The 51,347-nt window shown below is 40.2% G+C and carries 45 protein-coding genes and 2 riboswitches; of the genes, 37 read left to right on the top strand and 8 right to left on the bottom strand.

What is annotated here, in order from left to right; all coding sequences use genetic code 11:
• Positions 1-554: 554 nt before the first annotated feature.
• Entirely contained in the window at positions 555-1,631 is a 1,077-nt protein-coding gene (locus QYB95_RS15265) for a mechanosensitive ion channel family protein (RefSeq protein WP_301139231.1), read from the top strand.
• 61 nt (positions 1,632-1,692) lie between these two features.
• Here the strand turns inward: QYB95_RS15265 and QYB95_RS15260 are convergent, their stop codons facing one another.
• From QYB95_RS15260 to QYB95_RS15245, 4 genes are all read right to left on the bottom strand, one after another.
• Complete coding sequence (locus QYB95_RS15260) at positions 1,693-2,190, bottom strand: PepSY domain-containing protein (RefSeq protein WP_301139230.1); 498 nt, start codon at positions 2,188-2,190, stop codon at positions 1,693-1,695.
• 143 nt (positions 2,191-2,333) lie between these two features.
• Positions 2,334-3,101: a PepSY domain-containing protein gene (locus QYB95_RS15255; protein WP_301139229.1), complete on the bottom strand. Its 768-nt coding sequence runs from the start codon at positions 3,099-3,101 to the stop codon at positions 2,334-2,336.
• Positions 3,098-4,474, bottom strand: coding sequence for a sensor histidine kinase (locus tag QYB95_RS15250; RefSeq protein ID WP_301139228.1), 1,377 nt, complete (start codon positions 4,472-4,474; stop codon positions 3,098-3,100). Before QYB95_RS15250 ends, QYB95_RS15255 begins: the two co-directional genes overlap by 4 nt.
• The gene (locus QYB95_RS15245; protein WP_301139227.1) at positions 4,464-5,180 is read right to left on the bottom strand and encodes a response regulator transcription factor; all 717 of its coding nucleotides are present in this window, start codon (positions 5,178-5,180) and stop codon (positions 4,464-4,466) included. Before QYB95_RS15245 ends, QYB95_RS15250 begins: the two co-directional genes overlap by 11 nt.
• 142 nt (positions 5,181-5,322) lie before the next feature.
• On the opposite strand from QYB95_RS15245, the gene QYB95_RS15240 reads away from it, so the two are divergent.
• The 14 genes from QYB95_RS15240 (at position 5,323) to purD (ending at position 19,533) form a co-directional block, all read left to right on the top strand.
• On the top strand, positions 5,323-5,472 hold the full coding sequence (locus QYB95_RS15240) for a hypothetical protein (protein ID WP_301139226.1): 150 nt from the start codon (positions 5,323-5,325) through the stop codon (positions 5,470-5,472).
• Positions 5,447-5,635 carry an NETI motif-containing protein gene (locus QYB95_RS15235; protein WP_301139225.1) on the top strand — a complete coding sequence of 63 codons (189 nt, stop codon included), beginning with the start codon at positions 5,447-5,449 and terminating at the stop codon, positions 5,633-5,635. Before QYB95_RS15240 ends, QYB95_RS15235 begins: the two co-directional genes overlap by 26 nt.
• 191 nt (positions 5,636-5,826) lie before the next feature.
• A riboswitch (purine riboswitch) is annotated at positions 5,827-5,926 on the top strand.
• Between the two features lie 312 nt (positions 5,927-6,238).
• A complete protein-coding gene (gene purE / locus QYB95_RS15230) occupies positions 6,239-6,727 on the top strand; it encodes a 5-(carboxyamino)imidazole ribonucleotide mutase (protein WP_301139224.1) in 489 nt (162 codons plus the stop codon).
• Positions 6,724-7,848 carry a 5-(carboxyamino)imidazole ribonucleotide synthase gene (gene purK / locus QYB95_RS15225; protein WP_301139223.1) on the top strand — a complete coding sequence of 375 codons (1,125 nt, stop codon included), beginning with the start codon at positions 6,724-6,726 and terminating at the stop codon, positions 7,846-7,848. The genes purE and purK overlap by 4 nt, the downstream gene beginning before the upstream one ends.
• A 14-nt stretch (positions 7,849-7,862) precedes the next feature.
• Positions 7,863-9,161, top strand: coding sequence for an adenylosuccinate lyase (gene purB / locus QYB95_RS15220; RefSeq protein ID WP_301139222.1), 1,299 nt, complete (start codon positions 7,863-7,865; stop codon positions 9,159-9,161).
• 87 nt (positions 9,162-9,248) lie between these two features.
• On the top strand, positions 9,249-9,959 hold the full coding sequence (gene purC / locus QYB95_RS15215; RefSeq protein WP_301139221.1) for a phosphoribosylaminoimidazolesuccinocarboxamide synthase: 711 nt from the start codon (positions 9,249-9,251) through the stop codon (positions 9,957-9,959).
• Between the two features lie 2 nt (positions 9,960-9,961).
• Positions 9,962-10,210 (top strand): phosphoribosylformylglycinamidine synthase subunit PurS, encoded by a 249-nt coding sequence (gene purS / locus QYB95_RS15210; RefSeq protein ID WP_301139220.1) that lies wholly within the window; start codon positions 9,962-9,964, stop codon positions 10,208-10,210.
• Positions 10,211-10,212: 2 nt separating this feature from the next.
• Positions 10,213-10,893 carry a phosphoribosylformylglycinamidine synthase subunit PurQ gene (purQ, locus tag QYB95_RS15205; RefSeq protein WP_301139219.1) on the top strand — a complete coding sequence of 227 codons (681 nt, stop codon included), beginning with the start codon at positions 10,213-10,215 and terminating at the stop codon, positions 10,891-10,893.
• Positions 10,883-13,111, top strand: a complete 2,229-nt coding sequence (purL, locus tag QYB95_RS15200; RefSeq protein ID WP_301139218.1) for a phosphoribosylformylglycinamidine synthase subunit PurL — start codon at positions 10,883-10,885, stop codon at positions 13,109-13,111. The genes purQ and purL overlap by 11 nt, the downstream gene beginning before the upstream one ends.
• Entirely contained in the window at positions 13,087-14,511 is a 1,425-nt protein-coding gene (purF, locus tag QYB95_RS15195) for an amidophosphoribosyltransferase (RefSeq protein ID WP_301139217.1), read from the top strand. Before purL ends, purF begins: the two co-directional genes overlap by 25 nt.
• A gap of 62 nt (positions 14,512-14,573) precedes the next feature.
• Positions 14,574-15,629 carry a phosphoribosylformylglycinamidine cyclo-ligase gene (gene purM / locus QYB95_RS15190; protein WP_301139216.1) on the top strand — a complete coding sequence of 352 codons (1,056 nt, stop codon included), beginning with the start codon at positions 14,574-14,576 and terminating at the stop codon, positions 15,627-15,629.
• A complete protein-coding gene (gene purN, locus QYB95_RS15185; RefSeq protein ID WP_301139215.1) occupies positions 15,629-16,213 on the top strand; it encodes a phosphoribosylglycinamide formyltransferase in 585 nt (194 codons plus the stop codon). Before purM ends, purN begins: the two co-directional genes overlap by 1 nt.
• A 115-nt stretch (positions 16,214-16,328) precedes the next feature.
• Positions 16,329-17,855, top strand: a complete 1,527-nt coding sequence (gene purH, locus QYB95_RS15180) for a bifunctional phosphoribosylaminoimidazolecarboxamide formyltransferase/IMP cyclohydrolase (RefSeq protein WP_301139214.1) — start codon at positions 16,329-16,331, stop codon at positions 17,853-17,855.
• A gap of 421 nt (positions 17,856-18,276) precedes the next feature.
• Positions 18,277-19,533, top strand: a complete 1,257-nt coding sequence (gene purD / locus QYB95_RS15175) for a phosphoribosylamine--glycine ligase (protein WP_301139213.1) — start codon at positions 18,277-18,279, stop codon at positions 19,531-19,533.
• Between the two features lie 99 nt (positions 19,534-19,632).
• On the opposite strand, the gene QYB95_RS15170 is transcribed toward purD, so the two are convergent.
• Positions 19,633-20,121, bottom strand: a complete 489-nt coding sequence (locus tag QYB95_RS15170) for a YgaP-like transmembrane domain (protein ID WP_301139212.1) — start codon at positions 20,119-20,121, stop codon at positions 19,633-19,635.
• Positions 20,122-20,321: 200 nt separating this feature from the next.
• On the opposite strand from QYB95_RS15170, the gene QYB95_RS15165 reads away from it, so the two are divergent.
• The 13 genes from QYB95_RS15165 to rlmD all read left to right on the top strand — a co-directional run bounded on the left by QYB95_RS15165 (position 20,322) and on the right by rlmD (position 38,737).
• A complete protein-coding gene (locus QYB95_RS15165) occupies positions 20,322-22,052 on the top strand; it encodes an adenine deaminase C-terminal domain-containing protein (protein ID WP_301139211.1) in 1,731 nt (576 codons plus the stop codon).
• Positions 22,053-22,065: 13 nt separating this feature from the next.
• Positions 22,066-23,106: a DUF3048 domain-containing protein gene (locus QYB95_RS15160; RefSeq protein WP_301139209.1), complete on the top strand. Its 1,041-nt coding sequence runs from the start codon at positions 22,066-22,068 to the stop codon at positions 23,104-23,106.
• 24 nt (positions 23,107-23,130) lie between these two features.
• The gene (locus tag QYB95_RS15155; RefSeq protein ID WP_036198797.1) at positions 23,131-23,448 is read left to right on the top strand and encodes a YerC/YecD family TrpR-related protein; all 318 of its coding nucleotides are present in this window, start codon (positions 23,131-23,133) and stop codon (positions 23,446-23,448) included.
• A 240-nt stretch (positions 23,449-23,688) separates the two neighbouring features.
• Positions 23,689-24,381 carry a heptaprenylglyceryl phosphate synthase gene (pcrB, locus tag QYB95_RS15150; RefSeq protein ID WP_301139205.1) on the top strand — a complete coding sequence of 231 codons (693 nt, stop codon included), beginning with the start codon at positions 23,689-23,691 and terminating at the stop codon, positions 24,379-24,381.
• Between the two features lie 68 nt (positions 24,382-24,449).
• Positions 24,450-26,705, top strand: a complete 2,256-nt coding sequence (gene pcrA / locus QYB95_RS15145; protein WP_301139203.1) for a DNA helicase PcrA — start codon at positions 24,450-24,452, stop codon at positions 26,703-26,705.
• 61 nt (positions 26,706-26,766) lie between these two features.
• Positions 26,767-28,767, top strand: coding sequence for an NAD-dependent DNA ligase LigA (gene ligA, locus QYB95_RS15140; RefSeq protein ID WP_301139201.1), 2,001 nt, complete (start codon positions 26,767-26,769; stop codon positions 28,765-28,767).
• Positions 28,768-28,781: 14 nt separating this feature from the next.
• The gene (locus QYB95_RS15135) at positions 28,782-29,960 is read left to right on the top strand and encodes a CamS family sex pheromone protein (protein ID WP_301139200.1); all 1,179 of its coding nucleotides are present in this window, start codon (positions 28,782-28,784) and stop codon (positions 29,958-29,960) included.
• A 380-nt stretch (positions 29,961-30,340) separates the two neighbouring features.
• Complete coding sequence (gene gatC / locus QYB95_RS15130) at positions 30,341-30,634, top strand: Asp-tRNA(Asn)/Glu-tRNA(Gln) amidotransferase subunit GatC (RefSeq protein WP_301139199.1); 294 nt, start codon at positions 30,341-30,343, stop codon at positions 30,632-30,634.
• A gap of 25 nt (positions 30,635-30,659) precedes the next feature.
• Positions 30,660-32,123, top strand: a complete 1,464-nt coding sequence (gene gatA / locus QYB95_RS15125; protein WP_301139198.1) for an Asp-tRNA(Asn)/Glu-tRNA(Gln) amidotransferase subunit GatA — start codon at positions 30,660-30,662, stop codon at positions 32,121-32,123.
• 2 nt (positions 32,124-32,125) lie between these two features.
• The gene (gene gatB / locus QYB95_RS15120; protein WP_301139197.1) at positions 32,126-33,571 is read left to right on the top strand and encodes an Asp-tRNA(Asn)/Glu-tRNA(Gln) amidotransferase subunit GatB; all 1,446 of its coding nucleotides are present in this window, start codon (positions 32,126-32,128) and stop codon (positions 33,569-33,571) included.
• Positions 33,572-33,728: 157 nt separating this feature from the next.
• On the top strand, positions 33,729-34,292 hold the full coding sequence (locus QYB95_RS15115) for a thioredoxin family protein (protein ID WP_301139196.1): 564 nt from the start codon (positions 33,729-33,731) through the stop codon (positions 34,290-34,292).
• A 110-nt stretch (positions 34,293-34,402) separates the two neighbouring features.
• Positions 34,403-35,329 carry a diacylglycerol kinase gene (locus QYB95_RS15110; protein ID WP_301139194.1) on the top strand — a complete coding sequence of 309 codons (927 nt, stop codon included), beginning with the start codon at positions 34,403-34,405 and terminating at the stop codon, positions 35,327-35,329.
• Between the two features lie 2,046 nt (positions 35,330-37,375).
• Positions 37,376-38,737 (top strand): 23S rRNA (uracil(1939)-C(5))-methyltransferase RlmD, encoded by a 1,362-nt coding sequence (rlmD, locus tag QYB95_RS15105; RefSeq protein ID WP_301139192.1) that lies wholly within the window; start codon positions 37,376-37,378, stop codon positions 38,735-38,737.
• Positions 38,738-38,805: 68 nt separating this feature from the next.
• Here rlmD and QYB95_RS15100 read toward each other — a convergent pair whose 3' ends face one another.
• Complete coding sequence (locus tag QYB95_RS15100) at positions 38,806-39,861, bottom strand: HupE/UreJ family protein (protein ID WP_301139190.1); 1,056 nt, start codon at positions 39,859-39,861, stop codon at positions 38,806-38,808.
• 89 nt (positions 39,862-39,950) lie between these two features.
• Positions 39,951-41,486, bottom strand: a complete 1,536-nt coding sequence (locus QYB95_RS15095) for a CehA/McbA family metallohydrolase domain-containing protein (protein WP_301139189.1) — start codon at positions 41,484-41,486, stop codon at positions 39,951-39,953.
• 471 nt (positions 41,487-41,957) lie between these two features.
• A riboswitch (TPP riboswitch) is annotated at positions 41,958-42,057 on the top strand.
• 146 nt (positions 42,058-42,203) lie between these two features.
• On the opposite strand from QYB95_RS15095, the gene thiM reads away from it, so the two are divergent.
• From thiM to QYB95_RS15070, 5 genes are all read left to right on the top strand, one after another.
• A complete protein-coding gene (gene thiM, locus QYB95_RS15090; protein ID WP_301139188.1) occupies positions 42,204-43,040 on the top strand; it encodes a hydroxyethylthiazole kinase in 837 nt (278 codons plus the stop codon).
• A 4-nt stretch (positions 43,041-43,044) separates the two neighbouring features.
• The gene (locus QYB95_RS15085) at positions 43,045-43,344 is read left to right on the top strand and encodes an MTH1187 family thiamine-binding protein (RefSeq protein WP_301139187.1); all 300 of its coding nucleotides are present in this window, start codon (positions 43,045-43,047) and stop codon (positions 43,342-43,344) included.
• 1 nt (position 43,345) lies between these two features.
• Positions 43,346-44,086, top strand: coding sequence for a thiamine phosphate synthase (locus QYB95_RS15080; RefSeq protein WP_301139186.1), 741 nt, complete (start codon positions 43,346-43,348; stop codon positions 44,084-44,086).
• Between the two features lie 247 nt (positions 44,087-44,333).
• Positions 44,334-45,137 (top strand): bifunctional DNA-formamidopyrimidine glycosylase/DNA-(apurinic or apyrimidinic site) lyase, encoded by an 804-nt coding sequence (gene mutM / locus QYB95_RS15075; protein ID WP_301139185.1) that lies wholly within the window; start codon positions 44,334-44,336, stop codon positions 45,135-45,137.
• 316 nt (positions 45,138-45,453) lie between these two features.
• Positions 45,454-46,344, top strand: a complete 891-nt coding sequence (locus QYB95_RS15070; RefSeq protein ID WP_301139184.1) for a glycine-rich domain-containing protein — start codon at positions 45,454-45,456, stop codon at positions 46,342-46,344.
• A gap of 333 nt (positions 46,345-46,677) precedes the next feature.
• Here the strand turns inward: QYB95_RS15070 and QYB95_RS15065 are convergent, their stop codons facing one another.
• On the bottom strand, positions 46,678-47,274 hold the full coding sequence (locus tag QYB95_RS15065) for a TetR/AcrR family transcriptional regulator (RefSeq protein ID WP_301139183.1): 597 nt from the start codon (positions 47,272-47,274) through the stop codon (positions 46,678-46,680).
• Positions 47,275-47,414: 140 nt separating this feature from the next.
• Here QYB95_RS15065 and QYB95_RS15060 point away from each other — a divergent pair, with 140 nt between their 5' ends.
• The 4 genes from QYB95_RS15060 (at position 47,415) to QYB95_RS15045 (ending at position 51,273) form a co-directional block, all read left to right on the top strand.
• A complete protein-coding gene (locus tag QYB95_RS15060; RefSeq protein ID WP_301139182.1) occupies positions 47,415-48,185 on the top strand; it encodes an SDR family NAD(P)-dependent oxidoreductase in 771 nt (256 codons plus the stop codon).
• 18 nt (positions 48,186-48,203) lie between these two features.
• Positions 48,204-48,986, top strand: a complete 783-nt coding sequence (locus tag QYB95_RS15055; protein WP_301139181.1) for a glucose 1-dehydrogenase — start codon at positions 48,204-48,206, stop codon at positions 48,984-48,986.
• A gap of 209 nt (positions 48,987-49,195) precedes the next feature.
• Positions 49,196-49,798, top strand: a complete 603-nt coding sequence (locus QYB95_RS15050; protein WP_301139180.1) for a histidine phosphatase family protein — start codon at positions 49,196-49,198, stop codon at positions 49,796-49,798.
• A 497-nt stretch (positions 49,799-50,295) separates the two neighbouring features.
• Entirely contained in the window at positions 50,296-51,273 is a 978-nt protein-coding gene (locus QYB95_RS15045; protein WP_301139179.1) for a tRNA dihydrouridine synthase, read from the top strand.
• Positions 51,274-51,347 lie beyond the last annotated feature (74 nt).

The following is a 51,347-nucleotide window of genomic DNA, read 5'->3' as shown; positions in this document are numbered from 1 at the left end:
AGAAAAAGCCACCAACCATGCCAGAAACCGAAGGTTGATCGGCGCGGATAAGAAGCAGTAAGAGATACGGAAGAACAAACTCGAGAAGTGGGAGGACCAAGGCTAACAAGGAATCAAGGAGAACGAGGCGCAATGTACTTTGTATATGAGCATCGGCTTGACGCAGAAGACTCTGGTTACGCCGTGTCATTGCGCTTCGTAGACCGGCGTTGATGGTAGATGGGGGCACCTGTGAGAGAAGGAAGAATTCATTGCTACGGTTTACGCATTCTCATGTATCAAATCGGTGTAAAAAAACCTTCATTGCTACGTTTTACCCTCCTTGCTAGTACCACACCCGTCGTAATCCTTTAGCTTCGCTACCGTATGCTTTCTCTCTAGCTTCAGTTCGTCTAATAAACGACTACATTGGGTTTGCACCTGCTCACTCAGAGTAAAAAAAATAACAGGTAGCCCAAATTGTATATAAAGGATTAGGATGGTATCATTATAAAAGTTTGAAATAAAAGGAACAAAATTATTATTTAGTATAACTGAAGATAGGAGCAAGAGAAGTGGATAAATCTATTCGTTGGTTATTTCCGGATTTGATTGAGCCAACTTGGACGGATATTTTGGTTGCTGTGGTTATTGTTATTTTTGGATGGCTGCTTCAACATTACTTATTAAAATATATTATAAAAAAAATAGCAGGTTTCTTTGAAAAGAAATCAAAATTAATGACTGCCAGGATAATCGAACATTTTAGCCGAGAGATTCGCCATGCCATATTTACTGGAATTGTCTACTTTGCCCTGTCATACATGATTGAGGTCTCTTTATTCCAGAATCCGGCAATGCGGAACTTCTTCTATTCATTGATGGTGTTTTACTTCATCAAAGGACTTATGGATGTTTTGGATTATTATGCAAACCATCCCGAGGCATTTCATTTGGATATAAGTAAATCAACCCGATTGACGCCTTTTACACTGCGGGTAATTAATGCCCTACTAGCTATTTTAGCGATTGTATTGATTGCTTCATTATGGCATTTTAACCTGAATGGATTTTTAACGGGGATTGGGCTTACCAGTGTAGCCCTGGCTTTTGGGGTTCGTGATACTTCCTCACACATCTTCGGCGGATTATCGATGGCATTTGATAAGCCATTTAAAGTAGGGGATCTGATCGCTACGGAGGATAATAAAATTGAAGGCGTCATTTTGGATATTAATCTGCGTTCTACTCTGATTGCTACTTCGGATAAAGGGACTGTTTATGTCCCGAACGCCTATCTAATGAACAGGCCGATATATAATACAACAACGAGGGAGAAGCGTAAAATTCAAACCTACTATTATTTATCATCAAAGCATACGGAAGAGGAAATGAGGAATTTATGCAGTGAAATCAATAAACAAATAATATTGCATCCAAATATTTCGAACGAAGAATTAATACTTGTATATATTGATGAATTTCACGCAGACTATTACCGAATGCTCGTAAGCTATTTTATCCCATCAAATGATATACAAGTAAAATATAACGTACAACAAGATATACTATTTGTTATTAAACAGGAAATGAACAAAGCCTCAATTGCAATGGTGCAGCCTGAAATTTTAAACACCAACCAATTGGATTAATTCCTTATATTAGAAAAGGGAGTAAAAACAATAGTGTTTTTACTCCCTTCTTGTTTACTTATTAGTCATCATAACGGTCGTCGTCATCGTCATCATCATAACGATCATCATCGTAGCTGTCGTCGTCATCATCGTCATCATGATCATCATCGTAACGGTCATCATAGTTATCATCTTGATTCTGCTGATTAGTTGATGGGGCTTGAGTTGTTCCATTTGTATTTATGCTATTATTTGTAGAAGTATTTGTATTTATGCTATTATTTGTAGAAGTATTTGTATTAGCATTTCTGTCGTCATCATAATGGTCATCTTTGGTTTTTCTTAATAATTCACCTGTAACTGCGTCGAATTTCAAGTCATACTCAGTTTCTGCAGTAAGCACTTCCACTTCGTAAACTTTTCTTGATCCTTCTGTATCGAAATCAATTTCAGTAATTTTGCCTTTAACTTCAGCCAATGCTTTTTTTTCTATCTCACTTTTTGTTAATACTTTAGAAGTATCAGCAGAACCTACTATGTTTTCTCCGGATACAGCGATGATTCCCCCAATTCCCATAACTCCCAATAATGCAGGTACCAAAATAATCTTTTTCATGTTTTTCTCTCCTTTAACTTATTTGATACCTTTATCATACTGGCGGAAAATTATAAGAAGGGGAGAGAAAGATTAGAAATCCATTAGAATTCCATTAATGTTTTCTAATCATCGTCGTTATCGTCATTGGCATCTTCTTCAGCGTCACTATCATCTTCATCGTCATCATTATCAGACACGGACATCACTTTTCCGGAGATGGCATGTATTTGGAACGTGGCTTCCTGGTTCTCACCGTCTATTTCAACGAGATAATAGCCACCTTCACTGTCGTCCTCATACACTACATATTCCACCGAGCCATTAAGTTGTGAGAGGGCAATTTGCTTTGCTTTCTCACTGGAAATAATTGTGACAGTCTGATGATCATTTGCATTTTGTTGTTTTATATTTTCGGAAAGTATTTCACCAGTAATTGCGTTAACTATAAGGGTTTTTAATGTCTCCTGTTCTGTAAGCTCCACTATATATTGAGGTTCCTCACCAGAATCCTTATAGCTAATAGAATGAACCGTTCCTCTTTGCTGATCCTTTAATAAGATTCGAATTTCATCTTTTGTTTTTACATTGGTCAACGCATCAGGTGATTTATTGCCGACGCTGCTTACTTGCAATATATTGCCGGTCTTTGAATCAACTTGAAAATCATAAGTTAGATGATTTCTTAGTAATGTCATATAGTAAATATCGTTTTTCTCTTCGAAATCTTCGACAGAGCCACCGTACAGGTCAGTAACTAATTTGGAGGCTTCATCGACAGTCAATTGTTCCGTAGTTTCGAACAAACGGTCTTGGATGAGCCAAATGACAAACACGGTAACGGTTATCATCAGTACAACTAAAGAAATCATCCATTTCGTGTAGGTAGTCATTTGCGCTCCTCCTTGTTTCCTTCTATTATGAAAGGAATCAGTAATGTAAAACAAGTTCCTGTACCTAATTCACTTTGAACATTCATCTGAATTTGGAGTTTTTCGGAAAGTTCTTTGGCAATGGCAAGACCTAATCCCGTACCTCCAGTTTTTCTATTGCGATCTTTATTTACGCGATAGAAGCGGTCAAAAAGCTGAGGGATTTGATCTTCTGCAATCCCTTCGCCCAAGTCCTGAATCGCGATGGAAATTGTTTTCTCCTGCTGTGCTGTTGTGATGATGATTTTGTCCTCACTATATTTACGTGCATTATCCAGTATGATAAATAAAAGTTGCTTTAGTTTTTGTTCATCCGATTGAATGAATAGAGATGCAACTCCATGCAGTTCCACTGTCCTGTTATAGGCTTGGCGCATTTGGGATGCTGTACTTTCCAGTAGTAGGGAGATATCAATTTCGCTTATAGAAAGAGAAGCATGCTCTTTATTCTTTGCCAGCTCCAGCATTTGGACGATTAAATCATTCATGCGGACGGATTCATTCACAATTGCTCCCAAGGCTTCTTTAGCTACCTTTTCATTCGTAAAGCCCCTGCGCAATAAAAGCTTTGCATAGCTTTCGATCACCGTCAGAGGGGTTTTAAGTTCATGGGAAGCATTCGATACAAATTGTTCCTGCTTTCTGTAGTTTGTTTCAAGAGCTTCCATCATTCCGTTGAAGGTACGGCCAATTTCTGCAAGCTCATCTTTTCCCCCATCTGCTTTTTCAATCTTTTCGTAGGTGCCAGCTGTTCCGCTTTTCTTCATAGCTAGATTTAAACGCTCCAGCGGCTTCAGGATAATTCGGCTGAGGGCCATATTTGAAATTAGGAGAGGGATAGCTATTATAGCGGTTACAGCGACTAGAATTAACTTTAACAAATCGGCATTTATCGCGACTTCATTTAAACGCTGCAACAGCTGCAATTTTACAACACTGCCATCCGTCCAAATAGCAGGAGTTTCAATCATAATGACAGGAATACCATCTATTTCGCTTCTAGCATAACTCTCGTCTTTCCCTAATTGTAACTGGATATTTTCCAGTTCCAGAGAAGCATGAACAGAGCTGATTGGTTTTCCAGCTTCATTTAGAACACGGACTGCGCCATCCGTTGGCATATAGGTACGCAGTATAATTGTTGGATCGGTTGCTGCTCCATCGGTTAGTTGGCTAAAGGAAGCAAGAAGTTCCTCGCCGCGTGATTTTAACTGCTTATATTCCGTGTTGATAGCAAGCTGCTCATACAACAGATAAACCCCGCTATTCATCAATGCTAATAAAAAAAGCATAAGTAAGGTCGTAAAGAGGTGAATTTTCGTCCTAAGTTTCATGAGCGGACTCCTTAAGTACATAGCCCACGCCTCTTACAGTTTTAATGATAGCCGTAGAGTTTACCAATCCAAGCTTTTGCCGGATATAGCGAATATAAACGTCCACTACATTGGTATCCCCGAAATAATCAAAGCCCCACACAGCCTCCAAAATTTGTTCTCTGGAAAGTACTTGTTTTGGGTGTTTGAGTAAATAAAGAAGCAAGTCATATTCTCGGGGTGTTAAATCCACCGACTTGTCAAAGTAAAGCACTTCACGGGTTTGTTCATGAATCGAAAGCTGTCCATAGCTTAATAGATGAATGTCCTTCTCCTCTGCAGGTTTTTCCGAACTTTTGGGTTTCGCAAAGCGGATGGAATTCCGGATACGTGCCAATAATTCGTCAATTTCAAAGGGTTTTGTTACATAATCGTTGGCACCGAGATTTAAACCCTTTACCTTATCTTCAACTTCACTTTTTGCTGTCAGTAGAATAACGGGAGTAGCTTGTTCTGTGGCGCGGATTCGCTTTAAAACATCCAAGCCATGCATCTCGGGCAGCATTAAATCGAGAAGGATTAAATCGAAGCTTCCTTCCCTGTACTTGATTAAGCCACTTGTCCCTGTATAGGCAATATCTGTTTCATAACCCTCGAATTCCAACTCAAGCTGCAGAACACGGGCAATATTCTCTTCATCTTCGATAATTAATATTTTATTTGTCATTTCATCAACTCACTTTTTTTTCTTCTTATAAAGAATCATACAAAAACTTCATTAGAAATTAATGAGAAAACCCTTCGCTTTGGAAAAAATAATTCGACAAAATATTTGTATTCACCGTTTTTGTAATACTATGATATGGTATATGACAAATCAGGAATTCGCTTTGATTGCTGCTGAAAAAGCTAGAAGAATAAAAACGCTTTATGCGAAAATAATTTTAATGCTTGAACTTGCTAAGAAATTACAAAGATTGAAAGGGATTTTATATGGGAAAAAAACAAATTTGGTTTGAAGTAGAAGAGAATGAAACAATCGAACAATGTCTGGAACGCATGAAAATACAAGGTTACATGCCTATGGGACGAAGGGAAGAGCCTGTATTTCATATGGTAGATGGAGAACCAACGTATTTGCGTCAAAAAATAGAATTCAAAGGTATATTATTGGAAGAATGAATGATTTATGACCAAAAACCGAACATTACCGTTTTCTGAAAATTTATCGTTCGCATTTTATCATTGATTTTCTATTCATGGATTGTTAAAATGTGATTAGGAAATAATTTTTGACTTACAAACATTTACCTTAACCACCTAGATGGCCACTTATGGAACATTACATGAACACGGCCTATTGAGGGGAAGGATTAGTAGATAGTATCATCCCACATATATGCTAGAGGATATGGCTCTAGTGTCTCTACCCGACACCGAAAATGTCGGACTATGCGGGAAAGCAAGCTTTTGACATATAGAAAGGCATGGGTGTATACAATGTTCACTTCATTCTCTTTCAAACTTATGTCCTCAAGTATTCTGCTTTCTTCGCGTAAGAGAGAGTGGATTATTTGAGGATTTTTTAATTGAAATCGGATTTTCATAGATGAGGTTGTCCTAAACAATCTATATGAAGTATCCTGCTGACTCCAGATAAGTCCTATACCAGGATATTTTATATTCAATGTTATATGGAAATATAGATTAAAAATAGTTTGAGTGTTTTGAAGAAAGTAAAGCGTCATCGTTAAAACGGGGGCGAAGATTGAAGGAGAGATTGGTATGAATCCAAAAATCGGTGTCATTATGGGAAGTTCTAGTGACTGGGAAACGATGAAACATGCATGTGATATTCTAGATGAATTACAGGTTCCTTATGAAAAACAAGTGGTTTCGGCACATCGTACACCAGATCTTATGTTTGAATATGCTGAAAATGCACGTTCAAGAGGAATCCAGGTGATTATTGCAGGAGCTGGGGGAGCAGCGCATTTACCGGGAATGGTAGCTGCTAAAACGACTCTGCCTGTAATTGGTGTACCAGTTCAATCTAAAGCATTAAATGGATTGGATTCATTGTTGTCAATTGTACAAATGCCGGGTGGTGTGCCAGTTGCAACTGTTGCCATCGGGAAAGCCGGATCAACGAATGCAGGGCTGCTGGCTGCTCAAATATTATCGATAACAGATCATGAACTAGCAAACACACTTGAAGCTCGTCGCGAAAGCATTAAGGCGCAAGTGCTGGAAAGCTCGGGTGACTTATTATGACAAAAATGATTTTCCCTGGACAGACGATCGGCATCATTGGCGGAGGCCAATTAGGTCGCATGATGGCCCTTTCGGCAAAAGAAGCCGGCTATAAGATTGCTGTTCTTGAGCCATCAATGGATTCTCCTTGTGGGCAGGTTGCAGATATTCGAATTGTTGCCCCGTATGATGACGAGGCGGCTTTAGAGGAATTAGCGGATGTTAGTGACGTCATCACGTTTGAATTTGAAAACATCGACTATGAAGGTTTAAAAAGACTAGCACAAATAGCATATGTTCCGCAGGGGGCCGAATTAGTCCGCATCACGCAAAATCGTGTTACAGAAAAGGCGGCCATTGTCGAAGCTGGTTGTCCTGTAGCACCATACATAGTAGCAGATACTTACGAAGAATTAGTGAATGAAATCGATAAAATTGGCTATCCAAGTATTGTGAAAACCGCACGTGGTGGCTATGATGGTAAAGGTCAACAACAATTAAATTCAAAGGAAGACCTGCCATTGGCAAAAAAACTATTTGAGCATTCTCAATGTGTTGCTGAGGGGTTCGTTCCTTTTGAAAAAGAGATATCTGTCATTGTTCAACGAAATGGACAAGGAGAAACATATTGTCTGCCGGTAGGAGAGAATATCCATGTCCATCACATTTTGCATGAAACAATTGTGCCTGCACGGATTGCTGATGAAACTTATAGAAAAGCTGTTGAAGCTGCCAAAAAAATAGCAGATCACCTGAAGCTTGTAGGAACCCTTGCAGTAGAAATGTTTGTCTTGGAGAATGGTGAAATCATCATCAATGAGCTTGCACCTAGACCGCATAATTCAGGCCATTATTCAATGGAAGCTTGTAATATTTCTCAATTTGGCCAACATATTCGTGCTGTCTGCGGATGGCCGCTTCGCGTGCCGAAACTGATGCAGCCTTCCATTATGGTTAATGTGTTGGGTCAACATGTAGTGCCGTTAAGCAATTCAATTTCTAAGCATGCTGATTGGTCAATCCATCTTTATGGGAAAACTGAGGCAAAAGTGAATCGCAAAATGGGTCATGTAACAATTTTGACAGATAATATTGACGACACACTTTATGAAATCGAGCATTCTGGCATCTGGTCGGAATAAAAGGAGAAGAAAACATGATCGAACGTTATACACGTCCGGAAATGGGCGCAATTTGGACAGAAGAAAACAAATTCAAAGCTTGGTTGGAAGTGGAAATTTTAGCTTGCGAAGCATGGGCCGAGCTTGGTGAAATTCCGAAAGAAGACGTGGCATTACTTCGTCAAAACGCTTCATTTGATATCAATCGCATCTATGAAATCGAGCAGGAAACTCGCCACGATGTAGTAGCATTTACTCGTGCCGTTTCCGAAACTTGTGGGGAAGAACGCAAATGGGTTCACTATGGTTTAACTTCAACAGATGTAGTAGATACAGCGTTATCTTATTTAATCAAGCAAGCGAACGTAATTTTGCGTAAGGATATCGTGAACTTCATCGACATCCTGACTGAAAAAGCAAAAGAATATAAATACACAGTTATGATGGGACGTACACATGGGGTCCATGCCGAGCCGACTACATTTGGTTTGAAACTTGCTCTATGGCGTGAAGAAATGAAACGTAACCTTGAGCGTTTTGACACGGCTGCCAAAGTGATCGAGACTGGCAAAATGTCCGGCGCTGTTGGAACTTATGCCAACATCGACCCATTCGTTGAACAATATGTTTGCGAGAAATTAGGCCTGCAAGCTGCACCAATTTCAACACAGACGTTACAACGTGATCGTCATGCACAATACTTCTCGACTTTGGCTTTAATTGCAACGTCTATCGAAAAATTTGCAACAGAAGTACGCGGTCTCCAAAAATCAGAAACGCGTGAAGTGGAAGAAGCATTTGCAAAAGGACAAAAAGGTTCATCTGCAATGCCTCATAAACGCAACCCAATCGGTTCTGAAAACATGACAGGTATTGCGCGTTTATTGCGCGGATATATGGTAACAGCTTATGAAAATGTATCGTTATGGCATGAGCGTGATATCTCACATTCATCTGCGGAACGCGTAATCATCCCGGATGCAACAATCGGCTTAAACTATATGCTGAACCGTTTCGGCAATATCGTGAAAAACTTGACTGTTTTCCCTGAGAACATGAAACGCAACATGGATCGTACATTTGGTTTAATTTATTCTCAACGTATCCTTCTGGCATTAATCGAAAAAGGATTGGTGCGTGAGGAAGCTTATGATACAGTTCAGCCATTGACTGCTATTGCATGGGATGAACAAAAACAATTCCGACCATTAGTAGAAGGCAATGAAAAAATTACATCACTGCTATCAAAAGAAGAAATTGATGACTGCTTCGACTATAACTACCACATTAAAAATGTGGATATGATTTTCGAACGTCTTGGTTTAAACAATTAATCGATTCTCGCTAGTAACAATTTGATAAATATCATTCATCTTCCACAGCTGTGGGAGATGAATGAAAAATAATTGGAGGCACGCGTCATGGATAAAGGTCAGCTTTTGTATGAAGGAAAAGCAAAACGTTTATATCAAACTGAACAAGAAGACATTTTGTTCGTAGAATATAAAAATAGTGCTACTGCATTTAATGGTGAAAAGAAAGCAGAAATTGATGGAAAAGGTATACTAAACAACCGCATTACAACAGTAATTTTCGAAAAATTAAAAAAGCAAGGTATTGACTCCCATTTTGTGGAACGCATCTCCGAGAATGAACAGCTTGTTCGTAAAGTAGAGATTATTCCAATTGAGGTAGTGGTTCGCAATATCGCAGCGGGCAGTCTTGCGAAACGACTTGGGTATGAAGAAGGAACACCGTTAAACCGTACGATTGTAGAGTTTTACTATAAAGACGACGACTTGGGCGATCCAATTATAAATAACGATCATATCGATATTTTGGGGATTGCTACGAAGGAAGAAGTCGAAACTCTATATAAACTAGGTTTAAAGGTTAATAGTGTTCTTCAACCAATCTTTGAAGAAGTCGGCGTTATTTTAGTAGACTTTAAACTTGAATTTGGCCGTGATAAAGATGGAAATGTGTTGCTGGCAGATGAAATCTCACCAGATACTTGCCGTCTTTGGGATGCAGAAACAAAACAAAAGCTTGATAAAGACGTATTCCGTCGTGATTTAGGTAGTTTAACAGATGTATATGAAATTATTCTTGCTAGACTTGGAGGAAAATAGAAATGACTAAAGTTAAAATTTACGTTACATTACGCGAAAGTGTGCTTGATCCACAAGGTTCAGCTGTACAAGGTTCATTAGCGAAAATGGGTTACAACGAAGTACAGGACATCCGTATCGGAAAATACTTGGAGGTTGTTGTTGGAGATACAGAACGCGATCTTGATTCATTAGTAAAAGAAATGTGTGAAAAGCTTCTTGCAAACACAGTTATTGAAGATTACCGCTATGAAGTCGAGGAGGCAAACTAATCATGAAATTCGCAGTACTCGTTTTCCCTGGGTCAAACTGTGACATCGATATGTATCATGCGATTAAAGATGAGCTAGGTGAAGAAGTAGAATACGTTTGGCATGACGCTACAGATCTAAGTGAATTTGATGGTGTCTTGGTACCAGGTGGTTTCTCTTACGGCGACTATCTACGTTGTGGTGCAATGGCTAACCAATCAAATGTTATGGCGGAAGTGAAAAAGTTCGCAGAAGCCGGTAAACCAGTGCTTGGTGTATGTAACGGGTTCCAGATTTTAACTGAAGCAGGCTTGCTTCCAGGAGCTCTACTTCGAAACCAAAACTTGAAATTCATGTGTCGTACAGTTGGCCTAAAAGTAGAAAACAACGATACATTATTTACTAATCAATATGAAGCTGGCCAAATCATCAATCTTCCAATTGCACATGGAGAAGGAAATTACTTCTGTGACGATGAAACGCTGGCAGAACTAAAAGCAAACAATCGAATTGTCTTTACATATTCAGGTGAAAATCCAAACGGCAGTCTTGAAGATATCGCCGGAATCATGAATGAACGCGGAAATGTACTTGGAATGATGCCTCACCCGGAGCGTGCGGTGGAAGCATTACTAGGTAGTGACGATGGTCTGAAAATATTTAAATCTATTGTAAAAATGTGGAGGGAATCACATGTCAGCTAGTTTAGAACCAACACAAGAGCAAATCAAGGAACAAAAGCTATATGCTTCTATGGGAATGTCGGATGAAGAATTTGCGATGGTGGAGAACATCTTGGGACGAGTTCCAAACTGGACTGAAACGGGTCTATTTTCTGTTATGTGGTCTGAACATTGCTCTTACAAAAATTCAAAACCAGTATTGCGCAAGTTCCCGACAAAAGGTCCGCAAGTGCTGCAAGGTCCTGGTGAGGGAGCGGGGATTGTTGATATCGGTGATGAACAAGCGGTAGTTTTCAAAATGGAATCACATAACCACCCTTCCGCAATCGAGCCTTATCAAGGGGCAGCAACTGGTGTAGGCGGCATTATCCGCGACGTTTTCTCGATGGGTGCCCGTCCGATTGCCATGTTAAACTCATTACGCTTTGGCGAATTACAATCTAAGCGCGGCAAATATCTATTTGAAGAAGTGGTTGCAGGGATTGCTGGTTACGGAAACTGTATCGGTATTCCAACAGTAGGCGGCGAAATTCAATTTGATCCTTGCTACGAAGGAAACCCACTTGTTAACGCTATGTGTGTAGGGTTAATCGACCATAAAGATATTCAGCGCGGGATTGCAGCTGGTGTAGGCAATACAGTGATGTACGTTGGTGCCAAAACTGGCCGTGATGGTATTCATGGAGCGACATTTGCATCGGAGGAACTTTCAGAAGCTTCTGAAGAAAAGCGTCCTGCCGTTCAAGTTGGGGATCCATTCATGGAAAAACTATTGCTTGAAGCATGCCTGGAGGTTGTAAAATCAGATGCGCTTGTAGGAATACAGGATATGGGTGCGGCAGGCCTTACTTCATCATCTGCGGAAATGGCTTCGAAAGCCGGCTCTGGCGTGGAAATGAACCTGGACCTAGTACCTCAACGTGAAACAGGAATGACAGCTTATGAAATGATGCTATCCGAATCGCAGGAACGTATGCTGCTTGTTGTGAAAAAGGGCCGCGAAGATGAAATTAAAACAATCTTTGATAAATATGGCCTTGACGCTGTGGCAATCGGCCGCGTTACGGATGACAAGATGCTTCGCCTCGTACATAAAGGGGAAGTCGTTGCAGAAGTTCCAGCTGATGCACTTGCAGAAGATGCACCAGTTTACCATAAGCCTTCAAAAGAACCTGCATACTTCGCAGAGTTCCAGGCAATCGAAAACAGTGAACCGGAAATAGAAGACTATAAAGAAACTTTACTAGGTCTGCTTAAAGCACCAACTGTTGCTTCAAAAGAATGGGTTTATGATCAATATGACTACCAAGTGCGTACGAATACAATTGTTGCACCTGGTTCAGATGCGGCTGTATTGCGCGTACGCGGGACAAATAAAGGTCTTGCTATGACAACTGACTGTAACTCTCGTTATATTTTCCTAGATCCTGAAATGGGCGGGAAAATTGCGGTGGCCGAAGCAGCTCGCAATATCGTTGCTTCCGGTGGTAGACCACTTGCCATTACAGACTGCTTAAACTTCGGGAATCCGGAAAAACCGGAAATCTTCTGGCAAATCGAAAAATCGGCTGACGGTATTTCAGCAGCATGTACAGCACTAAATGCACCGGTCATCGGTGGGAATGTTTCACTTTATAACGAACGTTCCGGAGAAGCAGTGTACCCGACACCAACAATCGGTATGGTTGGTTTAGTAGAGGATCTATCCCATGTTACTACTCAGCAAGTAAAAGCTGCTGGTGATGTTGTGTACCTGGTAGGTGAAACAGCTACTGAATTCGGTGGTTCTGAACTGCAAAAGCTTATTTTCGGTAAGATCTTCGGTAAGGCACCTCACATCGATTTAGAGGTAGAAGCAAGCCGTCAAGAAGCTATTTTAACTGCAATCCGTGAAGGTTTATTACAATCTGCACATGACGTTTCAGAAGGCGGTGTCGCAGTTGCTCTAGCTGAAAAAACTTTCGGAGCAAAAGACCTGGGTGTTCACGTAACATTGGAAGGCTCTGCTGTAACAGCTTTATTCAGTGAATCTCAATCACGTTTCATTGTAACGGTGAAAGAGGAAAATGCAGCTGCATTTGAAAAGGTTATTCCAGAAGCGAAGAAAATCGGTATCGTAACAGATGATGCGCTAATTTCAATTAACGGTGATGCTGGCGTTCTATTAGAAGGTACAGTGGAGGAATTCCGTTCTGCTTGGAAAGGAGCAATCCCATGCTTGGTGAAATCAGAGGCTTAAACGAAGAATGTGGTGTGTTCGGTATTTGGGGACATCCAGATGCTGCGCAACTAAGCTATTATGGTCTACATGCGCTTCAGCACCGTGGCCAAGAAGGAGCTGGGATCGTCGTAACAGACGGTCAAGCTCTTCGTGCGGTAAAGGGTGAAGGTTTAGTAAATGATGTATTTAATGAAAGCAACCTAGGCACAGCCAAAGGTTACGGAGCAATTGCACATGCAAGGTACACGACTGCAGGCGGCGGCGGGATAGAAAATGTACAGCCATTACTATTCCGCTCTTCAACTGGTACATTAGCGATTGCGCATAATGGGAACCTGGTAAATGCGAATCATTTAAAACAACATTTAGAGCGTTCAGGGAGCATTTTCCAATCCACATCGGACACGGAAGTAGTGGTTCACTTAATTAAAAAAAGTAAAAAGCCGGGCTTCCGTGCGCAAGTAAAAGAATCCCTTTCTCTATTGAAAGGTGCCTTTTCTTTCTTGATCATTACAAAAGAAGGAATGATGGTGGCTCGTGATCGTAACGGATTACGTCCATTATCTCTTGGTAGATTAGGAGATGCCTATGTTGTTGCATCGGAAACTTGTGCATTTGATTTAATCGGTGCAGAGTTTATTCGTGAAGTAGAACCAGGTGAGTTATTGGTCATTACAGATGGTGGTATTGAAGAAGATCGTTTCGTTGAAATGGAAAAGCGTGCAATGTGTGCCATGGAGTATGTTTACTTTGCCCGTCCTGATTCCAACATCGACGAAATTAACATTCATGCGGCACGTAAACGTATGGGAAAACAGTTGGCAAAAGAGTGTTTTGGAATCGAAGCCGACGTAGTAACGGGTGTTCCGGATTCCTCGATTTCGGCGGCAATTGGCTTTGCTGAAGAAAGCGGCATCCCATATGAGCTTGGTTTAATAAAAAATCGCTATACAGGTCGTACGTTTATTCAGCCAACACAAGAATTGCGTGAACGTGGCGTGAAAATGAAGCTATCGCCGGTTGTGCAAGTGGTAAAAGGCAAACGTGTCGTAATGGTGGATGATTCCATTGTACGCGGTACGACTTCACGCAGAATTGTTAATATGCTAAAAGAAGCTGGGGCAACTGAAGTGCATGTTGTCATTTCATCGCCGCCAATGAAAAATCCTTGTTTCTATGGCATTGATACGTCCACAAGTGAAGAACTTATTGCATCTAGCAAAAGTGTGGAAGAAATTCGTGAGGCAATAGGAGCGGATACGCTGACATTCCTTTCTGCCGACGGACTTGTAGAAGCTACTGCCCGTGCATTTGACGATGAAACACGCGGACTTTGCATGGCTTGTTTTACAGGCGATTATCCAACAGAAATATTTCCGGATACAGTTTTACCGCATGTGAAGGAACTGCAGCATTGAAGCTTTGGGAATAACGTATTACGCAAAAAAGCGAACGGATTAAGAGGAGGATTCAAAAAGTCATGTCAAAAGCATATGAACAAGCAGGCGTTAATATTGAAGCTGGCTACGAAGCAGTAAACCGAATGAAATCCCACGTTGAGCGTACAAACCGTCTAGGTGTCATGGGAACGTTTGGCGGCTTCGGAGGCATGTTTGACTTGTCCTCTTTAAACTTAAAAGAACCGGTACTTATTTCAGGTACTGATGGTGTTGGGACAAAATTAAAGCTGGCGTTTATGGTCGACAAACACGATACGATCGGCGTGGATTGTGTCGCAATGTGTGTCAATGATATCGTTGCTCAGGGTGCAGAGCCCTTATATTTCTTGGATTATGTTGCCGTTGGGAAGGCAGAACCTGAGAAAATCGAACAAATCGTAAAAGGTGTGGCGGATGGATGTGTACAAGCCGGCAGTGCTCTTATTGGTGGCGAAACTGCTGAAATGCCAGGACTTTATGAAGAAGATGAATACGATTTAGCTGGTTTTGCAGTGGGTGCTTGTGAAAAAGCAAATGTTGTCACAGGGGAAAAAATTGCTGAAGGTGACGTACTGATTGGTTTAGCGTCAAGCGGCGTGCATTCCAACGGCTATTCTCTAGTTCGAAAAATTGTTTTTGCGGATAATGGCTTTGCAGTGGATGAGGTTGTCGAAGGTTACGAAGATCTTGGGCCTATCGGGAAAGCTTTACTGGTACCGACAAAAATTTACGCAAAACCCGTATTGGAAATCTTGAAACAAACAGAACTTCATGGTATGGCTCATGTGACAGGCGGCGGTTTCTATGAAAATCTTCCACGTATGATGCCGGAAGGATTAGCAACCGAAATCGACTTAGGATCATGGCCGGTATTGCGTGTATTTGAATTTTTAAAAGACAAAGGCGCTTTGGCTGATAAAGATTTATACAACGTATTTAATATGGGAATTGGGTTTGTCCTTTCTGTACCGGCTTCAGAGGCGGAAAAAGTTATTGGCATTGCCGAAGAAAACGGTGAGAAAGCATACAAAATCGGGCGTGTCGTTAAAGGAGAAGGTGTCTTATTTAACGGGCAACATGATGGGAGCTTGAAATAATGACAACCAAAATTGCAGTTTTTGCTTCTGGAAGCGGAAGTAATTTTCAGGCAATCCAACAAGCGATTGAAGATGGAAAACTGGATGCTCGAATTGAAATCGTTGTAACTGATAAGCCAGATGCTTATGTTGTAAAACGGGCAGGAAATTTTAATATCGCGGTATTTTCATTTGTTGCCAAACAGTATGCTTCTAAAGCAGATTATGAGCAGGAGATCATTGATACTTTGAAAGAGCATGAAGTAGACTGGATAATTCTTGCTGGATACATGCGTTTAATTGGCAGCACCTTGTTGTCTGCCTTTTCGAACCGAATCGTGAATATTCATCCATCCTTACTGCCTTCTTTTCCAGGCAAGGATGCGATTGGCCAAGCAATGGAGCATGGTGTGAAGGTTACCGGGGTAACAGTTCATTTTGTAGATGAAGGGATGGACACAGGTCCGATCCTTAGCCAGGCAGCAGTAGAAGTAGTTGATGGGGATCGCTCGGCTACGGAAGCCCGAATTCATGCGGTTGAACATGAGCTCTATACAAGTACATTGCAGAAGCTGTTTAAAAATGAAATTAAACTGGTTCATTGATTTAAAATGAAGTGTTTAGTCAAGTTGTTCATTTCGAGTCGAGCATCATATGAAACTTTTTGATGCTCCCGAAAGGCAATACATAAATTTATTTACATAATTGGAGGTCTTTTTCGTGACGAAACGTGCACTTATTAGTGTTTCTAATAAAGAGGGTATTTTGGAATTTGCAAAAGAATTGGCAGCAATGGATTACGAGATTTTATCAACCGGTGGTACGAAAAAAATGCTGCAAGAGAACAATGTACCCGTAACAGCAGTTGATGAGGTTACAAAGTTTCCTGAAATTCTTGATGGCCGAGTGAAAACATTGAATCCATTCATTCATGGAGGTCTATTGGGCAAATTTGACGATCCTTCCCACCAAGCACAGATGAATGAACATGGTATCGACCCGATTGAAATTGTTTGTGTAAATCTGTATCCGTTTGTAGAAACAATTTCAAAACCAAATTGTACTTGGGAAGATGCAATTGAAAATATCGATATCGGCGGTCCAACAATGTTGCGTTCCGCAGCGAAAAACCATCAATATGTAACAGTAATTGTAGACTCCAATGACTACGCAAAGGTTCTTGAAGAATTACAGGCTCATGGAACAACAACTCTTGAAACACGCAAACGTCTTGCTGCAAAAGTTTTCCGTCATACAGCAGCATATGATTCATACATCTCAAACTACTTAACAGAAGAAGAGTTCCCTGAAAATTTAACAATGACATATGAATTAAAACAAACATTGCGTTACGGTGAAAACCCTCATCAAAAAGCCGCTTTCTACCAAAAACGCCTAGGTTCGGATTTTTCATTAGCTTATGCCACTCAATTGCATGGTAAAGAGTTATCTTATAATAATATTCAGGATGGAAATGCAGCACTGCAAATTGTAAAAGAATTTGACATTCCGGCTGCCGTTGCAGTGAAGCACATGAATCCATGTGGAGTAGGTACAGGTACTACTATCGAAGAAGCATTCGATAAAGCATACGAAGCAGATTCAACTTCTATTTTCGGTGGAATTATTGCCTTAAACCGCGAAGTGGATGTGGCAACAGCTGAAAAATTAAGTGGCATCTTCTTGGAAATTATTATTGCACCATCATTTACTGAAGAAGCATTAGCCATCTTGACACAAAAGAAAAATATCCGATTAATGACAATCAACTTTGCGCAAGAGAACCAAGATAAATTAAAAGTCGTTTCTGTAGAAGGTGGCCTGTTAGTACAAGAAGAGGATGCTTTTGGATTTGCGGAGGCAGACGTGAAGGTGGTAACAGATCGAGAGCCTACTGACGAAGAGTGGGCAGCCTTAAAATTAGGCTGGGCAGTAGTGAAACATGTAAAATCTAATGCGATTGTAGTGTCAGATGCACAAATGACATTAGGTGTTGGTGCCGGTCAAATGAACCGTGTCGGCTCGGCAAAAATTGCACTGGAACAAGCTGGTGTGAAAGCAAAAGGTGCGGCTTTAGCATCGGATGCATTCTTCCCTATGAGCGACACTGTGGAAACTGCAGCAGCAGCTGGTATTACAGCAATCATCCAACCAGGTGGTTCCATTAAAGATCAAGATTCCATCGACAAAGCAAATGAATATGGAATTGCTATGGTATTTACAGGCGTACGTCATTTTAAACACTAATCTTGAATACAGTATGAAGTGGTTTTAAAACGCTCGGTAATGAGCCGGGCGTTTTTTTCAGGGTTTATGGGTTCGGATACTTATGTGTGTCGCAAGTAAACGAGTGTAACGCGCAAGTAAAGGGCGAAAAAACGAAAGTAAACGTGTGAAATTCGCAAGTAAACAAGCAAGCCGCAAGTAAATTAGTGTAACGCGCAACTAAAGTGGGAAAAGTCGCAAGTAAACTAGTGAAATACGCAAGTAACCAAGTGATAACCGCTCGGGGCAGGTACAATTCGCCTCGTAAGGAGAATAAAACCGCTCGTAAAAGGAGATTACCGGTCCTAAACGGCAAGAACTCGCTCGTAATGATTCATAACCGCCCGTAACCAACCGAACTTAAAAGTGATTCTTAACAATAAAAATATAGGAGGCATTTCACATGAACATTCTAGTAATAGGTAGTGGTGGACGTGAACATGCTATTGCAAAGAAATTTAATGATTCCCCTTCTGTAAACAAGGTATTTGTAGCACCCGGCAATGATGGGATGAGGCAGGATGCGGAAATCGTTCCTTTGGATGCAATGGATTTTGCAGGACTTGCTCAATTTGCAAAGGAAAATGAAGTTGATTTAACTTTTGTTGGACCTGAACAACCTCTGGCTGGCGGAGTTGTTGACTTTTTCCAAGCAAGAGGACTGCGGATTTTTGGGCCAATCCAAGCGGCTGCAAAAATTGAAGGCAGTAAATCGTATGCAAAAGAAATAATGAAGAAGTATAGTATCCCAACTGCTGCCTACGAAACGTTTACGGATGCATCTAAGGCGATTGCATATGTTGAACAACAAGGTGCACCGATCGTAGTGAAAGCAGATGGATTGGCGGCAGGTAAGGGAGTAATTGTTGCTATGACGGAACAGGAGGCGATCGAGGCAATCAATGATATGATTGGCAATCAACGCTTCGGGGAATCCTCTTCTCGTGTCGTAATCGAAGAGTTTTTGGACGGTGAAGAATTCTCCTTTATGTCTTTCGTTCATAAGGGGCAAATTTATCCGATGGTCATTGCACAGGATCATAAGCGTGCATACGATGGCGATAAAGGACCGAATACAGGGGGAATGGGTGCTTACTCTCCAGTACCGCAAATTCCACAAGAATATATTTCAAGAGCATATATTGAAATTGTCGAACCGACAGTTAAAGCAATGGAGGAAGAAGGCGTTTCATTCACGGGAATCCTATATGCGGGACTGATTTTAACAAAGCAGGGACCGAAAGTTATCGAATTTAATGCGCGTTTCGGAGATCCTGAAACACAAGTGGTGCTGCCGAGAATGGCATCGGACTTTGGATTGTTCATGAAAGCATTAATGGAAGAGGAATATTTCGACCTTCAATGGTCCGACGAAGCCATGTTAGGTGTTGTGATTGCCGCGGAAGGTTATCCAGGAGATGTAGAAAAAGGAAACCCGCTCCCAGATTTAAATGTCTTAACGGAAAACTACCATGTATACCATGCAGGCACAAAGCTTGCTGATGATCGATTTGTTGGGAATGGGGGTCGTGTTCTTTTGGTTGCCGCTAAAGCCGGTACATTAAAAGAAGCTCAAGAAGAGGTTTATGCAGGCATTGAACAGCAGCAATGGGATAAATTTTTCTATCGCAAAGATATTGGCTGGAGAACTTTCCAATAATAAAATGGCAAGAGGCAAACCACCTCTTGCCTAATTTATTTTATCGAACTAAAAACTCACATCTGTAGCAATTAGTCCGTAATTTTGAAATAAAGATGATTAGCTTTGTTTGCCTGAATTCGAACCGGCAGCAGTTTTCACGGCTTGTGTTGCTGCGTTTTTCAATGAATCGTTTTGTGTTGCATTCGAAACGATTTGCCCGACTTCTGAGGCAGCTTTTTCAACAGTACCACCGCTGGTATTTGATGAGTTGTTGCCGGAATAACCCGAACCTGAAGTATTGGAGTTCGTTCCACTACCCCATTTGTCATTATAGAACTCATTATAGGCGCCCATAATGCCATCGCCATCTAAGTATTCATCAAAAGTAGTTGCCACGGCTTGTTTTACATTGGAATTAATTAGTGCTTTGGTAGGGCAGTAAAGAAAAATTCCTTCTGCCACTTTCATGGCACCTGCCGCAACGAAAAGAGCACCTAATCCACGGTTGCCTGATTCCTTCGCCAAATGAGCAATACCGCATGCTGTCAGGCCTGTACCAAGAGCTAAACGGACAAAACCACTTTTTTCTGAAATGTTCTCTTCCATGTAAACTCCTCCTTGTCAAAGTAAAATTAACACCAAATAAATGTCTTTTCTTTAAAAAATTGCTGTGTTACGATAAAATCACTATATTTTTTCTAAATACTCAATAAATAATTGAACAATTTTTGAGCAAAGTTAGTATGTGCGTATAAAAACCGATTAACCAAAATAAATTTTATAAGTAATAGAAAGGAGTGTTAATAATGCCAGAGACTACCTGGAAGATTCATGAAATTCGAAAACAAGTAGCTGTAATCGACGGGAAACTAGCACCATCAATGGTTTTAAAGAATGCTCGCTTTCTACATAGTGTGCTGAAAAAATGGCTAGTAGGGAATATATGGATACTAGGGGATCGAATTGTTTATGTCGGACATGAGATGCCTGCCAATCTTGCTGGTACGGAAGTCCTTAATTTAGAAAATAAAGTAGTGGTACCGGGGTACATCGAGCCGCATGTTCATCCAACCCAATTATATAATCCCCATTCATTTGCGGATTATGCTGCTCAAACAGGAACGACTACTTTCATAGCAGATAACATGACACTTGCCCTATCACTATCAAAACAGAAAGCGTTTACATTTATGGACAAACTGAAAAAATTGCCGGTTTCATTTTACTGGTGGGCACGGTTTGATTCACAATCAGAGCTTCAAAACGAAGATGAGATATTTAACAATAAATCTATTTTGGAGTGGCTAAGCCGGGATGATGTACTTCTTGGCGGAGAGCTGACAGGATGGCCGCGTTTAATCCATGGAGATGATCTGATGCTGCATTGGATGCAGGCAGCAAAACTTAAAGGGAAAAAAGTTGAAGGCCACTTCCCGGGAGCATCCGAAAAAACGATTGCCCGCATGAAGCTTTTTGGGGCAGATAGTGATCATGAAGCCATGACCGTAGAGGAAGTGGAAAGAAGGATACTGCATGGTTTGGATGTAACATTGCGGCATTCTTCCATTCGTCCAGATTTACCGCAGTTATTACAAGGCATCTTGGAGAAGAAGCTGGACATTTTTGATCATTTAATGATGACAACGGACGGCTCAACTCCGGCTTTCCATGAAGATGGAGTGATGGACAAATGTATACGCATCGCTTTAGAAGAGGGTGTTTCTCCAATAGATGCGTATAATATGGCCTCATACAATATTGCACGCTATTATGATAAATCCCACTTACACGGATTAATTGCCACTGGGCGTTTTGCTACCTTAAATATTCTGAAAAATGAATTGACACCCAATCCGGAATCTGTTTTATCTAAAGGGATTTGGTTAAAGCGGGATAATGAAAAAGTAAATGCTCTTCCAAAAATCGATTGGAATCCATTCAATGACTTAATCATTCCTTTCGACTTAACTGATGATGACTTCCAATTTTCTATGCCGATTGGAATCCATTTAACAAACGAGGTCATTACAAAACCTTTTTCTATTAATCTTCAATTTAGTAAAAAAGAACTTCCACTTGGAAAAGATGAAAGCTATTTGATGCTGATCGATCGAAAAGGGAAATGGCGTGTTAACACAGTGCTTAAAGGATTTGATACGCATGTAAAAGGATTTGCTTCCTCTTATTCCAATACTGGAGAAATAATTTTAATAGGAAAAAGCATAGAAGATATGAAGTTTGCATTTAATGAGTTAAAGAGATTAAATGGTGGAATTGTTCTAGCAGAAAATAAAGAAGTAGTTGCGTCTATCCCTCTGAAGATTAATGGAAAACTATTTGATGGGGATGTTGAACAATTGATTGAGTATGAAGGGCTTCTAACATCCGCTTTAAAGGAAAGAGGATATAGCCACACAGATGCGATCTATACTTTATTCTTTTTACAATCCACGCATTTACCTTATATTCGCATCACGCCCCAAGGTATATATGATGTCATGAAAAAGAAGGTGATGTTGCCTGCCGTGATGCGCTAAAGGAGCGAATTCTATGCGTAAACTTCAATTTCTTGCAGTATTAGCCTGTGTTTCTTTAATAGTTGGATGCGGTGGCAATGAGGAGCCCGCAGATGATAACAATCAGTCAACAGAAGAAGTAATAGAAGTAACAGGGGATGTCTCGTCACCATCCGTCACACCATTTACAGGGGAGCGTATTGCAAGAGAGATGACGCAGCGTCCGATTTTGGCGACGATCAATAACTATCCGGATGCTCGTCCACAAACAGGAATAGCATCTGCCGACGTGATCTACGAAATGTTGGCAGAAGGAGATGTTACAAGATTTCTGGCATTATTTCAATCCGAAATTCCGGAAAATATAGGACCCATCCGTAGTGCCCGGGATTACTTTATTGAAATTGCAGCGGGACTTGATGCATTTTACATTGCCCATGGCTACAGCCCCGAAGCACAGCAGCTCTTGGAAAGTGGCATAGTTAATCATGTGAACGGTATGCAATACGATGGAAGCTTATTCAAGCGTTCACCGGACCGCGTGGCACCCCATAATTCCTATTTTCCAGGTGAAAATATCGAAGCAGCCGCCGAGAAAGTGAGCACTTCACTTCTTTATCAGAAAAAAGTGTCGTATACTTTTTATAAAGAAGATGAAAGTGTTAAAATAGGAACTGAGGCTGAATCTGTGGCTATTACATATAGCCATAATGACTTATTCAATAGTTTATATACCTATGATAGAGATCGCAACACATATACACGACAATCAGGGAATGTCTTGACAATAGATGAATTGACGAATGAACCATTGGCACTTTCGAATGTCTTATTCTTTGAAATGAGTCATTCGGTTATTGATAGTGAAGGACGTCGAGAAATTGATTTAACTTCCGGCGGCACGGCTTTCGTATTCCAGCAGGGGATAATGCGGGAGGTGCGTTGGGAGAATATCGGAGGCGTATTAAAAGCGGTAGAAGATGACGGCAGTGAAGTGAAATTAGTCCCCGGAAAAACCTGGGTGCACTTTGTCCCTTCAGATCCAGGGATGGAGACAACCGTAAAATATTCGTAGCAAATGTGAAAGGATGAATAATACATGCAGATCGAGAAAATTCGTGGGCATCAGACCGACCAATTATTTAAAGCAGTATTAGAATTAAAAGATTTGGAAGAATGCTATAAGTTTTTTGATGACTTATGTACAATCAGTGAAATTCAGTCATTGGCACAACGTTTTGAAGTTGCGCATTTATTGCGTTTAAAGAAAACATATGAATCAATCAAAAAGGAAACGGGTGCATCGACTGCAACGATTTCCCGCGTACGACGCTGTTTCGATTACGGCAATGACACATATGATGAAATGTTGGGCCGTCTTTATCCAGACGAAAAACCGTTTCAGGCATCAAAATAATAATAAGCAATCTACAACAAAATAGGCTGTTTAGTTGGTCGAACGAACAAGACTTGCTAAACGGCTTTTTATTTTTTTCTTCTACAATGATTGGCCTTTTTAAAAGATCAAATGGCCTTTATAAAATAGATTTAGAAGAATGAAAACTTTTTCGCTTTAGTTTAGTTTACGTTATACTTGTAAACGAATATAGATACTTAAATACAAGAAATATTAGCACTGATAGGTGGGAAGCAACGAATGGATTTTAGAGATTGGCGGCATGTGTTCAAAATTGACCCGGCAAAAGAAATTTCAGAGGAAGCATTGGAAAAGGTATGTGAATCTGGTACAGATGTCATTCTGGTTGGCGGAACAGATGATGTAACGATAGATAATGTAATAGACATTTTACTTCGTGTTAGACGTTTTTCAGTGCCGGTAGCATTGGAAATCTCCAATATAGAGGCAATATTGGCAGGATTTGATTACTACTTTATTCCAAGTGTTTTAAACAGCCGTAATACTAAATGGGTAAAGGATCTGCACCATGAAGCAATCAAAGAATATGGTGATATCTTAGTTTGGGACGAGTTGGTGGCAGAAGGTTACTGTGTGTTAAACCCGGAATGTAAGGTGGCACAGGTAACGGATGCGAAAACAGATTTAGCGAAGGACGATGTAATTGCTTACGCACGCTTAGCTGAAAACTATTTTAAATTGCCGATTTTCTATCTTGAATATAGCGGTGCCTATGGCGACACAGAGATTGTTGCTTCTGTCAAAGACGTTTTAAGCGAGACACGCCTTTTCTATGGTGGAGGCATTACTACTCCTGAACAAGCCGCTGAAATGGCTCGTCTGGCCGATACTGTTATTGTAGGAAACATTATTTATGATGATTTGAAACAAGCATTAAAAACAGTCGAGGCTGTTAAAACACTTGAATATTGATTTCACAAGTTCAGAAAAGTTCGTTATAATTAAATCAGAACAAACGTTTGTATAGAAGGCGGTGCATCATGGAACAAATAACGAAAAACTTACTTAATGGCATGAATCCACAACAAGCTGAAGCCGTAAAAACAACGGATGGACCACTGTTGATTATGGCCGGAGCGGGATCTGGGAAAACGCGTGTTTTAACACACCGTATAGCGTACCTAGTTGTTGAAAAAGAAGTATATCCTTCAAAGATTTTAGCCATTACCTTTACAAATAAAGCAGCACGAGAAATGCGGGAGAGAATTGATAACCTGCTTGGAAACGGTACGACGGAAAGTATGTGGGTGTCTACATTCCACTCAATGTGTGTGCGTATTTTAAGACGCAACATCGATCGGATCGGCATTTCGAAGAATTTTTCAATTCTGGATTCAAGTGACCAATTATCCGTAGTAAAAAATGTTCTAAAAGAATTAAATATAGACCCGAAACGTTTTGAGCCAAGAGCAATCTTGAATGCCATCAGCTCTGCAAAGAATGAATGCATTACAGCAGATGTGTTCAAAGCAAATAGTAACCCGAACAATCCATATGAAAAAGTAGTTTCGCAAGTTTATGAAGGTTACGAAAAAAGGCTCCGTCGAAATCAATCACTAGACTTCGACGATTTGATCATGACAACCATTACACTCTTTGAGCGTGTGCCGGAGGTATTGGAATTCTATCAAAATAAATTCCAATACATACATGTGGATGAGTATCAAGATACCAACCATTCCCAGTATAAGCTTGTTCAATTGCTTGCACAAAAATTCAAGAATATCTGTGTTGTAGGCGATTCAGACCAATCCATTTACCGTTGGCGAGGAGCAGATATAGGCAATATCCTATCATTTGAAAAGGATTACCCGAACGCAAAAGCAATCCTGCTTGAGCAGAATTACCGCTCTACAAAACGAATCCTTCAAGCGGCTAATGATGTTATTGAAAATAACGAAAGCCGCTATCCAAAAAAATTAAGAACAGAAAATTTGGATGGTGAAAAGCTGGTTCTTTATAAAGCTTCAAACGAACAGGATGAAGCACAGTTTGTCGTCCAAACGATTCAAAAGCTAATGGACAAGGAAAATCGTACATTAGACGATTTTGCAATTCTCTATCGAACAAATGCACAATCCCGTGTTATGGAGGAAGTACTCGTAAAATCGAATATGACCTACCAAATCGTAGGCGGTACAAAGTTCTATGATCGTAAAGAAATCAAGGATTTACTGGCTTACCTACGTCTGATTGCGAATAATGATGATGACCTATCCTTGGCAAGGATTATCAATGAACCGAAACGAAGCATCGGGGCAACATCTTTTGAAAAGATTGCATCCTATGCCATTGGACAAGACCGTTCCATTTTCGATGCTATGAAGGAAGTTTTATTCATGGGGATTACAGGAAGAGCGGCAAGCAGTGTCGAGAAGTTTCACCAGCTAATCGAAGACTTCACTAAAATGCAGGACTACTTGTCGGTAACGGAACTTGTTGAGCAAGTGATTGAAAAGTCGGGTTATCGCGCAATGCTGGAAAATGAGAAAACAATTGAAGCAGAAAGTCGATTGGAAAATATCGAAGAATTCTTATCCGTAACGAAAGCGTTTGAAGAGCGCAGCGAAGATAAATCACTCATCGCCTTTCTGACCGACTTAAGTTTAATAGCAGACATTGATTCATTGGATAAAGAAGATACTTCAAAAGGAAGTATTATTTTAATGACAATGCACTCGGCAAAAGGACTGGAATTCCCGGTTGTATTCATTATCGGGATGGAGGAAAATATTTTCCCTCACTCGCGTTCCTTGGATGACGCAGCTGAAATGGAGGAAGAGCGTCGCCTTGCGTATGTTGGAATTACCCGTGCGGAGCAAAGACTGTATTTAACTTGTGCTGGTGCCAGAACTCTCTTTGGACGCTCAAGCTACAATATGCCATCCAGGTTCCTCCAAGAAATTTCGGATGATGTCATCGAGCAGATTTCCAAATCGGGAAATCGGTTTGATGAAGAAGAATTACCTTTTGGTGCAGGCAGAAACCGACTTCAAAGCCAAAGACGCCGCACGATTGGCAATGTCCAAACCAAGCCCCAAATTGCAAGCCTCCAATCCACTGGCGGCAACCAAATGCAATGGAAAGCGGGGGATAAAGCAGTGCATGGCAAGTGGGGCACTGGAACAGTAGTAAGCGTCAAAGGTGAAGGCGATGGCCTGGAACTGGATATTGCATTCCCGAACGTTGGGATTAAACGTTTGTTGGCAAAATTTGCGCCTATTACAAAAGGATAAAAAGCTTTAAAGAGCACCTATCTTAAACACTAGAGTAAGATTTTAATGCCGGAGGAATAACATGAACGAAATTGAAAAAAGAGTAGCCGAACTAAATAAACTGCTTCATGAGTATGGGCATGCCTACTATGTGCTGGATAAGCCACTGGTGCCGGATGCTGTCTATGACCAGCTATTGCATGAATTAATCGCTCTTGAAAAATCGAATCCATCCTTGATTTATCCTGATTCTCCTACAGGACGTGTCGGGGGTTCGCCGCTTCAGGGCTTTAAAAAGGTTACCCATACCTATCCGATGCTAAGTTTATCAAATGCTTTTGGCGAAGAGGATTTAAGAGATTTCGACCGAAAAATTCGCCAATCCATAGGCGATAACTTTTCATATGTTTGTGAATTGAAAATTGACGGGCTCGCCATTTCGCTGCGCTATGAAAACGGTGTGTTTGTGCAAGGTGCCACACGCGGTGATGGGACAGTTGGAGAAGATATTACAGCGAATTTAAAAACAATCCGTGCAATTCCTCTTCGCTTACAGGAACCCGTTACAATCGAAGTTCGCGGTGAAGCCTACATGCCCAAGAATTCCTTTGCAGCATTAAATGAAGCGCGTGGCGAAAAAGGAGAGGAACTTTTTGCCAACCCTCGGAACGCGGCAGCGGGCTCACTCCGCCAACTAGATCCAAGAATCGCTGCAAGCCGTAACTTGTCTACTTTTATATATGCTGTGGGTGGAGATGGTGAAGCTTACGGAATCGATTCTCATGCGGAAATGCTTGATTATTTGGAAACGCTGGGTTTCCCATCGAATAAAGAGCGCGAGTTCTGCGAAACAATTGAGGACGTTCTGGCGTTTATAAATAAGTGGACCGAAAACCGTCCGAATCTACCCTATGAAATAGATGGTATTGTAGTAAAGGTAAATCGCTATGCCCATCAAGATGAGCTTGGCTTTACTGCAAAGAGTCCACGCTGGGCTATTGCTTTTAAATTCCCGGCGGAAGAAGTTGTGACCACTATCACAGATATCGATTTAACAGTTGGCCGTACCGGCGTGGTTACCCCGACAGCAATCCTGAAACCGGTGCAAGTGGCGGGGACGACGGTGGGAAGAGCTTCTCTTCATAACGAAGATTTAATTCGACAGAAAGATATCCGGATCGGCGATACAGTCATTATTCATAAAGCTGGCGATATTATACCGGAAGTTGTCGCGGTTATTCTTGATCAACGTCCTGAAGATTCCGTGCCGTTTGAAATGCCAAAAAATTGTATTGCCTGTGGAAGCGAATTGGTCCGTATTGAAGGGGAAGTAGCTTTACGCTGTGTAAATCCAACATGTCCCGCACAAATTTCGGAAGGAATCAAACACTTTGTTTCCCGTAATGCGATGAATATTGATGGTCTTGGCGAAAAAGTAGTAGAACAACTTCTCCGTGCAGATTATATTCATGATGTCGCCGATCTTTATCATCTAGAAAAAGCACAGCTTGTTAGACTGGAACGAATGGGCGAAAAATCCGCTGCAAAATTAGTAGAAGCCATTGAACGTTCTAAAGAAAACTCAGTGGAACGATTGCTATTTGGGTTAGGGATTCGCCATGTTGGCGAGAAGGCAGCTAAACTATTGGCAGAACAATTTGAATCGATGGATGGACTTTTGCTTGCAAAAGAGGATGACATTACGGCAGTTCATGAAATTGGCGATAAAATGGCTGATTCAATCGTAACTTACTTCGATAAAGAAGAAGTTAAGGAACTGATTGAGCGATTAAAAGCAGCCGGCGTCAACATGGTGTACAAAGGGAAAAAAGTACAAGTCGAAGTTGGAGATAATCCATTTGCAGGGAAAACGATTGTGTTGACAGGTAAATTATCTCAATTGACACGCAATGAAGCAAAAGCGAAAATAGAAGAGTTGGGTGGAACCGTAACAGGTAGTGTCAGCAAGAAAACAGACCTCGTAATTGCAGGTGAAGATGCTGGGTCCAAGCTAACAAAAGCCACGGAACTAGGTATCGAAGTTTGGGACGAAGACCGCCTAGTACAACAATTACAACAGTAAAGGAGCTTCAAACGATGAACCGATTTCGCTGGATTCCGGCGATGGTCGTTGTTGCAATGCTAGCAGGTTGTGTGCCTTCATTTAAAGAAGATACAGAAGTGTTAAAAGATACAGATGAAACTGAAAGCGTAGTTGAAACGACAATCATCCCAAGTATGCAATTGAATGATAGTTATTATAGAACGCTGGTACCCTATAAAGAAAGTGCCAGCCGTGGATTAGTCGTATCAAATCTATATACAAAATATGACATCAAAGAAGTAGAAGAAGGTTTAATGCGACTTTCACAAAATGTATATGATACAGAAAATTACTACTTTCAGGAAGGCCAGTATTTAGATACCGATACAGTTAGTAACTGGCTTGCCAGAAGTAATCAAAATAAGGATGAACCAGAAGAGTTGAGGGGTTTGAATCCTCCTGATGTAGATGCAAACGGGGCAACTTTGTCTCCTGAAGTTAGAGCAAAGGAAGCGCCGATCTACTTAGCGCATGTGGTTGAACAGAATTACCTTGTCAAAACAGAGGATAACAAAGTAAAGCTTGGGGGTATCTCAATCGGGCTTGCCTTAAACTCCATTTATTATTACCAAAAGGAACAATACGGCGATACATTTGAAGAACCTATCCCGGATGCAGAGATTGAAAAAAAGGGAAAAGAGATTGCAGAAACAGTCATTTCCCGACTGCGTCAACGCGCGGAGCTTCAAGATGTTCCAATTGTGATTGGGCTATTTAAACAAACAGCCAATAACTCCATTGTCCCTGGAACCTATTTTTCATATAGTGTATCAGAGAAAGGGCAAAATACTGTAGGTGATTGGCAGGACATCAACGAGAAGTATGTGACGTTCCCAATGTCATCCCCTGATGAGCTTTATCGAACTGTCAATACAAGCTTCCAAAACTTTAAACAGGATGTCGACAAGTATTTTTCAAATTATACGAGCGTAATTGGAAAAGGATTCTATCAAAACGATACGCTTCGCAAGTTATCGATTGAAGTGCCGATCCAATTTTATGGCACTACCGAGATTATTGGGTTTACACAATATTTATCGGGTGTCATTATGCAGCAGCTACCCTTGGATGTGGACATCGAAGTCAGCCTCACATCCATAAACGGAGCAGAGGCGCTAATCATAAAAGAAGCAAATGAAGAAGAACCCTTCGTTCATATTTATGACTACTAAAAAAGTGCAGCCCAATGCGGCTGTACTTTTTTGATTAAGTTCTAAAATAGTATGTAAGCTGCGTAAATCCTCCTGAAATTTTAGAAGCTATATCTATGATGAGGGGATTTTTCAAAGAACACATATTATAGTACCAATCAAAATCTCACTTTAATCAGTTATCTTATTTATTTCGGATTCACATGTTTGAATTTATATAACATAAGGCGATAATAGAGTTTGATTCAATGTATTAAATTGGTAGAGGAATTACTCATTACCTAATGTGACGAACATTGACAAGAATGTTCGCATTTTTATCCAAATTTATGATTTATTTCACTAAAGGTGGTACAATTAATGATTATTGCCACGCTTTAGAATATCGGAGGTGTAAATTGATGGCGAAATTATCAAAAGAAGAAGTAAAACACGTTGCACATTTAGCTCGTCTTGCTATTACGGATGAAGAGGCAGAAAAATTTGCAGACCAATTAGGGAAAATTACTGACTTCGCACAAACATTAAATGAACTGGACACGACAAATGTAGAACCAACATCACATGTATTGCCAATCGTCAACGTGATGCGTGAGGACGTTGCACAAAAAGGTCTGGATCGCGATGCAATGATGCAAAACGTTAAAGAACAAGTGGATGGTCAGGTTAAAGTACCACCAATTTTAGAAGACTAAAAAGAGAGTAAAAGGAGGTCACCTCATGACGTTATTCAAACTTTCATCAAAAGAACTGCAAGAAGGCCTACATAACGGCGAATTCAAAATCGCCGACTTAACGAACGAAGCATTTGCCCGTATCGAAAACCTAGATAACGATGTACAAGCTTTCTTAGCTTTAAATAAAGAAAAGGCAACTGAACAAGCCGCACAAATGGATCAAGTACCATTTGAAGAACGCGGTCCACTTTTCGGGTTGCCTATCGGTGTTAAAGACAACATCGTAACAGAAGGGCTAGAAACAACTTGTGCTTCTAAAATACTGGAAGGCTTCATGCCTATCTATGATGCAACAGTAGTGAAAAAACTGCGTGAAGCAGGCATGGTAACAGTTGGAAAGCTTAACATGGATGAATTCGCAATGGGTTCATCAAACGAAAACTCTGCCTATAAAACAACAAAAAACCCATGGAACCTTGAACATGTACCAGGGGGGTCTTCAGGTGCATCTGCAGCTTCAGTTGCAGCCGGTGAAGTACCATTCTCTTTAGGTTCCGATACAGGTGGTTCAATCCGTCAACCGGCAGCTTATTGTGGTGTTGTAGGTATGAAACCTACTTATGGCCGTGTATCTCGTTTTGGTTTAGTAGCATTCGCTTCTTCACTTGACCAAATCGGGCCAATTACTCGTAATGTCTATGATAATGCACTTCTTTTAGAAGCAATTGCAGGAGTGGACGCTAACGACTCAACTTCAGCGGACGTGCCGGTACCAAACTATGCCTCTAAGTTAAATGGTGACATTAAAGGCTTACGTATTGCAGTACCAAAAGAATACCTTGGTGAAGGTGTTAACGAAGAAGTGAAAAAATCAGTATTGCAAGCTCTTGAAGTATTAAAAGGTCTAGGTGCCACTGTTGAAGAAGTATCACTGCCACACTCGAAATACGCATTAGCAGCTTACTATATTCTTTCATCTTCAGAGGCTTCATCCAACCTTTCACGTTTCGATGGAATCCGTTACGGTTTCCGTGCTGAAGGCGTGAAAAATTTAATGGAGCTTTATAAAGAAACACGTTCCCAAGGCTTTGGCGATGAAGTAAAACGCCGTATTATGCTGGGTACTTATTCTTTAAGTGCCGGAACTTATGATGCCTACTACAAAAAAGCACAGCAAACACGTACATTAATTAAACAAGATTATGATAAAGTGTTTGAAAACTATGATGTCATTGTTGGTCCTACTGCACCGACAGCGGCATTCAAAGTGGGTCAAAATATTGACGATCCAATGACGATGTACGCAAATGACATCTTAACGATTCCGATCAACCTTGCGGGCGTTCCTGCGATTTCAATTCCTTGTGGTTTTGAAAACGGACTTCCTCTAGGTTTACAAATCATCGGGAAGCATTTTGATGAGGAAACAATCTATCGCACAGCTTACGCTTATGAACAAGCGACGGATTTCCATACACAAACTCCTCAACTTTGGGAGGGTAAATAATCATGAACTTTGAAACAGTTATCGGTCTAGAAGTACACGTAGAGTTAAAAACAAATTCTAAAATTTTCTCTCCAGCTCCAAATCATTTTGGGGCGGAGCCAAATACAAATACAACAGTAATTGACCTTGGTTACCCAGGTGTATTACCAGTGTTGAACAAAAACGTTGTTGATTATGCTATGAAAGCTGCACTTGCACTTAACATGGATATCAACCAGCAAACTAAATTTGACCGCAAAAACTACTTCTATCCAGACAATCCAAAAGCTTATCAAATCTCTCAATTTGATAAACCAATCGGCGAAAATGGCTGGATTGAAATCGAAATCGAAGGTACTGACGGTCAACCGGGCTATACGAAAAAAATCGGGATTACCCGTCTTCATATGGAAGAAGATGCTGGTAAATTGACACATGGTGAAGGCTATTCTTTAGTAGACTTTAACCGTCAAGGTACACCACTTGTGGAAATCGTTTCCGAGCCGGATATCCGCACACCAGCAGAAGCTTATGCGTATCTTGAAAAGTTAAAAGCAATTATTCAATATACAGGTGTTTCTGATGTACGTATGGAAGAAGGATCACTTCGCTGTGACGCCAACATCTCTATCCGTCCTTACGGTCAAGAAGAATTTGGTACAAAGGCAGAGCTTAAAAACTTGAACTCATTCAACTTTGTACGTAAAGGTCTTGAGCATGAAGAAGTACGCCAAGCAGAAGTTTTAATGTCCGGCGGAGAAATTAAACAAGAAACTCGTCGTTTCGATGAGAAGACTGGCAAAACAATCTTAATGCGCGTAAAAGAAGGAACAGACGATTACCGTTACTTCCCGGAACCAGACCTAGTAGATCTTCATATCGATGATGAGTGGCTCGAACGCGTAAAAGCTTCAATCCCTGAGCTTCCGGATGCTCGCAAAAAACGCTATGTTGAAGAACTTGGGCTTAATAATTACGACGCAAGTGTGCTTGTTGTCAACAAAGTCATCTCTGATTTCTTTGATGAAATGGTCGCACAAGGAGCAGACGCGAAACTTTCTGCCAACTGGTTAATGGGAGATGTATCAGCTTACTTAAACGCAGAACAAAAAGAATTGGCTGATACGCCATTAACGCCTGAGAACTTAGCGGGTATGGTGAAAATAATTGCAGATGGAACTATCTCATCCAAAATTGCGAAAAAAGTATTCACTGAGCTTGTGAAAAACGGTGGAGACGCAAACGAAATCGTCAAAGCAAAAGGTTTGGTTCAAATCTCTGACCCATCTGTTCTGCTTGGCTTAGTAACAGAAGTACTTGATGCGAACCCACAATCCATCGAAGACTTTAAAAACGGGAAAGACCGTGCAATCGGCTTCCTGGTAGGCCAAATCATGAAAGCTTCAAAAGGACAAGCAAACCCACCAATGGTCAACAAGATCTTGCTTGAAGAAATCAATAAAAGATAAGCTGGTTTCAAGTTTGAGCAACACGAAATAATTCCATATAGCCCCTGTAAGTTGAATGTTAAATTTGGCTTATAGGGGCTTTATTTTCGAAACAGAAAAATTGTATTTCTTTTAAATCAGAGGCAAAATGGAATTAATAAGGAATGGAGGTTTTAGTATGAAAACTGAACAACAATATTTTGAAGAATCAATGACAATGGCCGAGTACATGGACCAAATGACAACAAATTTAAAAGAGCCGAGCTTTAAAGTATACGAGAACTTTAACGTGAACCCAGAAGATGAGGTATTCCAATTATTAAAAGCAAAAAAACCTCATATTTTAGCAATAACAGAAGATTGGTGCGGGGATGCGATGCTTAATAACCCGGTCATCCGCAAGATTGCTGAAGAAGCCGATCTAGAAATTCGTTGTGCATTCCGTGATGCGGATACAGATTTAATCGATCGCTACTTAACAAATGGCGGACGAGGGATTCCCATTTATCTAATCTTAAGTGAACAAGGCGAAGTTGTTGGAAAATGGGGGCCGCGTGCCAAGGAATTACAACAATTAGTAATGGATATGCGTGCACAACTTCCAGAAAAAGACGACCCTTCATTTGAAGAAAAGCAAAAAGAGATGTATACTAACTTGCAGGAGAAATATGTAAAAGACCCACAGTGTGCAAACTGGGTATACGAAGATATGAAGACAGTCATCTCGAAAGCGTTATCATAATATAGATTTAGGTGGAAGTTCTCTTCAAATTCAAAAATTTTTTATTTGAAGGGAACCTCTTTACGCCTAAATATGTTTTTACATAATAAAAGGTATAGGATGGAAAAAACATGAAAAGAGCGAGAATCATTTATAATCCAACGTCGGGTAGGGAACTATTCCGGAAGCATTTGCCTGAAGTGCTGGAAAAACTGGAAACAGCAGGCTATGAAACATCTTGTCATGCGACAACTTGTGAAGGAGACGCTAAAGTGGCTGCTGCCCACGCAGTTGAACGTGGATTTGATATTATCATAGCTGCTGGCGGTGACGGTACTTTAAATGAAGTGGTAGCGGGGATGAGTCCATATGAAAAGCGACCGAAATTGGGTGTCGTACCAATGGGAACAACAAACGATTTTGCGCGTGCAATCCGGGTACCAAGAGCAATCGACGAGGCAATCGATATTATTGTTAAAGGCGATACAATTCCTGTAGATGTTGGATTAATAGATGATGACCGCTACTTTATTAATATTGCTGCGGGTGGTCGGATTACTGAGTTAACATACGAAGTACCAAGCAAAATGAAAACCATTCTTGGACAACTTGCCTATTACTTAAAGGGCATTGAGATGATCCCATCGATTAAAGCCACAACAATGCGGATTGAGTATGATGACGAGGTATTCGAAGGGGAAGCCATGATGTTCCTGTGTGGCTTAACGAATTCGGTTGGAGGATTTGAAAAAATTGCTCCTGACGCAAGCATTAACGATGGCCTCTTCACCATGATGATCCTAAAAAAATGTAATATCGCCGATTTTGTTAGAATCGCATCATTGGCTTTACGCGGAGAGCATCTTAACGACCCCAACGTAATCTACCAAAAGGCAAGTGTTGTCAAAGTAACCTCACCCATTGATGAAGAAGACATCCACATCAACCTGGATGGAGAATACGGCGGCGACGCACCCGTAACCTTCACCAACCTAAAAAGACATATCGAAGTATTCGTCCCAATCGACGACATCCGCGACTTGGATCGAGTAGAATAATAAGATGATTTGTAACCCATATGGCAGTTAGCGTGGATTAGGCTGACTGTTGTGTGGGTTTTTTATGCTATTTAGGGTATAAGTGAGTGTTTAGAGGATGAAACGTGTAAGCGGGGTGAAATGCATTGGAGATGCTTTTCATCGATGATATAAAAAGCATTTGGGGGGGAGGAATCTGTTTGAGATGCGTTTTATAAGTGAGATCAAACATATTCTGGGGGAGAAATTCGTTTGAGATGCGTTTCATAGGTGAGATGAAACGCATGTGGGGGGAGGAATCTGTTTGAGATGCGTTTTATAAGTGAGATCAAACGTATTCTGGGGGAGAAATTCGTTTGAGATGCGTTTCATAAGTGAGATGAAAAGCATGTGGGGGGAGGAATGCATTTGAGACGCGTTTCATGGGGGAGATGAAACGCTTTTGGGAGGAGAAATGCATTTGAGACGCGTTTCATAAGTGGAATCTAACGCATGTGGGGGAGAAATGTGCATGAGAAGCGTTTGATAAGTGAGCTGAAACGCATTTAGGGAGAGAAATTCGTTTGAGATGCGTTTCATAAGTGAGCTGAAACGCATTTGGGGCGAGGAATTCGTTTGAGATGCGTTTGATAAGTGAGCTGAAACGCATTTGGAGGGAGAAATTCATTTGAGACGCGTTTGATAAGTGAGCTGAAACGCATGTGGGGCGAGGAATTCGATTGAGACGCGTTTGTGAGCTGAAACGCATTTGGAGGGAGAAATTCATTTGAGACGCGTTTGATAAGTGAGCTGAAACGCATTTAGGGAGAGAAATTCGTTTGAGATGCGTTTGATAAGTGAGCTGAAACGCATTTGGAGGGAGAAATTCGTTCGAAATGCGTTTGATAAGTAAGATGAAGCACTTCTGGGTGTTGGATTTCATTTAAAAAGTGCATCAAGGGAGTGTTGAAGTACTTTAAGGTATTAGTTTTCATTTAAAAAGTGCATCATAGGTGTGATGAGGCACTTTAGGGTGTTGGATTGCATTTGAGAAGTGCATCATAGGTGGATGAAGCACTTTAGGGTGTTGGATTGCATTTGAGAAGTGCATCATAGGTGGATGAAGCACTTTAGGGTGTTGGATTGCATTTGAGAAGTGCATCATAGGTGTGATGAGGCACTTTAGGTTGGCTGTATTCATCTGAAAAGTGCATCATGAGTGTAATGAAGTACTTTTGGTTTGCGGTCTATAATTGAAAAGTGCATCATGATTTTTGCGCCTGACGCAGGCTTCCGGCGCAGAAAATAAAGTCAACTCAACTTACTGTTGAGTTGGTGAAATCCTTTTGAATATATACTTTGAATTAGGTAAGGTTATGGTTTCATATAAAAGTATTTATGCGCCTGACGCAGGCTTTCGGCGCAGAAAATAAAGTCAACTCAACTTACTGTTGAGTTGGTGAAAATCCTTTTGAATATATACTTTGAATTAGGTAAGGTTATGGTTTCATATAAAAGTATTTTTGCGCCTGACGCAGGCTTTCGGCGCAGAAAATAAAGTCAACTCAACTTACTGTTGAGTTGGTGAAATCCTTTTGAATATATACTTTGAATTAGGTAAGGTTATGGTTTCATATAAAAGTATTTATGCGCCTGACGCAGGCTTCCGGCGCAGAAAATAAAGACGACTCAATTTTCTTTTGATTATATGGAGAAGTGTTTTAAGAAAATAATACTTTTCATTTATTGTTTATGCGCCTGACGCAGGCTTTCGGCGCAGAAAATAAAGACGACTCAATTTTCTTTTGATTATATGGAGAAGTGTTTTAAGAAAATAATACTTTTCATTTATTGTTTATGCGCCTGACGCAGGCTTTCGGCGCAGAAAATAAAGTCAACTCAACTTACTGTTGAGTTGGTGAAAATCCTTTTGAATATATACTTTGAATTAGGTAAGGTTATGGTTTCATATAAAAGTATTTATGCGCCTGACGCAGGCTTCCGGCGCAGAAAATAAAGACGACTCAATTTTCTTTTGAGTCGTCTTTATTTATGCTACTATAAAAGCACTGAAATGGAGGACGGAAGATGGTAGCACCAGTTAAGAAAAATGATCGTAAAACAGTTTATATAGAAGATTTAACACATGATGGCAATGGTGTAGCAAAGATTGATGGATTCCCTTTATTTATCCAAGGAGCACTACCCCAAGAAACCGTGGAAGTACATGTATTAAAAACGCTAAAAAATTACGGATTCGCCAAAATCGTAGACATTATAAAAGAATCACCCGACCGAGTGAAGGCACCATGTATTTACTTCGGCAAATGTGGGGGCTGCCAGCTTCAGCATCTATCATATGAAGGGCAGCTGAAATGGAAGGAAAACATGGTCCGTAATTTAATGAAGCGAATCGGGAAGATTGATGCTCCAGTATTGCCTGTAAAAGGAATGCAGGACCCGTGGAATTACAGAAACAAGTCCCAAATTCCATTTTCAATGACGGAAACTGGTCCGATTGCTGGCTTTTATAAATCAAAATCACACGAAATCGTGGATATGGAACGTTGTTTAATTCAGGTGAGTGAAGCAGATGCGATGATGGCCAACCTTAAAAAGGAACTTATGGAAATCGGTTTGCAACCTTATAATGAAGCTTCTCATCAGGGCATGCTGCGCCATGTAGTAGTTCGTAAAGGACGGGCAACAGGAGAAGTCATGATTGTGCTTGTCACGAATAAACATAAGTTCCCTCAAAAAGAAGCGGCAATTGCTTTGATTCAAAAGCTGGTACCAAATGTGACGTCAATTGTTCAAAACATTAACATTGAAAAAACAAATGTGATTCTTGGAAATGAGACGGTTACACTTTGGGGGAAAGATTTCATCGAGGATACAATCGGTGGTGTCCGCTTTGAGATTTCAGCCCGCTCGTTCTATCAAGTAAACCCGGTTCAAACAGAAGTATTATACAAACAAGCCTTAGACTACGCACAACTAACTGGTAATGAACGAGTGATTGATGCTTACTGTGGTATCGGAACAATTTCATTATTCTTAGCGCAAAAAGCCAAATCTGTAATGGGTGTGGAAATCGTTGAGCAAGCAATAGAAGACGCGAAACGCAATTCTGAATTAAATGGCTTCACCAATACTTACTTTGAAGCTGGTCCGGCAGAAGAGGTCATCCCACGCTGGTACGCAGATGGGAAAGAAGCAGATGTACTAGTTGTCGACCCGCCGCGCAAAGGCTGCGACGAAGCATTACTGACAACAATCGTCGAGCAAAAACCAAAACGGGTGGTATACGTGTCATGTAACCCTGGTACACTCGCTCGCGATCTTCGCGTCCTAGAAGACGGTGGCTACAAAACAATGGAAATCCAGCCGGTGGACATGTTCCCGCAGACGACACACTGTGAAGCAGTCGCATGGCTGGAATTAAAATAATAATTAAAAAGAACGAGTCCTGACGAAAGGATTCGTTCTTTTGCTTTTTAAGGAAACGGTTGTGGAAATTAAAATGCTCTTTCAATAAACCAAAGGAATCCAAAGGCTAAGATTGCTACTGAAGCTCCAGGAATTACCCATTTAGATGGTTTGAAAGTTAATGTTTTCAGCCAGAGAAGAATAGGGAATACGATAGCTACAATAACCAGTTGGCCTATTTCAATCCCGATATTGAAAGATATTAGAGAAGTAGCTAGGTGACTTGCATCTAGTCTCATTTCAGAAAGGATTCCTGCAAAACCGAATCCGTGGACAAGACCAAAGGCAAAGGCAAGCCATGGCTGATGCTTTGAATCAGGGTTAAAAATATTAATAAGTGCTACATAAATTATACTTAAAGCAATAGCAGCTTCTACAAAACTACTTGGTAGATGTACAATATCCAACGTTGCAAGGGCTAAGGTGATACTATGGGCAATCGTAAATGCAGTTACCAAAGTGAAAGTATTTCTGATGGTCTTTATTCCAAATAATAAGCTGATAACAAACAGAATATGATCATAGCCTGTAAAGATATGCTTTAATCCCAGTAATAGAAACTGTAATACGTTTTGAACGAAATTCATTTCACCAATTTCTAGCTCTCTCGATTCAAAGGTAAGAACTTCTTCCTGTTGTTCACCATCAAATGTAACAGTTGCGTAGTTAGCATGACTTGGGTCTGAATCATCTAAAAACATATTATAATTTAGTACTAGTTTTTGAGGTTTATCACCAAGTTCATATGTTAGGTTCATGACAGCAAACTGTTTGTTACTAATCGTTTCTACACCGGACCTTTCAATTGTTCCTTCCAGTTTAATGCTATCCGCATAAAGTTCAATGCGAGAATTAATATAATTCTGAACTATTTTTGTATTAAATAACTGTTGATTGTCCAATTCCTGATTCATTGCATGACCGAGTTCCGCGAGATCCACCTTCAGTTCATAATTAATATTATGATCAGTTACTTCAATCATAGAGTAACCTTCACTATTATTAGAATGAGCATATGTAGAAGGGAGTTGAACGGTTGTGGTAATTGAAAGTACTAGCAAAATAAGTAAAAATAGTTTTTTCATTAGATCTACCCCGTTTTTGGTTGGTTATTAACAAGCGTTAAGAATATGGAAAGACAAGGAGTTAAGCGTCTCCTCGTCTTATTTTTAGATTATTTATCAGTTTTGATAAATACAGGGTTTGAGTAGAACCAAAGATCTGTCCATGGGTCTTCCCCACGAGGATCTGTTGCTGGTTCCAATTCATCTGTGTTCGTACCACGTAAACGGATATAGCTGTCATTTTCAACAGATTCTAAAGTATAAGTGATTTCAATGTATTCTCCATTTTTTGTCCAGTCTTCCTCCGTGAAGCGTTTAACAACTTTTGTAGTTGGGTTTGTCGCAATGGAGCGATCTTCTACTGCGCCAGTAACTTCTCCCATGATTAAATCAACGCGTTTTACTTCTGGTTTATCTCCATTGGCGTTGGCGGCATTTGGGTCTTTCATGCGAATTGTTACCGTTACATCCTTGGTTTTTCCAGGTAAAGTAAGCGTTTCACCCAAAGTTGCCGAATTTCCGTTAGATTGTGCAAATAATGGTGATTTCCCACCTGCTTGAACTTTCATATCCAATTCGGAAATTAGGTCACCTGTAGTAACAAAGACATTTCCGCCACGAAGACTTTCCATGATATCATCGTAGTCTTTTTCAGCTTTTACATACGTTTTGGAATATTCACCTGGCCAGAAGTCGCTACCTCCATCCCGCCAGTTGACATGTGAGTCGGATGTTGCAGTAATCCACCAGTGTCTTCCTTCTCCAAGCATAGAATCCCAAAGACCGCCAACCTTAGCAGCCATTTGATCAAATCCACCCATTGTTGGGTAGTTGTTATATGAACCTCGAGCTCCATTATCAAGTTCGCCATCAGGAGTTAATGCTGAAGCTTGATGGCCCGGAGCCCCTTCCATCCCTATTGAGATAGTAGGGGCTAAATCGTTCCAATTACGGAACTCCTCAGGTGTATCTTGCCCCCACTCGCCATCACCTGTTGCTGAACGTGATGGGTGGTGAGCGATATGAATTGGCTGTTCGTCCTCATCCAGTTCTGTTAACATATAATTTAAAGCGTCAATCATGGTAGATTCAGTATCCCTGCTACCATCGTTTGGATAGGGTTCGCGTTTATTAAATTGACTTTCGATACCGTAAAGAATTTGTGATTCGTTATCCACTTTAGGGATCATTAATGTACTGTGGTCTGCAGCAGGAGTATCAAATTCCATTCCATAAAATTGAATTAGCTCTGGAAATGCTTCACGTGATTTTAATAGTTCAGGATAAGCTTGCTCTAAATTTACCTTTGAATGGTTAGGGCCACCATGATCCGTTGTCATAACCCAGTCAAGCCCGTATTTTGTTGCGTTTTCAGCATTTTTCACTATTGGGTAAATAGCATCTCCGCCTTGAATGGGTGTCGGAGGATTTGTAGAGTTGTCCCAACCAACACTCCATTCACTATGGACGTGATGATCACCTGCAAGCCAAGTCTTATTCTTTTGTTTTACTTCTTCTTGGGTTAATTGTTTTGCTGCTGCTGTTTTGCTATTTCCATCAGTAGTAAAAGCTTGTGCAGTAAAAGCTGCAGTGGCAAGAATGCTTGTTGCGATTAATGGTATTACTTTTTTTACTCTTTTTTGCATTGAAAGTTCCTCCTAAAATGGTGATTGCCTAACGTACTGAATTATAGGAAGCAAATGTATAAATAAGATTACTGGAATATGAATATAGTGTAAATTTTGCATTTTTTATATAAAATGATAAAATATCATTATTTTATTATGGGTCGTATAGAATGGCAGAAGATTCTTCTGTGAAGATAAAGTATCGATAAATTATATAAGAATATTGAAATTGTAAGTACAATAGGAGAAAAAAACTATTGGAGAATATTAAACGGAGTACTTGAATAGAATAAGAAACAACTGGTAAATATTAATGAAAAATAAGCTGGATTATTATTTTAGAGGAATCTAGCTTAGATGCATAAACCCTCCAACATCTCTGTGCTGCTACTACACTAAACTCACTGTGAAGCAGTCGCATGGCTAGAACTAGCATAATTTGACATTCGAGATATCAATTGATAGTATGTGTTATAACAAACTGAATAGTAAATATTGCGGGGGGACTCTTTGGAGTTGAGAAGGTTAAAACCTGACTCTTTGAACCTGTCAGTTAATACTGGCGTAGGGAAGCGATTCATTAGATTTATGAGCAGTGATTCGAATTGTGCTTTTCCTATTTATATTTAATGGGAGAGCACTTTTTTATTCGGCCTTAGTGAATTTATACCTGTAAAACCCTGCCTTGTAATCTATTCGTTCGTATATAGAGTGATATAGAAAGGTGATTGGAAAATGGTTAGTAAACAGGAGATTCAAAGCAAAATTAGGCAGACGGTTGAAATGGTAAGGCGGACAAATCCGATCGCTGGTTCCATTACGAACTCTGTAACGATTAATTTTGTGGCGAATGCACAGCTTGCAGTTGGTGGATCTGCCGCGATGGTGTACTTGCCGGATGAGGCAGAGTTTTTGGCAAAGGCTGGCGGAGCTATGTATGTCAATATGGGAACGTTGTTACCGATTTATGAGGAGACGTTACCTTATGCAGCAAAGGTTTTGCATGAAACAGGAAAGCCTTGGGTACTAGATCCTGTTGCTGTAGGTATTGGTTCTCTTAGAACGCAGATTTTACAACAATTTAAGGAATATAAACCAACAATTATCAGAGGTAATGCTTCGGAAATTATCGCATTAGCTGGTTTATGGGGACTAGATGGAGGTACAGACGAGTCGAATGTTAGAGGTGTTGATTCTACGGATTCAGTAAGTGCGGCTAAAACGGCAGCTATTGCGCTTGCTAAGTGGACAGGAGGCGCCGTTGCTGTCTCAGGTGAAACGGATTTAATAACAGACGGCTCTATTATGGCTGTTTCTTATGGAGGTTCGCACTTCATGGAGAAAATCACGGGTGCAGGTTGCTCGTTAGGTGGAGTCGTAGCTGTGTATGCAACGGCAACTTCGCCATTTATCGCGGCACTTACCGCATCTGCGCTGTACAATCTAGCCGGAAAACGGGCCGAACTCAAGGTGGATGGGCCAGGAAGTTTCCAAGTTCAATTTTTGGATGAATTATATAAAGCAAAGGCTGAAGAAATTGCGGGCAATTCATTTGATATGGAGGAGGTTTAGTCTTATGAATACATTGGTAGCAGTTGCTATTGCGCCGCTTGGTATAGGCACTGAATTGGCAAATGAAGTTGCTGAAGTTGTGAAAGTTATTCGGGAGTCAGGATTGCCAAATCGAACTACATCTATGTTTACGGAGATCGAGGGCGAATGGGATGAAGTAATGAAAGTAGTAAAAGAAGCTACATTTGTCCTTGCTGAAAAAGGAATTCGGACGGAAGTTGTCTTAAAAGCAGATATTCGACCAGGATATACTAATACGATCAATACAAAAGTGGATAAAGTAAATGATATTTTAGGAGGATAAAATGGGTCCCGTAAAAAAAATTGATATTTCCAAATACTTAGTTGTAGGTCCTGAAAATACTAAAGGTCGTCCAGTTGCGACAATTATTAAAGATGCAGTGAATGCAGGTTTTACTTGCATTCAAATTCGTTCCAAAGTTGCCTCTGCCAAAGAACTGATTGGGCTAACGCGTCACGCGGCAGAAGCCATTGAAGAGGCTGGAAAATCCCAAGAGGTTGCGCTGCTTGTAAATGACCGGCTTGATATTGTTTTAGCTGCGAGAAAACAAGGAATAAAAGTGGATGGCATTCATGTGGGGCAAACGGATATACCGGTGAATGTTTGTCGTGAATATTTAGGTGAAGATTCCATTGTGGGTTTATCTGCTCGAGCAGATGAATTATTTGAGTATATAAAAACGGAGGATGTTTCTCAACTTGATTATTTTGGTGTCGGACCGTTGCGTGAAACACAAACAAAACCCGATTGTGGACTTGGAAAAGATGGCAAGGTAATTACAAGAAGTCTTGCTGATATTGCTAAAATATCTGAGATTAGTTCGATTCCGGTCGTCGTTGGCGGTGGTGTAAAGCTCGCTGATATACCTTCTCTTGCGCAAACTGGAGTAGATGGTTTCTTTGTCGTATCAGCTGTGACTGAGGCTGATAATCCAAAACAGGAGGCAACAAATTTAGTGAAAGCCTGGAACAGTTATAAATCTAGAAAGAGACAATTAACTAAGCAATTAACGCCTCCAAACTGATGTAAGATTATTTGCATAATAAAAGCAATACATCATAAACTGCAATATGGCTTTACTATCCCTCATCGTGTTTTGAGGGATTTTTTGTTGTATTGTTGAGTTGAAAAATCCGTTCTTTTTGCTTGTTGCAGAAAGTGTATTTTCAACGAATCAAGGAAGTTTAGTAACGTTCCTCAACGCCAGTATTCATAATAACCCTCCAATAGGAAATACTGTATATACAGATTATAAAATGGAGGATAAAACTATGCCTGAATTGCCGGAGATGGAAACATATAAAACATTGCTGGGCTCATTGATAGGTGGGCAAGAAATTACAAACGTTGAGATTGGGCGGGAAAAGTCGATTAATGTACCGGTTGAGCGGTTTACTGCAAGGGTTTCCAATCAAACGATAAAAACGATTACCAGAAGAGCCAAGTATTTAGTTTTCCAACTGCAGGATGATTCCTATTTACTGTTGCATTTGATGCTTGGTGGGTGGATGTTTTTTGGGAAAGAAGAAGATAAACCAGACAGGACCATTCAAGTAAAGCTTTCCTTTGGGGAACAGCATCTTTATTTCATTGGACTGCGATTGGGCTACCTGCATCTTTTATCACCAGAAGAGGTTAAGGAAGAGTTTGAAAAACTTGGACCTGAAGTGCTCCAGCCTGATTTTACATTGGATGCCTTTCAGCAGCTAATGGAGAAAAGAAAGGGAACGATTAAAACCACATTAATCAATCAAGAAGTGCTTGCTGGAATAGGGAATGGATATTCAGACGAGATTCTTTGGCATGCAGAGATTCGCCCCCATAAAAAAATCAATGAGCTAGACGATCAACAAGTAACCAGGCTGTATCATTCGATTCAATTTATCCTTAAAAAAGGAGTCGAACAAGGTGGCTATATGGAAAATGCGCTATATAAGGGCGATGACAAAACAGGAGGCTACCAATTTTATGTCTACGATAAAGAAGGCAAAGAATGTTCTCGTTGCAATACTCCCATTGAAAAAGATGAAATCTCATCACGGAAAACTTACTTTTGCCCCAGCTGCCAGCGTTAATAGGAGTTGGAAAGCGCGGAGATGGTGATGGACAAGTTTATCCAGATACACGTTAAATATGTAATAATCTCACTGTACTATTGTGCTGCAATATTTTGCGTGGTTACAGTTAGTATAATCAGTAACCAAGAACGGATTCTTATTGAGGAGTTCGTTCTTTTTTATTTACAAATGTAAGGAATATCCTTCAGGCCCCTTTTCTGAAACTATATTCCCTTTCGGACGTATATATTTTTAGCGGAATTATTTCCATATTAGTTAAAGATAGTACTCATAAAGACGAATAAAATACTTTAAGGTGGAATGGAGAGATAAGATGGAATGGTTACTCTTCCTAGCAGTTTTGATTTGCCTTATTTTATTTTTAAGCAAAAAAAGCTCATTTAAATTTGGTCTATCTCCGGAATCCTTGGAGATAAAACAAATTAAAGGCTTAAAAAAACTAGGCGATAACCTGGAGCAATCGCTAAGTAAAGGTTTTATGGCTAACGTCGAAGCGCGGGTTCACAAAGAGCGTAGGTTAAAAGAGCATGAGTACGAGTGGCGCCTCATCGATCTAAAACGTTATTTTATTTTGACTTCACTATTAAAAGAGTCGCCGATGTTTAGTGAAAAAGTGGATGAACTTTGGCATCAGATGCTCATGTTTACCCGTGAATATGATGAATTTTCCAAGAAATATCTAGGGACAACACTTCATCACAGGCCAAATATAAATGTAGAACCTGATCCGGATTTACGGGGATTTTTTGATTGGGTGTATGCCGAGCTTTTTTTCATAAGAAAGGAGAATATCCATCTTTATAATGGATTTTTCAGAAACCCTGTACATCCAACCCTTATTGATGAGTTTGAAGAATTAAGTGAAGATGAACTTATAGATATCTATTTTAAGAGAGATAGTAAATATATGACTACTGTCCTCGCGCTTGTTTCATCCATGAAAAAAACCGCAAATAGAGTAAAAGAATATGAAAAAAGTATCGTACGTGAAATGATGAAAAGAAGTAAAACTCAGCAAAATTACAACGCAATGCTCGTTCCGTTTATGTCTGTCTCTTATTTTCACTATGACGAGTTTGCAAGTTATATGAAGATAAGCAGCAACAGCTCATCAAGTTGTACTAGTTGCGGGTCGGGAAGCTCCTGCAGCTCTTGCTCATCCGGTAGTTCTTGTTCAAGCTGTGGCGGCGGGGGAGGAGATTAATAAAAACATTCTTACGGGGATTCTATTAAATGTAGAAAATAAATAGAATAGAGTCTAGTTAATTTCTTAAACCATCTTCAAGCTGTATTGCAACAAACACTCTGCACACGGTCTTTGTATATCGCAACTGATTTTAAAAGAAGGCAACTCTCTCTTATGGGAGGTTGCCTTTTCATGTTTCTTGTTATAGGTAATATTATCCGGGATTAATAAATTTTAGGGCAAAGTAAATATGCTTAAATTGTTAGATTGAAAGGATAATTAAGTTTAATCTACGAAGGTCCAAATATTATCTATTTAAATATCTTATTTCTTCACCAATATAAACTATTTCTAGTGCGTGTCGATTTCTTTTATTACGAACCCTCTGGCAAAGGTATTTAGAATACGTATGAAACGTTCTGTCATTTCACTTGGTGTCACATCAAAATCCTTTGCAATCCAGTCCAAGATCAATCCCGCCGTTCCATAGGCCATATAGCGCTTTTGGGAGTAGTCGTCCACAAAAGAAACTCCGTATTCTATATTAAATTGATCTTTCAGTAAGCTAAAAATCGCTTCAGGCAGTTGCCGGTGAATGTGGGGGAGTGTATCTTCCAAGAGCAGCAATGTGAAGTAATCGCGGTGATCGTAGATGTAATACAACAATTCGAAGGAGTTTGTTGTCAACTCCGTTACTTTCACCCGACTATCACTTTGATACTTGGACATGCTGTTATACTGAATGGCTTCAGACATTTCATCCATTAACTCTTCAACGAGGTCAAAAATGTTTTGATAATACACATAAAAGGTTGTTCGATTATATTGTGCATACTCAACAATATCCTTCACTGTAACAGCACTGAATCCCTTTTTGTGTACCAGTTCAATAAATGCCTTTTTTAAGAAATTCTTTGTACGCAAAGCTTGATTCGAATTGGATTTCATTATATTTCTCTCCTACAATTAGACAGATTGAATGAAAGTGTTGTTTTCTTCAACAGTATAGCAAATATTAAGGATGGCATACAGAAAGTAAGACCTAGTAAACTATATGTGTAATTAGAATTATTAGGGGAGGTACAAAAATGAGATTCGAAAATAAAGTTGTAATTATCACAGGTGCTGCAGGAGGCATCGGTAAAGAAATTGCTCGTAAACTTGCAGATGAAGGGGCAAAGTTAACGCTGGTGGATTTAAATGAAGCTGCTGTGAAAGCGGTTGCAGTGGAGCTTAACCTAGGTGAAGATCGCGTCCTAACATTAAAAGCAGATGTTTCAAAAGAAGCAGAAGTGAAAAATTATGTTGAGGAAACCGTGGCAAAATTCGGTCGCATTGATGGCTTTGCAAATAATGCAGGGGTTGAAGGCCCAGCAAAAATCCTAGAAGAAATTACAGAACAAGATTTTGATTTCGTATATAACATTAACGTAAAAGGTGCTTTCTACGGCTTAAAATATGTACTGCCAATTATGAAACAGCAAAAAGCAGGTTCGATTGTTAACAGCGCTTCCGTAGCTGGTTTAATTGGTTCGCCAAATATGATGCTTTATAATTCATCGAAACATGCACTAATGGGGATGAATAAAGTAGCGGCGATAGAAGCCGCTCCATATAATGTGCGTGTGAATTCAGTAAACCCTGGTGTTATCAATACACAAATGATGCGCCAGATCGAGGCAAAAGTTGCACCGGGTGCAGCAGAAGCAGCACAATCGGCATATCAAGATGCTGTTCCAATGAAGCGATATGGCGAACCGCAGGAAGTAGCAAATGTCATTGCATTTTTACTATCGGACGAAGCTTCTTATGTAAGCTCTTCATCTTACACAGTCGATGGAGCATTATATAATATTTAACACTGGAGGTAACATAATATGAAACGGTTTGAAGAAAAAGTAGTCATTGTAACAGGTGCAGGATCTGGTCTTGGCCAAGCAGCAACACTTCAATTAGCAGAAGAGGGTGCTAAATTAGTATTAGTAGACTTGAATGAAGCAGGTTTGAAAGAAACAGAGGAAAAAGTGGCAGCAATCGCGCCACAGGCTGAAGTTTTATTAATAGCAGCAAACGTAGCAGATGAGGATGCTGTAAAAGGTTTTGTTGATGCTACTGTTGACAAGTTTGGCAAAATTGATGGATTCTTCAACAATGCTGGCATCGAAGGAAAACAAAATCTAACAGAGGACTTTGGTATTGATGAGTTCCAAAAAGTTGTTTCCATTAACTTAAATGGTGTATTCTACGGCATGAAATACGTATTAAAAGTAATGAAAGAACAAGGATCAGGGTCAATTGTAAATACAGCCTCCGTTGGCGGTATTCGTGGTGTTGGAAATCAGTCAGGCTACGCAGCATCCAAACATGGTGTTGTCGGTTTAACGCGTAACTCTGCAATTGAATATGGACAATTTGGTGTTTCGATTAAGGCAATCGCACCTGGTGCCATAATGACTCCTATGGTAGAGGGCTCATTGCGTCAAATCGATGGTGATAATTGGGAAGAGGTGGGTAAAGAGTTCGTAAAACCAAACCCAATGCGTCGCTTCGGTAAACCAGAAGAGGTTGGCTACCTAGTTGCCTTCCTGCTTTCAAACCAAGCAGACTTCATTAATGGTGTTGTTGTGCCAATCGATGGCGGTCAATCGTATAAATACTAATTTTTTTGGGCGCATCAAGTAATAATTAGAGGCTAGGACATTACCAGCTTCAATAGGGAGAAAGGTGAAATTGAGTAGGATCAATTTCACCTTTTTTGCTTTTGCTAATATGGAAAACCTATTTTTGAATCAGATAAAGATTAAGTAGAGGATTGGTATAATAGGGGATTGTTGGTTATAGGAAGAATGAAAACTAAGGAGGCTAGGAAATGGAATTATTAATCATAAGACATGGTCAGTCTGAAGCGGATCTATTAGAAGTTCACGAAGGAAGGGCAGATTTCCCCTTAACTGAATTAGGTGAACAACAAGCAAGATTAATGGCTCAATACGTTGAAGCGAATGTCAGACCCGATATTATTTTGACAAGTCCTTTAAAGAGAGCAGAAAAGACTGCAAATTTACTGCAAGAAGCGATAGATTGTAAGCTTATTGAAATAGATGATCTCAGGGAGTTCAATAATGGTGTACTTGCAGGAATGGCCAGGAAAGAGGCAGCCATTAAATACCCATTGCCTGATGGAGGAAGACCAATACATGTGCCGATTCAAGATGGTGAATCTGAGCTGGATTTTCGCTTTAGGGCTGAGAAAATATTTAACAAGATTATTCTAGATTATAAACAGCATAATAGAGTAGCAATCGTATCACATGGAGGACTTATCTCCAATTTCCTGAAGGCAGTACTCAATCTGCCAAACAATAATAAAACGATCTTTGCTACAGGAGATACGGGTATGCATCTAATCGATATAAGAGAAGATTGTAGTATAATAAAGTTCCTGAACAAACAAGATCACCTTATGAAATAAGAAGTACATAAAATGTGCTGATTAATGTTCCAAAAATAATCCCACATCCAGAGTGTTGGGAGCAACTATAGCTAGCTGACTTAACTCAATTACGCCTGTTTTTGAAATTTCTAACTTAATATATGATGAAAAATAAAAAAGCAGACAATTTAGGAGTGCAAAATACACATCTAAACTGTCTGCTTTTACTACTGAATTTCCAGAAAAAGAATGAATATGCCAAAAATAGCTACTTCTCAAATAAAATTCTAGTTGAAGAGGAAACTGTGTGAAGATAAACTTAATAAGCTAGGTTATACTATAATAATGATCGAATTACTTAAACCTGAAATATCTCTTATATTGCTGCAACTAGTTTGCACACTATTGGAAGCGTATTGGTTTGGGTATTTATTATAAAATAATAATAGAATAGACATGTCGTATATATGGCTTTTTATTTTGGGATGAGAGTTTTACATGTATCCCGGAGCGCAATGAAAGGATTTGAGATTAAAATGACAAATAATTTTTGGCGTGATTTACCACGTCCATTTTTTGTATTGGCACCAATGGAAGATGTGACGGATACTGTTTTCCGGCATGTAGTAAGTAAAGCGGGTCGACCGGATGTGTTTTTCACGGAGTTTACAAACTCGGATAGCTATTGTCACCCAGAAGGCATGAAGAGTGTACGCGGCCGTTTGCTTTTTACAGAAGATGAACAACCAATGGTGGCGCATATTTGGGGGGATAATCCCGAATATTTCCGTCAAATGAGTATTGGCATGGCGGAACTGGGATTTAAAGGACTCGATATCAATATGGGCTGCCCAGTGCCGAATGTGGCATCGAGAGGGAAAGGCAGTGGCCTGATCCTTCGCCCGGAAGTTGCGGCAGAACTCATTCAAGCAGCAAAAGCTGGCGGATTGCCTGTCAGCGTGAAAACAAGACTTGGCTTTGAGGATATAAACGAGTGGGAGGAGTGGCTAACGCATATATTAAAACAGGATATTGCGAACCTCTCCATCCATTTACGTACAAGAAAAGAAATGAGCGCTGTTGATGCCCATTGGGAGCTCATTCCGGAGATCAAGAAATTGCGTGATCGTATCGCACCTAATACTCTATTAACAATTAACGGCGATATTCCGGATCGTCAAGTAGGGCTGGAGCTTGCAGAAAAGTATGGTATTGATGGGGTCATGATTGGACGCGGGATATTTAAAAATCCTTTTGCTTTTGAGAAAGAGCCGAAAGAACATAGCAGCAAGGAGTACCTGGACCTTCTAAGATACCAGCTTGATCTTCATGATCAATATATTGAAGAATTGCCGCGTTCTGTAACAGGGCTGCATCGTTTCTTCAAAATCTATGTCAAAGGGTTCCGCGGCGCAGGCGAATTAAGAAACCAGTTGATGAACACAAAATCAACAGATGAAGTGCGTGCATTGCTCGATAACTTTGAAGCAAACAATGTCGATGACGAACAGTAACCATGGCAAAAGTCAGCTGAATAATAATTAAGAACGTACTTCTTCAGCAGAAGTACGTTTTTTTGTGTGAAATT

Origin of the sequence: Ureibacillus aquaedulcis, from assembly GCF_030418165.1 — a bacterium.
In the GTDB taxonomy this organism is placed as follows: domain Bacteria; phylum Bacillota; class Bacilli; order Bacillales_A; family Planococcaceae; genus Ureibacillus; species Ureibacillus aquaedulcis.
This window is presented reverse-complemented; position numbering and strand designations above follow the sequence as displayed.

Bases quoted from the DNA above. Each gene is read 5' to 3' on its own strand.
- QYB95_RS15260 (WP_301139230.1), bottom strand. From the start codon at position 2,190: ATGGGAATTGGGGGAATCATCGCTGTATCCGGAGAAAACATAGTAGGT.
- QYB95_RS15255 (WP_301139229.1), bottom strand. From the start codon at position 3,101: ATGACTACCTACACGAAATGGATGATTTCTTTAGTTGTACTGATGATA.
- QYB95_RS15250 (WP_301139228.1), bottom strand. From the start codon at position 4,474: ATGAAACTTAGGACGAAAATTCACCTCTTTACGACCTTACTTATGCTT.
- QYB95_RS15245 (WP_301139227.1), bottom strand. From the start codon at position 5,180: ATGACAAATAAAATATTAATTATCGAAGATGAAGAGAATATTGCCCGT.
- QYB95_RS15240 (WP_301139226.1), top strand. From the start codon at position 5,323: ATGACAAATCAGGAATTCGCTTTGATTGCTGCTGAAAAAGCTAGAAGA.
- QYB95_RS15235 (WP_301139225.1), top strand. From the start codon at position 5,447: ATGGGAAAAAAACAAATTTGGTTTGAAGTAGAAGAGAATGAAACAATC.
- purE (WP_301139224.1), top strand. From the start codon at position 6,239: ATGAATCCAAAAATCGGTGTCATTATGGGAAGTTCTAGTGACTGGGAA.
- purK (WP_301139223.1), top strand. From the start codon at position 6,724: ATGACAAAAATGATTTTCCCTGGACAGACGATCGGCATCATTGGCGGA.
- purB (WP_301139222.1), top strand. From the start codon at position 7,863: ATGATCGAACGTTATACACGTCCGGAAATGGGCGCAATTTGGACAGAA.
- purC (WP_301139221.1), top strand. From the start codon at position 9,249: ATGGATAAAGGTCAGCTTTTGTATGAAGGAAAAGCAAAACGTTTATAT.
- purS (WP_301139220.1), top strand. From the start codon at position 9,962: ATGACTAAAGTTAAAATTTACGTTACATTACGCGAAAGTGTGCTTGAT.
- purQ (WP_301139219.1), top strand. From the start codon at position 10,213: ATGAAATTCGCAGTACTCGTTTTCCCTGGGTCAAACTGTGACATCGAT.
- purL (WP_301139218.1), top strand. From the start codon at position 10,883: ATGTCAGCTAGTTTAGAACCAACACAAGAGCAAATCAAGGAACAAAAG.
- purF (WP_301139217.1), top strand. From the start codon at position 13,087: ATGCTTGGTGAAATCAGAGGCTTAAACGAAGAATGTGGTGTGTTCGGT.
- purM (WP_301139216.1), top strand. From the start codon at position 14,574: ATGTCAAAAGCATATGAACAAGCAGGCGTTAATATTGAAGCTGGCTAC.
- purN (WP_301139215.1), top strand. From the start codon at position 15,629: ATGACAACCAAAATTGCAGTTTTTGCTTCTGGAAGCGGAAGTAATTTT.
- purD (WP_301139213.1), top strand. From the start codon at position 18,277: ATGAACATTCTAGTAATAGGTAGTGGTGGACGTGAACATGCTATTGCA.
- QYB95_RS15170 (WP_301139212.1), bottom strand. From the start codon at position 20,121: ATGGAAGAGAACATTTCAGAAAAAAGTGGTTTTGTCCGTTTAGCTCTT.
- QYB95_RS15165 (WP_301139211.1), top strand. From the start codon at position 20,322: ATGCCAGAGACTACCTGGAAGATTCATGAAATTCGAAAACAAGTAGCT.
- QYB95_RS15160 (WP_301139209.1), top strand. From the start codon at position 22,066: ATGCGTAAACTTCAATTTCTTGCAGTATTAGCCTGTGTTTCTTTAATA.
- QYB95_RS15155 (WP_036198797.1), top strand. From the start codon at position 23,131: ATGCAGATCGAGAAAATTCGTGGGCATCAGACCGACCAATTATTTAAA.
- pcrB (WP_301139205.1), top strand. From the start codon at position 23,689: ATGGATTTTAGAGATTGGCGGCATGTGTTCAAAATTGACCCGGCAAAA.
- pcrA (WP_301139203.1), top strand. From the start codon at position 24,450: ATGGAACAAATAACGAAAAACTTACTTAATGGCATGAATCCACAACAA.
- ligA (WP_301139201.1), top strand. From the start codon at position 26,767: ATGAACGAAATTGAAAAAAGAGTAGCCGAACTAAATAAACTGCTTCAT.
- QYB95_RS15135 (WP_301139200.1), top strand. From the start codon at position 28,782: ATGAACCGATTTCGCTGGATTCCGGCGATGGTCGTTGTTGCAATGCTA.
- gatC (WP_301139199.1), top strand. From the start codon at position 30,341: ATGGCGAAATTATCAAAAGAAGAAGTAAAACACGTTGCACATTTAGCT.
- gatA (WP_301139198.1), top strand. From the start codon at position 30,660: ATGACGTTATTCAAACTTTCATCAAAAGAACTGCAAGAAGGCCTACAT.
- gatB (WP_301139197.1), top strand. From the start codon at position 32,126: ATGAACTTTGAAACAGTTATCGGTCTAGAAGTACACGTAGAGTTAAAA.
- QYB95_RS15115 (WP_301139196.1), top strand. From the start codon at position 33,729: ATGAAAACTGAACAACAATATTTTGAAGAATCAATGACAATGGCCGAG.
- QYB95_RS15110 (WP_301139194.1), top strand. From the start codon at position 34,403: ATGAAAAGAGCGAGAATCATTTATAATCCAACGTCGGGTAGGGAACTA.
- rlmD (WP_301139192.1), top strand. From the start codon at position 37,376: ATGGTAGCACCAGTTAAGAAAAATGATCGTAAAACAGTTTATATAGAA.
- QYB95_RS15100 (WP_301139190.1), bottom strand. From the start codon at position 39,861: ATGAAAAAACTATTTTTACTTATTTTGCTAGTACTTTCAATTACCACA.
- QYB95_RS15095 (WP_301139189.1), bottom strand. From the start codon at position 41,486: ATGCAAAAAAGAGTAAAAAAAGTAATACCATTAATCGCAACAAGCATT.
- thiM (WP_301139188.1), top strand. From the start codon at position 42,204: ATGGTTAGTAAACAGGAGATTCAAAGCAAAATTAGGCAGACGGTTGAA.
- QYB95_RS15085 (WP_301139187.1), top strand. From the start codon at position 43,045: ATGAATACATTGGTAGCAGTTGCTATTGCGCCGCTTGGTATAGGCACT.
- QYB95_RS15080 (WP_301139186.1), top strand. From the start codon at position 43,346: ATGGGTCCCGTAAAAAAAATTGATATTTCCAAATACTTAGTTGTAGGT.
- mutM (WP_301139185.1), top strand. From the start codon at position 44,334: ATGCCTGAATTGCCGGAGATGGAAACATATAAAACATTGCTGGGCTCA.
- QYB95_RS15070 (WP_301139184.1), top strand. From the start codon at position 45,454: ATGGAATGGTTACTCTTCCTAGCAGTTTTGATTTGCCTTATTTTATTT.
- QYB95_RS15065 (WP_301139183.1), bottom strand. From the start codon at position 47,274: ATGAAATCCAATTCGAATCAAGCTTTGCGTACAAAGAATTTCTTAAAA.
- QYB95_RS15060 (WP_301139182.1), top strand. From the start codon at position 47,415: ATGAGATTCGAAAATAAAGTTGTAATTATCACAGGTGCTGCAGGAGGC.
- QYB95_RS15055 (WP_301139181.1), top strand. From the start codon at position 48,204: ATGAAACGGTTTGAAGAAAAAGTAGTCATTGTAACAGGTGCAGGATCT.
- QYB95_RS15050 (WP_301139180.1), top strand. From the start codon at position 49,196: ATGGAATTATTAATCATAAGACATGGTCAGTCTGAAGCGGATCTATTA.
- QYB95_RS15045 (WP_301139179.1), top strand. From the start codon at position 50,296: ATGACAAATAATTTTTGGCGTGATTTACCACGTCCATTTTTTGTATTG.